This window comes from Bacillus sp. SG-1, assembly GCF_000181495.1.
Taxonomy (GTDB): Bacteria; Bacillota; Bacilli; order Bacillales; family Bacillaceae_B; genus Rossellomorea.
The window spans coordinates 1-57,671 of record NZ_ABCF01000011.1; the positions used below are offsets into that span (position 1 = coordinate 1).

Annotated in this window: 55 protein-coding genes, 3 pseudogenes and 3 riboswitches (1 of these 61 running past the window's edge); of the genes and pseudogenes, 21 read left to right on the forward strand and 37 right to left on the reverse strand. The window is 42.4% G+C overall.

Annotation, left to right across the window (positions count from 1 at the left end; all coding sequences use genetic code 11):
- Positions 1 to 505: pseudogene (locus BSG1_RS08200) on the reverse strand (hypothetical protein); the annotation flags it as partial.
- A 218-nt stretch (positions 506 to 723) separates the two neighbouring features.
- Here BSG1_RS08200 and BSG1_RS08205 point away from each other — a divergent pair.
- The 4 genes from BSG1_RS08205 (at position 724) to BSG1_RS08220 (ending at position 3,815) form a co-directional block, all read left to right on the forward strand.
- Positions 724 to 1,458, forward strand: a complete 735-nt coding sequence (locus tag BSG1_RS08205; protein WP_044022605.1) for a hypothetical protein — start codon at positions 724 to 726, stop codon at positions 1,456 to 1,458.
- 148 nt (positions 1,459 to 1,606) lie between these two features.
- Entirely contained in the window at positions 1,607 to 2,632 is a 1,026-nt protein-coding gene (locus BSG1_RS08210; protein ID WP_006836517.1) for a C40 family peptidase, read from the forward strand.
- 168 nt (positions 2,633 to 2,800) lie between these two features.
- Positions 2,801 to 3,568 (forward strand): hypothetical protein, encoded by a 768-nt coding sequence (locus tag BSG1_RS08215; protein ID WP_044022606.1) that lies wholly within the window; start codon positions 2,801 to 2,803, stop codon positions 3,566 to 3,568.
- Complete coding sequence (locus BSG1_RS08220; RefSeq protein WP_006836519.1) at positions 3,546 to 3,815, forward strand: hypothetical protein; 270 nt, start codon at positions 3,546 to 3,548, stop codon at positions 3,813 to 3,815. Before BSG1_RS08215 ends, BSG1_RS08220 begins: the two co-directional genes overlap by 23 nt.
- A gap of 591 nt (positions 3,816 to 4,406) precedes the next feature.
- Here BSG1_RS08220 and BSG1_RS21730 read toward each other — a convergent pair.
- Positions 4,407 to 4,526, reverse strand: a complete 120-nt coding sequence (locus BSG1_RS21730) for an IS3 family transposase (RefSeq protein ID WP_198008214.1) — start codon at positions 4,524 to 4,526, stop codon at positions 4,407 to 4,409.
- Here BSG1_RS21730 and BSG1_RS21735 point away from each other — a divergent pair.
- Positions 4,496 to 4,628: pseudogene (locus tag BSG1_RS21735) on the forward strand (IS3 family transposase); the annotation flags it as partial. The gene BSG1_RS21730 and the pseudogene BSG1_RS21735 sit on opposite strands and share 31 nt — an antisense overlap.
- Here the strand turns inward: BSG1_RS21735 and BSG1_RS21740 are convergent.
- From BSG1_RS21740 to BSG1_RS20820, 5 genes and pseudogenes are all read right to left on the reverse strand, one after another.
- Entirely contained in the window at positions 4,626 to 4,847 is a 222-nt protein-coding gene (locus tag BSG1_RS21740) for an IS3 family transposase (RefSeq protein WP_006836522.1), read from the reverse strand. The pseudogene BSG1_RS21735 and the gene BSG1_RS21740 overlap by 3 nt on opposite strands.
- Positions 4,820 to 5,218 carry an IS3 family transposase gene (locus tag BSG1_RS08225; protein WP_006836523.1) on the reverse strand — a complete coding sequence of 133 codons (399 nt, stop codon included), beginning with the start codon at positions 5,216 to 5,218 and terminating at the stop codon, positions 4,820 to 4,822. Before BSG1_RS08225 ends, BSG1_RS21740 begins: the two co-directional genes overlap by 28 nt.
- Positions 5,215 to 5,418 (reverse strand): hypothetical protein, encoded by a 204-nt coding sequence (locus BSG1_RS21335; protein WP_232214215.1) that lies wholly within the window; start codon positions 5,416 to 5,418, stop codon positions 5,215 to 5,217. The genes BSG1_RS08225 and BSG1_RS21335 overlap by 4 nt, the downstream gene beginning before the upstream one ends.
- Positions 5,419 to 5,481: 63 nt before the next feature.
- Positions 5,482 to 5,640 (reverse strand): annotated as a pseudogene (locus tag BSG1_RS21745) (helix-turn-helix domain-containing protein); the annotation flags it as partial.
- Positions 5,574 to 5,777, reverse strand: coding sequence for a helix-turn-helix domain-containing protein (locus BSG1_RS20820; RefSeq protein ID WP_198008215.1), 204 nt, complete (start codon positions 5,775 to 5,777; stop codon positions 5,574 to 5,576). The pseudogene BSG1_RS21745 and the gene BSG1_RS20820, both read right to left, overlap by 67 nt.
- A 488-nt stretch (positions 5,778 to 6,265) precedes the next feature.
- Here BSG1_RS20820 and BSG1_RS08235 point away from each other — a divergent pair, with 488 nt between their 5' ends.
- The gene (locus tag BSG1_RS08235) at positions 6,266 to 7,432 is read left to right on the forward strand and encodes an MFS transporter (protein ID WP_006836527.1); all 1,167 of its coding nucleotides are present in this window, start codon (positions 6,266 to 6,268) and stop codon (positions 7,430 to 7,432) included.
- 712 nt (positions 7,433 to 8,144) lie between these two features.
- Here BSG1_RS08235 and BSG1_RS08240 read toward each other — a convergent pair.
- From BSG1_RS08240 to BSG1_RS08270, 8 genes are all read right to left on the reverse strand, one after another.
- A complete protein-coding gene (locus BSG1_RS08240) occupies positions 8,145 to 8,612 on the reverse strand; it encodes an SRPBCC family protein (RefSeq protein WP_006836528.1) in 468 nt (155 codons plus the stop codon).
- Positions 8,613 to 8,937: 325 nt separating this feature from the next.
- Complete coding sequence (locus tag BSG1_RS08245; protein ID WP_006836529.1) at positions 8,938 to 9,747, reverse strand: carbohydrate ABC transporter permease; 810 nt, start codon at positions 9,745 to 9,747, stop codon at positions 8,938 to 8,940.
- Between the two features lie 134 nt (positions 9,748 to 9,881).
- The gene (locus BSG1_RS08250; RefSeq protein ID WP_006836530.1) at positions 9,882 to 10,763 is read right to left on the reverse strand and encodes a carbohydrate ABC transporter permease; all 882 of its coding nucleotides are present in this window, start codon (positions 10,761 to 10,763) and stop codon (positions 9,882 to 9,884) included.
- A gap of 76 nt (positions 10,764 to 10,839) precedes the next feature.
- Complete coding sequence (locus BSG1_RS08255; protein WP_044022607.1) at positions 10,840 to 12,081, reverse strand: ABC transporter substrate-binding protein; 1,242 nt, start codon at positions 12,079 to 12,081, stop codon at positions 10,840 to 10,842.
- A 362-nt stretch (positions 12,082 to 12,443) separates the two neighbouring features.
- Positions 12,444 to 12,578, reverse strand: a complete 135-nt coding sequence (locus tag BSG1_RS21545) for a hypothetical protein (RefSeq protein ID WP_269479312.1) — start codon at positions 12,576 to 12,578, stop codon at positions 12,444 to 12,446.
- Positions 12,579 to 12,656: 78 nt separating this feature from the next.
- The gene (locus BSG1_RS08260; RefSeq protein WP_006836533.1) at positions 12,657 to 13,127 is read right to left on the reverse strand and encodes a hypothetical protein; all 471 of its coding nucleotides are present in this window, start codon (positions 13,125 to 13,127) and stop codon (positions 12,657 to 12,659) included.
- 738 nt (positions 13,128 to 13,865) lie between these two features.
- Positions 13,866 to 14,573: a class D sortase gene (locus BSG1_RS08265; protein WP_044022619.1), complete on the reverse strand. Its 708-nt coding sequence runs from the start codon at positions 14,571 to 14,573 to the stop codon at positions 13,866 to 13,868.
- A gap of 53 nt (positions 14,574 to 14,626) precedes the next feature.
- Positions 14,627 to 17,746, reverse strand: a complete 3,120-nt coding sequence (locus tag BSG1_RS08270; protein ID WP_006836536.1) for an LPXTG cell wall anchor domain-containing protein — start codon at positions 17,744 to 17,746, stop codon at positions 14,627 to 14,629.
- A 492-nt stretch (positions 17,747 to 18,238) separates the two neighbouring features.
- Here BSG1_RS08270 and BSG1_RS20825 point away from each other — a divergent pair, with 492 nt between their 5' ends.
- From BSG1_RS20825 to BSG1_RS08285, 3 genes are all read left to right on the forward strand, one after another.
- Complete coding sequence (locus BSG1_RS20825) at positions 18,239 to 18,388, forward strand: hypothetical protein (protein ID WP_156791439.1); 150 nt, start codon at positions 18,239 to 18,241, stop codon at positions 18,386 to 18,388.
- A 222-nt stretch (positions 18,389 to 18,610) separates the two neighbouring features.
- Positions 18,611 to 19,531 carry a UDP-N-acetylmuramate dehydrogenase gene (murB, locus tag BSG1_RS08280; protein ID WP_044022620.1) on the forward strand — a complete coding sequence of 307 codons (921 nt, stop codon included), beginning with the start codon at positions 18,611 to 18,613 and terminating at the stop codon, positions 19,529 to 19,531.
- Positions 19,532 to 19,751: 220 nt separating this feature from the next.
- A complete protein-coding gene (locus tag BSG1_RS08285; protein ID WP_006836539.1) occupies positions 19,752 to 21,515 on the forward strand; it encodes a hypothetical protein in 1,764 nt (587 codons plus the stop codon).
- A gap of 540 nt (positions 21,516 to 22,055) precedes the next feature.
- On the opposite strand, the gene BSG1_RS08290 is transcribed toward BSG1_RS08285, so the two are convergent.
- Positions 22,056 to 22,970, reverse strand: coding sequence for an acetamidase/formamidase family protein (locus BSG1_RS08290; RefSeq protein WP_006836540.1), 915 nt, complete (start codon positions 22,968 to 22,970; stop codon positions 22,056 to 22,058).
- A gap of 112 nt (positions 22,971 to 23,082) precedes the next feature.
- On the opposite strand from BSG1_RS08290, the gene BSG1_RS08295 reads away from it, so the two are divergent.
- Together BSG1_RS08295 and BSG1_RS08300 are read left to right on the forward strand one after the other, a co-directional pair.
- Entirely contained in the window at positions 23,083 to 23,733 is a 651-nt protein-coding gene (locus tag BSG1_RS08295) for a plasmid pRiA4b ORF-3 family protein (RefSeq protein ID WP_006836542.1), read from the forward strand.
- Positions 23,734 to 23,819: 86 nt separating this feature from the next.
- Positions 23,820 to 24,023 (forward strand): hypothetical protein, encoded by a 204-nt coding sequence (locus BSG1_RS08300; RefSeq protein ID WP_044022610.1) that lies wholly within the window; start codon positions 23,820 to 23,822, stop codon positions 24,021 to 24,023.
- 37 nt (positions 24,024 to 24,060) lie between these two features.
- Here BSG1_RS08300 and BSG1_RS19790 read toward each other — a convergent pair whose 3' ends face one another.
- The gene (locus BSG1_RS19790) at positions 24,061 to 25,095 is read right to left on the reverse strand and encodes a GGDEF domain-containing protein (RefSeq protein ID WP_052302375.1); all 1,035 of its coding nucleotides are present in this window, start codon (positions 25,093 to 25,095) and stop codon (positions 24,061 to 24,063) included.
- Between the two features lie 71 nt (positions 25,096 to 25,166).
- Positions 25,167 to 25,253, reverse strand: a riboswitch (cyclic di-GMP riboswitch).
- A gap of 267 nt (positions 25,254 to 25,520) precedes the next feature.
- Here BSG1_RS19790 and trhO point away from each other — a divergent pair.
- From trhO to BSG1_RS08325, 4 genes are all read left to right on the forward strand, one after another.
- Positions 25,521 to 26,492, forward strand: a complete 972-nt coding sequence (gene trhO / locus BSG1_RS08310) for an oxygen-dependent tRNA uridine(34) hydroxylase TrhO (protein WP_044022611.1) — start codon at positions 25,521 to 25,523, stop codon at positions 26,490 to 26,492.
- A gap of 458 nt (positions 26,493 to 26,950) precedes the next feature.
- The gene (locus BSG1_RS08315; protein ID WP_156791441.1) at positions 26,951 to 27,814 is read left to right on the forward strand and encodes a family 16 glycosylhydrolase; all 864 of its coding nucleotides are present in this window, start codon (positions 26,951 to 26,953) and stop codon (positions 27,812 to 27,814) included.
- Between the two features lie 15 nt (positions 27,815 to 27,829).
- The gene (locus BSG1_RS08320) at positions 27,830 to 29,179 is read left to right on the forward strand and encodes a glycosyltransferase family 2 protein (RefSeq protein WP_006836547.1); all 1,350 of its coding nucleotides are present in this window, start codon (positions 27,830 to 27,832) and stop codon (positions 29,177 to 29,179) included.
- A complete protein-coding gene (locus BSG1_RS08325) occupies positions 29,176 to 30,138 on the forward strand; it encodes a polysaccharide deacetylase family protein (protein ID WP_006836548.1) in 963 nt (320 codons plus the stop codon). Before BSG1_RS08320 ends, BSG1_RS08325 begins: the two co-directional genes overlap by 4 nt.
- Before the next feature lie 126 nt (positions 30,139 to 30,264).
- Here BSG1_RS08325 and BSG1_RS08330 read toward each other — a convergent pair whose 3' ends face one another.
- Positions 30,265 to 31,074, reverse strand: a complete 810-nt coding sequence (locus BSG1_RS08330) for an RDD family protein (RefSeq protein ID WP_044022612.1) — start codon at positions 31,072 to 31,074, stop codon at positions 30,265 to 30,267.
- A 311-nt stretch (positions 31,075 to 31,385) separates the two neighbouring features.
- On the opposite strand from BSG1_RS08330, the gene BSG1_RS08335 reads away from it, so the two are divergent.
- Positions 31,386 to 32,363, forward strand: a complete 978-nt coding sequence (locus BSG1_RS08335) for a stage II sporulation protein M (protein ID WP_006836550.1) — start codon at positions 31,386 to 31,388, stop codon at positions 32,361 to 32,363.
- Here BSG1_RS08335 and BSG1_RS08340 read toward each other — a convergent pair.
- Genes BSG1_RS08340 through BSG1_RS08360 form a run of 5 tightly spaced genes read right to left on the reverse strand, consistent with a single transcriptional unit; the run spans position 32,341 to position 37,356 of the window.
- Positions 32,341 to 33,696, reverse strand: a complete 1,356-nt coding sequence (locus tag BSG1_RS08340) for a DUF58 domain-containing protein (RefSeq protein ID WP_232214216.1) — start codon at positions 33,694 to 33,696, stop codon at positions 32,341 to 32,343. The genes BSG1_RS08335 and BSG1_RS08340 overlap by 23 nt on opposite strands.
- Positions 33,647 to 34,576, reverse strand: a complete 930-nt coding sequence (locus BSG1_RS08345) for an AAA family ATPase (protein ID WP_044022613.1) — start codon at positions 34,574 to 34,576, stop codon at positions 33,647 to 33,649. Before BSG1_RS08345 ends, BSG1_RS08340 begins: the two co-directional genes overlap by 50 nt.
- Entirely contained in the window at positions 34,573 to 35,700 is a 1,128-nt protein-coding gene (locus BSG1_RS08350; RefSeq protein WP_156791442.1) for a DUF4350 domain-containing protein, read from the reverse strand. The genes BSG1_RS08345 and BSG1_RS08350 overlap by 4 nt, the downstream gene beginning before the upstream one ends.
- Positions 35,693 to 36,352 carry a DUF4129 domain-containing protein gene (locus tag BSG1_RS08355; RefSeq protein WP_006836554.1) on the reverse strand — a complete coding sequence of 220 codons (660 nt, stop codon included), beginning with the start codon at positions 36,350 to 36,352 and terminating at the stop codon, positions 35,693 to 35,695. Before BSG1_RS08355 ends, BSG1_RS08350 begins: the two co-directional genes overlap by 8 nt.
- Positions 36,353 to 36,405: 53 nt before the next feature.
- Complete coding sequence (locus BSG1_RS08360; protein WP_006836555.1) at positions 36,406 to 37,356, reverse strand: glycerophosphoryl diester phosphodiesterase membrane domain-containing protein; 951 nt, start codon at positions 37,354 to 37,356, stop codon at positions 36,406 to 36,408.
- Positions 37,357 to 37,660: 304 nt separating this feature from the next.
- Between BSG1_RS08360 and BSG1_RS08365 the strand changes: the two genes are divergently transcribed.
- Positions 37,661 to 39,025, forward strand: a complete 1,365-nt coding sequence (locus BSG1_RS08365; RefSeq protein ID WP_006836556.1) for an FAD-binding oxidoreductase — start codon at positions 37,661 to 37,663, stop codon at positions 39,023 to 39,025.
- 116 nt (positions 39,026 to 39,141) lie between these two features.
- Here BSG1_RS08365 and BSG1_RS19795 read toward each other — a convergent pair whose 3' ends face one another.
- The 3 genes from BSG1_RS19795 to BSG1_RS08380 all read right to left on the reverse strand — a co-directional run bounded on the left by BSG1_RS19795 (position 39,142) and on the right by BSG1_RS08380 (position 42,557).
- Positions 39,142 to 40,764, reverse strand: coding sequence for a cell wall-binding repeat-containing protein (locus BSG1_RS19795; RefSeq protein WP_052302376.1), 1,623 nt, complete (start codon positions 40,762 to 40,764; stop codon positions 39,142 to 39,144).
- Between the two features lie 116 nt (positions 40,765 to 40,880).
- Positions 40,881 to 41,300: a VanZ family protein gene (locus BSG1_RS19800; protein WP_052302377.1), complete on the reverse strand. Its 420-nt coding sequence runs from the start codon at positions 41,298 to 41,300 to the stop codon at positions 40,881 to 40,883.
- Positions 41,301 to 41,399: 99 nt separating this feature from the next.
- On the reverse strand, positions 41,400 to 42,557 hold the full coding sequence (locus BSG1_RS08380) for a sensor histidine kinase (protein ID WP_006836559.1): 1,158 nt from the start codon (positions 42,555 to 42,557) through the stop codon (positions 41,400 to 41,402).
- Positions 42,558 to 42,754: 197 nt separating this feature from the next.
- Between BSG1_RS08380 and BSG1_RS08385 the strand changes: the two genes are divergently transcribed.
- On the forward strand, positions 42,755 to 43,192 hold the full coding sequence (locus BSG1_RS08385) for a hypothetical protein (protein WP_006836560.1): 438 nt from the start codon (positions 42,755 to 42,757) through the stop codon (positions 43,190 to 43,192).
- Between the two features lie 13 nt (positions 43,193 to 43,205).
- A complete protein-coding gene (locus BSG1_RS08390) occupies positions 43,206 to 43,757 on the forward strand; it encodes a hypothetical protein (RefSeq protein ID WP_044022614.1) in 552 nt (183 codons plus the stop codon).
- Positions 43,758 to 43,806: 49 nt separating this feature from the next.
- On the opposite strand, the gene BSG1_RS08395 is transcribed toward BSG1_RS08390, so the two are convergent.
- On the reverse strand, positions 43,807 to 44,328 hold the full coding sequence (locus tag BSG1_RS08395; RefSeq protein WP_044022615.1) for a type 1 glutamine amidotransferase domain-containing protein: 522 nt from the start codon (positions 44,326 to 44,328) through the stop codon (positions 43,807 to 43,809).
- Between the two features lie 74 nt (positions 44,329 to 44,402).
- Positions 44,403 to 44,816 (reverse strand): hypothetical protein, encoded by a 414-nt coding sequence (locus tag BSG1_RS08400; protein WP_006836563.1) that lies wholly within the window; start codon positions 44,814 to 44,816, stop codon positions 44,403 to 44,405.
- Positions 44,817 to 45,277: 461 nt separating this feature from the next.
- Here BSG1_RS08400 and BSG1_RS21340 point away from each other — a divergent pair, with 461 nt between their 5' ends.
- Positions 45,278 to 46,417, forward strand: coding sequence for an SEC-C metal-binding domain-containing protein (locus BSG1_RS21340; protein ID WP_044022616.1), 1,140 nt, complete (start codon positions 45,278 to 45,280; stop codon positions 46,415 to 46,417).
- Positions 46,418 to 46,642: 225 nt separating this feature from the next.
- A riboswitch (cyclic di-GMP riboswitch) is annotated at positions 46,643 to 46,728 on the reverse strand.
- A gap of 693 nt (positions 46,729 to 47,421) precedes the next feature.
- Positions 47,422 to 47,506: riboswitch (cyclic di-GMP riboswitch) on the forward strand.
- Between the two features lie 635 nt (positions 47,507 to 48,141).
- Here the strand turns inward: BSG1_RS21340 and BSG1_RS08415 are convergent.
- The 9 genes from BSG1_RS08415 to BSG1_RS08455 form a co-directional block, all read right to left on the reverse strand.
- Positions 48,142 to 48,672, reverse strand: a complete 531-nt coding sequence (locus tag BSG1_RS08415; protein ID WP_006836567.1) for a chromate transporter — start codon at positions 48,670 to 48,672, stop codon at positions 48,142 to 48,144.
- Positions 48,669 to 49,232, reverse strand: coding sequence for a chromate transporter (locus tag BSG1_RS08420; RefSeq protein ID WP_006836568.1), 564 nt, complete (start codon positions 49,230 to 49,232; stop codon positions 48,669 to 48,671). The genes BSG1_RS08415 and BSG1_RS08420 overlap by 4 nt, the downstream gene beginning before the upstream one ends.
- 120 nt (positions 49,233 to 49,352) lie before the next feature.
- Positions 49,353 to 50,957: a gamma-glutamyltransferase family protein gene (locus tag BSG1_RS08425; RefSeq protein WP_198008217.1), complete on the reverse strand. Its 1,605-nt coding sequence runs from the start codon at positions 50,955 to 50,957 to the stop codon at positions 49,353 to 49,355.
- Positions 50,958 to 50,965: 8 nt separating this feature from the next.
- Positions 50,966 to 51,961: an ABC transporter ATP-binding protein gene (locus tag BSG1_RS08430; protein WP_006836570.1), complete on the reverse strand. Its 996-nt coding sequence runs from the start codon at positions 51,959 to 51,961 to the stop codon at positions 50,966 to 50,968.
- Positions 51,930 to 52,934, reverse strand: a complete 1,005-nt coding sequence (locus tag BSG1_RS08435; RefSeq protein WP_006836571.1) for an ABC transporter ATP-binding protein — start codon at positions 52,932 to 52,934, stop codon at positions 51,930 to 51,932. Before BSG1_RS08435 ends, BSG1_RS08430 begins: the two co-directional genes overlap by 32 nt.
- A 7-nt stretch (positions 52,935 to 52,941) precedes the next feature.
- Entirely contained in the window at positions 52,942 to 54,483 is a 1,542-nt protein-coding gene (locus BSG1_RS08440) for a glutathione ABC transporter substrate-binding protein (protein ID WP_006836572.1), read from the reverse strand.
- A gap of 233 nt (positions 54,484 to 54,716) precedes the next feature.
- Positions 54,717 to 55,619, reverse strand: a complete 903-nt coding sequence (locus BSG1_RS08445) for an ABC transporter permease (protein ID WP_006836574.1) — start codon at positions 55,617 to 55,619, stop codon at positions 54,717 to 54,719.
- Positions 55,620 to 55,645: 26 nt separating this feature from the next.
- Positions 55,646 to 56,587, reverse strand: a complete 942-nt coding sequence (gene nikB / locus BSG1_RS08450; protein ID WP_006836575.1) for a nickel ABC transporter permease — start codon at positions 56,585 to 56,587, stop codon at positions 55,646 to 55,648.
- A 344-nt stretch (positions 56,588 to 56,931) separates the two neighbouring features.
- Positions 56,932 to 57,381, reverse strand: coding sequence for an Lrp/AsnC family transcriptional regulator (locus BSG1_RS08455; RefSeq protein WP_006836576.1), 450 nt, complete (start codon positions 57,379 to 57,381; stop codon positions 56,932 to 56,934).
- A 236-nt stretch (positions 57,382 to 57,617) separates the two neighbouring features.
- Between BSG1_RS08455 and BSG1_RS08460 the strand changes: the two genes are divergently transcribed.
- Positions 57,618 to 57,671: the beginning of a hypothetical protein gene (locus BSG1_RS08460; RefSeq protein WP_006836577.1), read on the forward strand. It continues 657 nt past the right edge of the window; 54 of the gene's 711 nt are visible here — the first part of the coding sequence; the start codon lies at positions 57,618 to 57,620; the stop codon falls past the right edge of the window.

Here is a 57,671-nt window from a genome sequence, read left to right on the forward strand (position 1 = left end):
TGTCTTGTTGATATCCGTAAACGCGGTCCAATAAGACTCCTTGCTTACGGATTTCATATGATAACTTATGGTATAGCTCCTCTGTCTTATCATCAACTATTCCGGAGTCGATGCGGGTTTTTAAAGTCACCATTGCTGCTTGAATTTTTTCACCGGCTGTAATGGCATCAATATAGTTCATGGACCGGTTAATGTATAGATAAACATTATTTTGAAGGCGTGTTTCAAGCGTCACTTTTTCAGAGCCGCTTAAGCCTTTAACTGCCTTTTGAGCAGCAGCGTAGGCATCTTTAGTTTGATTATACAATTTCCAAGGACGTGTTTTTCCATCTGCTGATCCTTCAACCGATACAGCCCATTTTAATGCGCCTGCATAGTTTTCAGCCTTTTCCATTAACTGCTTAGTCTCACTTACACTTGCTGCTTGAACTGGGTTCATTGATACAAATGTACTAGCAGCAATAGCTGCTGTCGTTAACACTCCAATTGCTTTTTTCTTTTTCATTATTTATTTTCTCCCTAAGATAGAATTAATGCAAACCACTAAATTATGTATATACGAGAAAGCATTACCAGTAAATTATAATACAAAGATTTCCTTTAATCTATGAAATTCTCCGACTTAACTACTAACCAATATATACCACTCTTAATTTTTTGTAGAAAAAATATTCCATTAATGGTTATTATGTATAATGAATACTACATCAGGAGTGTGACTCAATGAAGAAAAAGTGGCTTCTATTATTACCCTTATTATTAATTTGTATGGGTGTTAGTTTCTTCTATTTAAAAGTTAATCAAGTGGATACTAAGACAATTGCAGATGAAGAAGTAGATAAATTGACTAACGAAGACTTCACAGTACAAGTTCCAACCATATCAGAAAGCAAGATGCAAGTGGATACAGAACAAACAGGTACCATACCGGAAACCCATTCAGAAAACCAGCCTGAAGATAAAAGCTCTCCAATGTCCTCAAATGAAGAAAGCCGAACCGGAGACAATAAAACCCAGCAAAAATCATCAAATAAAGACATTGATAAAGAGGAAAGTCGTTCTCAATCTAAGACTGTGTCCAAGTCAATTGACAATAAAACTCTCTCCGTCGAAGAAATAAAGAGTCAATACCGTCCTGCATTTAAACAATTAGAGGAGCAAGTTAAGTCAAGATTGACAGACCTTTTAGAAGTTGCCTTTAATGAGTTTAAAGAAAAAAAGGATTCCGGGGAAAAGATTACTTTTACATATTTCTACAAAAAATATACTACTGCATCAGGTGATTTAGAAAGCAATACGGATAAGGCTTTTAACCTACTATACTCTTCTCTACAGAAGGATTTAAAAAAACATGGACACAGTAAAAAGCATGCTGTGGAATTCAAAGATCAGTATGAAGAAGAAAAGAAAGTATTAAAAAAGAAAATATTATCAAAAGCTGTAGATCAATTGAAATAAAGAAAGGCTCATCCAAAGCCTTTCTTTTTTTTTAATAATAATAAAGTCGAAATATACTAACCTCACAATAAAAATTATGGTATTATTATAAATAATTTCAAATATTTATTTGCTTTTTATACTATTTTGACGAAAAGGGGAAGTACTTGTGAAAAAGAAGATTATTACTTTGACCACGACTGCAGTGTTTTCCGCCTCCTGTATTGCAAATGCTTCAGCTAGTACCTATAAGGTGGAAAAGGGAGACACTTTATGGGCAATTTCCAAAAAGCATAATACCAGTATAGAAGATTTAAAAAAATGGAATAATCTAAGCAAAGAAGTAATTTTTCCTAATCAGGTCCTTAAATTATCGAGTGATAATCAAATTCATTCCTCACCATCCAAAAACGAACCTTCCTCTACAGTTATTCAAAATACATATACAGTAAAGCCAGGTGATACGCTGAGCAAAATAGCTGTTATTCATTCTATTACTCTTGAACAGTTAATGAATTGGAATAATGTTTCGTCTCATCTGATTTATCCTGGACAAACATTAATAGTGAAGAGCAGTAACGCCGGCCAATCTACAGAAACACCCCGACCACAAACCAGTACACCGGCAGTTCCTTCCCAAGAAGTTACTACATATAAGGTTCAGCGCGGGGACACTTTGTCTCATATTAGCTTTAAGTTTAATATATCGATAGCAGATCTGAAGATGTTGAACAAACTTAATAGTGATACGATTTATGTCGGACAAGATTTAAAGATTGAGATCACATCAAACGATGTAACCCCCTCGACTCCGGGCAACCCATTAAAAGACTCCGAAGTCTTACTTAATGAGGCTAAAACTCATTTAGGTACACCTTATGTCTGGGGAGGTTCTACACCAGAGGGATTCGACTGCAGCGGTTTTATTTATTACGTCTATAAAAAAGCCGGTCGGTCCATTTCTCGTTATTCCAGTGGCGGATACTATAATCGTTCCTACTATGTGCATACTCCCCAACCTGGAGATTTAGTTTTCTTTGAAAATACATATAAGAAAGGAATTTCACATTTAGGTATTTATATTGGAGATAACCAGTTTATTCATGCTGGCGATAACGGGGTAGAAATTACAAGCTTAGATAATGCCTATTGGAATTCCAAGTTCGATGGCTTTAAGCGATTATACGACTTGTAAATAACAACTTTCTCAAAGGAACAAGAAGCATTTGCTTTTTGTTCCTTTTTTTGATCGACTTCATTACCCTCTCTTCTGAATATTGTTAAAAACCCCCAAAAACACACCAAAGTACCTATGGCTAATAAACTATAAAATCCTATATATTTCAAAAGAGAGGAGAGGGAAATGAACAATAAACTTCTAAAAATGATAATGTCCCTTTTAATTGTGATGAACTTGATCGTACCTGCTTATAAAGCAGAGGCAACCGTTTCAGTAAGCTATGAAGAAGGTTTGGTAAAAACAGCAGAGTATAATGCGAACATTTTGAGAAAACAAATCTCTTATGAATACAACAAAGCCTTGTCTGTGCCAAATATGCCATTATTTAACCAAACGAAGGATTCTTATACAAAGGCATACTCTGCTGTTACCGCATTAAAGAGCAGTACAACGAAAACACAATTATTAAATAGACTGAGTTCAAACGTCAAACTTCACATTGATAGAGCAGTTGCTTATATTGATGCGTTGAATGCCGGTAAAAAAATTGAAACATTGACCAAAGAGTTAAGGTATTTAAAGAACGAAGAAATATATATGCTGCCGGTAACGAGTGAGTATTATCACAAACTCTCTTCTGAGATCAGGAAACAAGCAGTCTTGCTCTACAGGGTTTATGGAAAATCAACGAGAGATGCTATTTTAAAGAAATATAAGCTTCCTGCCGAAGAAATTAGAAATCACTTTGCCTATTTCGTAACTGTTTACGATTTAATGGATGAAGGCTACATTGAATTGTCTTTTGATGAGTATGATGTTTATTATATGCTCGACCTGCTAATTTCCATTAATGGTCTTCTTCCAGAGATCGAGTCGAGATATCCTGAACACGTTTTTTACAGGATAGTTTTGTTGACTAGGGGAACTCATGGATTTAAATTATCAGCCTGACTTGAATGGCTATATAACAGAATTCTTAATGTACTCTCCTGATAACTATCAAGAAACGATGAGCTTTTATTTCTTTTCTGAAGATAGTGAAAAGGTAGAAGAGTATTACACCTTGGAAAGCCCTCTTGCCCCATCAGAAACTCAAATTATCACCTTTGAATTCCATGAATTTACGGTAATGTTATATCCAGTTGATTTAAGCAGTAATCATGTAAGATTCTTTATCTTGGATATTGAGGAACTATAAAAGGCAGCCCTTACTGTGGGCTGTATTTTTTTACAAAAACGTTTTAACATTATTTTTCATTTCTATCAACATAGTAATTTTGTTAAAATGTAATAACATCTTCATAAATCCTTTACAAAAACTAATATTTAATAAAGATTGCTTGTTTGATAAACCAAAACAAACTTATAAGAAATATGACAAAAATGCTCATTTCTAAATTTCCACGTCTGGCCAACAGATCCCCTCCTTAAAACTGTTTCTTCTTTAGCTGTGGGGTTTATTATCAGCAGCTTCATTTTATCTAAGCCCACCATCCCAAAAATAGCTCTCTCTTTCACTATTTATTTTTTATTAAGCTTTATTTTATATGCTGATGTAGTCTATGAAAGATATTGTGACGCCTTATTGGATTTTCAGCTGCTCAGTCAAACTAATCAGGTAGGAGCTGTGTTCGGCTCTGTTCTTTCTTTAATTTATTACTCATATTTATGGTTTTGGTTTGATATCCCTTTAATGCTGATTCTCCTAGTTTACTATACGAGGAGCAATAAAACGCAGAGTGCGGGTGTAGCTGCTATTGGTGCTTACCCCCAAAAGTTAGAGTTTTTATTATGCAGCTGATTGGCTAGATTGAGTTCGATATTCGACTGGACTCAATCCGGCCAATACTGCTTTTGACCGTTCATTGTTATACCAGAAAGGAAAATAAAATATTTCAAAGTATGTCACGCAAAGTAACCCTGTGCAGACAATGCTTCGATGGAAGATTTCTTTGGGATTTTAAAGCAAGAAATGTATTATGGGGAAAAACCGGTAGGTTATGAAGAACTAAATTAATGTTCTCACCCATGAGTTGTGTTGGTAATGCCAGCCTTGATCAGAATGGATAGTAGTGCGATAGGTAGCATTATTTTTTATTATCCCTATCGTCTCTTTTAAAGGTTCCGTGACTAGATCTAATGTTGGACGTTTCTTAATTGCAAACGCTATTATCTCTCCATTGTAAAGATCAAGAATGGGGTTTAAATATAACTTTTCTTCCCAAGACATTTAAATTCAGTGACGTCGGTTACTAATTTTTGAAGAGAGTTAGGTGTATGGAAACGGCGGGATAGTCGGTTTTTCTCAACCTTCCCAACTTTACCCTTAAAGGAATTGTATTTACGAGATTTCCGCATAAATTTTACACATTTCAATCCTAGTTCTCGCATAAGTCGATATACTTTTTTATGATTAACACGATGTCCTAACTTCTTTAATTCCTTCGTGATACGTTTATAACCATAGCGTTCATGAAACTTCTTAAAAAGGTTCGTTATGAGTTCTTTTAGTTCTGTGTCTGGATCTTCTTTCTCAAAATTTTTCACATGATAGTGATAAGTTGCTTTAGGAATTCCTACAGCAATGAAGATATCCTTCAATCGGAGTCCTTCTTCTTTGAGATCAAATGCCACTTTTGCTTGTGCTTTTCGTGGAAGGCATTCGGGTTTTCCCGAAAAGCTCTCAGCTTTTTTAGGTAAGCATTTTCTAACCTAAGTAGTTCATTCTCGCGTTCCAATTCTTCTTCACGTGTTACCTTTTTTTCTTCCTTTTTCTTTTGTTTATTGGCTTTTTTAGTCATAGAAGGTCGCCCCTTTAGTTTTGGTTTCAGGCCTTCTACTCCTTGTTCATGAAACTCTTTCATCCATCGTACGATTAAGGAAGGGTTGTTCAAATTGAAGTGAACCGCAGCATCTAAATAAGAAGCACCTGTGTTTAATATAAATTGTATCGTATCTAATTTAAATTGAACAGAATACTCTTTTTCGTGATACTTCGTATTAACCCATCCATCCCCTGAGATTTATAGACATTCACCCAGTCACGTATAGTGGTCTGGCTGCCCATATTATATTTTTTTGCCAAAGATCCATACCCAATGTTGCCTTCTAAATACTCGGTAACAACCTTCTTTTTAAATTCTTCATTGTATTTAGCCATAAAAACACCCCCGAAGGTTAGATTTTTAACTCTAACTTTCGGGGGTCGGTACCTTCTAATTTTGATGAACATTGCGTTTTTTGTAATTCATATTCATTATTAAACTATTGTCTTTATCGCTTCACAAACTCTCCATATATCCACAGATATTTGTTGGTAGCATCTGCTTATTGGATTTCTTAAGCAATGAAACAAATACACTGGGTATCTCCACATACTTGGAGTGTTTGAAGATGGAATATCTGCAAAGGAATAATCTATGCCTCTTTGTTTAAGAAATGGTATACAGCAGTAAAAGAAAAACTGAGAAGTCTTTGCAGAATTTGCATTAATTTTTTCGTGGTTGATGGACCAGCGGAGTAAGCGTTATCATCCATTAATCTCGCTAAATCCCCTCTTGTATCTACTTCCGACCAAGCGTATAATGACTCCTTGAATATACAATAATCAGTAATTCCACTAATACATAAGGGGGATCCCTTCTTTATATGAAGAAACAATCTTGGCTGTCCAATCAGTTTTTTGTCATCATGTTTACCTGGGGTATTTTCATTCCGTATTGGACTGCATGGCTCGTGGAAAGCAAAGGATTTTCAATTGCTACCGCTTCTTCTCTTGTCGCTGCCGGCATGATTGCCCGCTCGTTTTCCAGCTTCTATTTGTTCCCGACACTCAGCCAACGATTTCCGCTCGGAAAACTGGCCCGGATTTTAACGGTGGTTTCCAGCATTACACTTATTCTGTTCTTCCCGATCAGTTCTTTCATTGGAATGCTCGCCTGCATGATTCTCTTCAGTCTTGTCTACCCGATGCTGATGCCCCTGGTTGAAAGCATGGCGGCTGTCATGATGAAAAAAGATAATGTTGATTACGGCAAAAGCAGGTCGTGGGGATCCTTGGGATACACAAGCGCATTGCTCTTAGCAGGATTCCTCACTTCCATTTTCAGTGAGGGTGCCATCATCTATATGATGTTTGCCGGCGTCATCATGATCCTTTTGACTTCTCTGCAAAAACTCCCTGCCTCCATGAGCGAACCTCGCGGACAGGAAAAACTGTCTTATCGCAGCCTGTTAAAATCAAAAAAATTTATCCTTGCGATGGGCATTGTGATTTTCACATTAGGGACGCATGCCGCGTATTACAACTATGGTGTGCTCTATCTAAAAGAGCTGAATGTGAGTAATATTTACATTGGGGTCATGCTCAACATTGCCATCATTGCGGAGATTCTGTTCTTTGCCTTATCGGATAAATTCCTGAAAGGACGCTCCATCTCCATCATGTTCATGACGGCGGGATCAGCAGCCATCCTAAGATGGACATTGCTGTTCATGTTCCCGAGTGTCACTGTGTTCATTGCCACACAGCTGCTGCATGCCTTCACCTTTGGACTTACTCATTATGCGTTCATGAGGCTGATCTATGAAGAGCTGGAAAGCAAAGACCTTCCTGCTGCCCAAGGTGTATATACGGCTTTAGGCTCGGGATTAAGCACCGCAGTCTTGACCTTTGTCGGCGGGTTCTTATATGATTATGCGCCGGGATATGCCTTCCTTGGAATGGCGATTGTCGTGATTCCGGCTGTTGCGCTTGGTGGATTTATGTATGCGAAGTACGAGAGGAAGCCGGTTGTTCAGAAGGTTCTTCATTAAAATACAGAAACCAGTCCTTTAATGGGCTGGTTTTTTTTATTGATGGGTTTTCTGTCGACAAGTTTTAGGATTCTATCGTCGAGTTTGGGCTTTCTGTCAACGAGTTGGCCCTTTCAGGGAAGAGGGTACTTAAAATAAGCGAACATTTTCCGTTAAACTGCAGAATTTAGCTGAGGAGAGGTAAATAAGAGAAGGATTTTCCGTTAAACATGCTCTGCAACCCAATTTTCATGTTTTTTGAGTTAATAGCGGAAGATTTTTCCCCTATTTGACCTATTTTCCTCGAAATTTCTTTAATAAGGGAAATTTCTTCTCTTATTATATAAGCTCATGGCGCTGGTACTTATTTCGGTCCTTGCTTCTATGGTTGACGGCAAGGAATAAAGAATCACTAACTGAACCAATGAAGGGCTTGTTTTGAAGAAAGAATCATAGTGAACTTGATAAGTCATTTTGATCCCTATTAGAACGACGAATAATGGAGCGGATTCGTATGCTAAAGATGGATTTTTTATGTTTGGTACCTCTAAAGTGAACTACTTATCCTTTATGGACTAATTCTTTAAATGTGGGTTTTCTATCGACGAGTTTCAGGATTCTATCGTCGAGTTTGGGCTTTCTATCAATGAGTTCGTTCACTCTATCGACGAGTTTGTCATTCTATCAACGAGTAGCCCCTTTCTATCAACTACTTTAAGAAATCCAATCCTCATTAACCAGGTGAACCTGCCCCTGTCTCTGCTATCTTTTTCAATTCATTTGCCCGGGAAGCAATGAAGTTCCTCATATAGTTTTCTAAAAAAAGCTTATCTGCCAGGATCCCCAGTGGGCCAAAAGGAGACTTGTACTGAAAGCGGTCGATCATATGTGTGCCGCCTGCTTCTTCGATGAATTGGTGGGTGTGTTCAAAAGAATAGAAAGCTCCTTTGACCATTATATCTACGAATTTATTTGGTCTTTCCATAAAAGTCACTTTGGCTGTGAGCCTCTGTTTGATTCCAAAGTGAACGGCTTCCCACGTGACCATATCGCCTTCTTCCAATAAACCTTTCGTCACTCCGCCCACCGCTTTTTCTTTAGTTTGCGAGGTAGTTTGAGTATGAATGTCCACATTCCTTGCAAGGTCAAAACATATTTCAATAGGTGCTTTAATAAATAATTGATGCTCGATAATCGGCATTGGTTACTCCCCTTTAAAAAAAGCCTTCTACGCTATTTTATACTTATCCCTTAACCCTGATTATAATGAAACATTTTAACATTATCGAGCATTCTATCGACAACTGCTTATTCATTTTAACAAGTTTGAGCGTTCTCTTAACACCCTTTCCTATCCTATTAACAAGTTCGGGCGTTCTATCAACAACTTTCCTATTCCTTCATCAAGCTCAAGCGTTCTATCAATAACTTTCAGCAATCTATTAACAAAAATGGCCCTTCTATTTACAACTTAGGTGGAGCCGCCCCCAACCCAATAGAAAAAACCTGAGGAATTCCCCAGGCTTTTACCCTTTCACCGACCCGGCTGTCATACCGGCAACGAAGTAACGTTGCAGAAAGACATACGCGATGACCATCGGAGCAGATGCAATGATTACTCCAGTGAACAGCATCGGATAGTTGGTCATGTACTCACCCTGGAATTCAAGCAGGGCAAGCGGCAGTGTTTTGTAATCTGTATCTGTGATGAAGAGTAATGGATAAAGCAGGTCATTCCACACCATCACGAATAGGAAGATCGCTGTGGCGGATATGGATGGTAATGACAATGGAATGGCTACCTTCGCGTACATTTGCCAGTTGGAGGCACCGTCGATCCGGCTGGCCTCAAACAGCGAACTCGGAAGTGATTTCATGAATCCTGTTAAAATGAATACTGCCACCGGTGTCGTTACCGCGGTATTGACCAAAATCAATCCCGTCAGGCTGTTTGTCAATCCAAGATCAAACACCAATTGATAAAGCGGGATCATGTTTACCTGAGCAGGAACCATCATCCCTAATGTGAAGAGACCGAACAAGATTCTTCCCGGCCACCCTGACATGCGCGTGACGGCAAACGCAATCAAGCTTGAGAAGAATAAAGTCATGCTTACAGCAAACAATGTAACGATTACACTGTTCCAGAAGTAGGTGCTCATGGATTCCTCGGCAAACATTGTTATGTAGTTAACAAAATCAAAGCTTCCCGGCAGTCCCAGGACATCCTGGTACATTTCCGCATTTGATTTGAATGTCGCAAAAAAGATGGCGACAACTGGAATAATGATGAGCAAGGCATAGATAATGGTAAGAACGCCTTTCGTCAGCTTCAAGAGCTTCCCCCTCCTTTATTTTTTTATTTCAATTTCTAAAGCCAGCCAGCAGGCGCAGCCGAGGAGGCCAATTCAGCTCCAGCGGCCAGCGGAGTCGTACACCTGAAGCGGAAATCGACTACTTATTTATTAAACTAGCTCGCCGCTTTATCGGAACGAAGCACTTTAAATTGAATGATTGTGATGATGGCAATGACAATCATGAAAATGACAGATTCTGCTGAGGCATAGCCGAACTTAAAGCTGCGGAACGCCGTCGAGTAGATCAGTGTCGCAAGAATTTCGGTTGAATAGTTTGGACCCCCGCGTGTCATCGCAAAGATTAGGTCAAACGCCTTGAAGGACTGAATAGTAGTATAGGCGATGACGATGGTTGCTGCTGGTGCCACAAGCGGCCATGTCACAAAGCGGAATCGCTGCCACCTGGAAGCTCCCTCAATTTTTGCAACTTCATATAGATCGTTCGGAATATTCTGCAGTCCGGCAACAAAGATGATCAGCATTTGCCCGGTATGCATCCAGACCTGCACAACGGCAATCGAGAAGATCGCAATATCCTGATCCCCCAGCCAGTTATGTGTCAGAACCTCCAAGTTTACTCTTTCAAGCAGGGTATTTAAAATCCCTAAATTCGGGTCATAAACAAATGACCAGATGAATGCCACTGATACAGATGATAAGATGGTCGGGAAGAAGTAAAGCGCCCTTAAAAAGATGTTTGTCTTGGTGTTTTTAACAAGGTAGAGAGCAAATAATAATGAAAAAGCTGTTTGGAAAATAACGACGAACAGCATGAACTTCAAGTTATTCCCGAATGCCTTAACGAAAATCGAATCGTTCGTGAAAATATTTATGTAGTTATCGACTCCGACAAAATTGTAGTCTGGTGTTAACCCGTCCCAATCCGTGAAAGAGTAGAACAGCGCACTTAGTGTCGGGTAAATAAAAAAGACTGAGTAAAGTATCAGCCCCGGCAAAACAAACAGATACAGGGCCTTATTCTTCTTTAGATCCATGGAACCCCCTCCTTAAAACTCCGGAAACATATAGTAATAGGAAGAGAGAGAGCTATGTCCCTCTCTCCCTTTAACATTATTGTATTTTTTGATTGACGATTTCTTGTGCCTGCTGTGCCGCTGCTTCCGGATCTTCTCCGCTAAGTACGTTTTGGATGGAAGCGATGACCGCTTTCTCTACGTCGGCGTCAGGAATCAGGTAACGAGGCTGAAAACGGGTGTTTTTATCCATCCAATCAGCAGCTGCTTTCAATGATTCCGATTCATAGTTCACTCCTGGGATTGTTAGGAACTGGCCGGTTTCATTCGCGTAAAACTCTGCGTTTTCCGGCTGAGACAGGAAGTCTATGAATTTCTTCGCTTCTTCTTTATTTTGAGACATGCTGTTCACGGCAAGCATGAATGTTGTTGTATGGATTCCTTCATATTGGGCTTCGTCGGCAGATACTGTGATTGGTGCCAGTAGTCCAAGCTCGATATCAGGATTCAATTCTTTCACATTGGCCATGGCGTATGAACCTGATGCCAGCATGGCCGCTTCTTCCTGGGCCACCTGCGCAATCGCGCCTTCATGTTTCATACCAAGGGCATCTTCACCAATATAGCCTTTATCCATAAGCTCTTGGAATTGAGTCAGTGTTTTGACCCACCAGTCTTCCGTCAATTCAGTTTCCCCATTCATTAATTCACCGAAGACTCCTTCAGGCGCATTGTTCATCATCATTGAGTTCATCATCTGTCCTGGTCCAATATCCGCTCCTGGAAACGCAATTGGCGTATAGCCGTTTTCCTTCAATGTTTCGCAAAGCTCAAGGAATCCTTCCCAATCTTCAGCAGGCTCGAGACCGAGCTCGTCAAACAACGTTTTGTTATACACCGGCTGGTTATAGACCAACTGCAGTGGAAGCGCCAGCTGTTTCCCATCCGATTGACCGGCAGCCAGCAGATTTTCATTAAAGTTTCCGATAAGGTCCTCTCCTGTCAAATCTTCAAAAAGTCCCGCTTTCTTAATGATTTCGAATTGAGAGCCAGGAAAAGCAGTGAAAACATCACCCGTAGACCCATCACGAAGAAGAGTTTGGGCAGTAGATTGATATTTTTCAGAAGGATAGACCGTCATTTCGACTTTGATGTCCGGGTTTTCTTCTTCAAAACGGCTGATCAGCTCTTTAAAAGCTTCAGAATCCTCTCCACGCCAGTGAATAAAACTGATTTCCTTTTTCCCGCTGGCAGCACCGCTCTCCGAAGAAGAACATCCTGCCAGGGCGCTGGATATCATAAGAATGAACATAACAAGTAGTGATAGCTTCCTTTTCATTTCGACAACCCCTTTTGTTTATGGTTTTTTTATGTGGGTAATATAATAGTGAATTAAAGAAACGTTTTTGTAACGTTATAGACTATAAGAATTCTGCTTGTGTAAAAAGTGACTGAGCGTTCAGTCGATAAAGTGAGGCTTCATCCCCCTTTCATACATTTTATCCGACAAGATTTCGCATTTTCTATGTAAGAGAGTGGCCGAGTCTTCCTATTACTTGTCGGCCAATCGCTTAATTACCTCATTACCCGGCTTCAATCCTTTTAAAACCTAATTTTTCAAAATATTTGTTAATATGACATTTTTCACCTAAAAAAAGAACCAGTCCATTTTCGGGCTGGTTGTAGTCATGTGGTCATTGGTTATTTCTTTTTAAAGCCCATGGGTGAAGGTTTGCTGCGATATACGCGGTTGGCCGATAATTCTTCGCCATTCTTCTCTACTCGTTTGGCATCCTGTTCAAACATCTCGCGTGCTTTCATAAATAACATTGACACAGTCTTTCACCCTCCTATTAAAAATCTAGTTTCTAAATACCCGGCGATCTAACTTTAAAACCTGTTTTTTTAAAGAATTTAAAAATGATAATCCCAGACCACTTTCCATTCTCCTTTTTCCAGAACGGAATAACACTTCTGGCTGATTTTCAACAGGCCAAACTGACTGTCGAAAGTCATGGTAATGGATGCTGCTGTCACATTTTTGAAAACCGGTCCGTCCTTTGACATTTTCCATTCTTCCAGTTTTTCCATTTCGGCGATTTCCACGTCAAACGTTTCAACGCCCATATGACCTAGGAACACATGGTTCTTCGTCTGGATATAGGAGGATTTACTGAAGCGTTTTTTCATTTCGGGGTGAAGCAGTTCCCAGGCATTTCCAAAGTCGGCATCTTGTTCATACTCATAAAACTGTTTAATGACGCTTTCCGGCGAAGAGGGAGGTGTGCTGCCTCCTGCACAGGAACGTAGAACAAATGCCAAGATAATGATGATGCTGATGCCTGCAACTATTACAGGAAGGGGGAAATTTCTTCTTCTCCGCATAAGTGATCTCCTTATCAAGTTCCATATTTATAGGTATGACAACCTTAAGGAGACTATGAACGAAAAAAGAAAGCAACCTTTTCACCAACGGCATTAAACTCGGGAAAGCCATAAGAAACCAACACAGTTTCTTGCTAGGATTTCCGCTGCAGGCGTACGACTCCGCGGGGCGGGCGTTGAGCCTCCTCGGCTTCGCCTGTATAAAAAGTGAAAGCGCCCTGTTCAGCCCCGACAGGCAAATGTTCCTCAGCAAAAAAAGGTGATCTTCCCTTTTATTTGCTGAGGGTTATTTGACCCCGAGGGGCTGGGCGCTGCAACTGGATTGGGGGTCTCACCTGTCATCAAAAGTGGAAGCGCCTTGGTCAGCCCCGACAGGCAAATGTTCAGGAGAGAATAAAAGGCGACCTTTCCTTTTAATCTCTCTGGGTTATTTGACCCCGAGGGGCTAGGCGCTGGAACTAGACGTCCCGCTATTCCCGCAGGAGGTCGAACACCTTTCGCTCCAATCCACATATTTTATAAATTAAGTTATAAATAACAAGGTGCATTAACATCAATTTGAACATATATTCCAAACAGTACTATTATGCATACATCTGTTATTTCTTCTTCTGTGATGAATAAAAAATATCTTTCTAGCAGCAAAAAGGACGAAATTCATAAGCAATTTCGTCCTCCACTAATTGTGTTATATTTGCTTCTTCTCCGATAAATGGACCCGTTACTTTAAAAACTTCATCATTTCACCTTTTCAGCCTTTACGATCAACCGGTTTATCGGGTTGTCAATTGGATCACAGGTGATTAATGTTAAAGTTGCTTCACTGCTATTTTGCAGCACGGAAAGGTCACTCGGTTTGACGATTTTCGTACTTGTCACTTTATATTCATGTGTGCCCTCTCTCGTTTTTACCGTTATCAAATCGCCTTCCTGCACTTCATCGAGTCTGTTGAACATCTTCCCGTATTCACGGCTGCGGTGCGCGGCAATCGCACTGTTTCCATTTTGGCCAGGCAAGGCTGACCCGCTTAGATATCCCGCTCCATATTTTAAGTTATATTGAGAAGCTCCATATAATATAGGAAGTTTCACATCAATTTTATCAATTGTAATGATTCCCATCATACTTTCACTTAGAGGCTGTTCTCTTTCTGCTGCTTCGGCCTCGGGCTCATTGTGTCCTTCCTGACTAGACTCTATTTCAGCAGCTTGAACCGTCCCTTCTGAAGAAGGAAAAATAGAATCTAACTGAACGTAGCTTGTTTGTGCTGTTTGTTCATTCGTCTGTTCGAAAATCCCAATATCCTCGCCGGGTGCAAACTCCTGATTTTCCCATATATCAATCAGCTCTTCTTGCTTATGCGCACTGTAGTAATCCGTTACCTCTGGATACAGCATGACTCCCAGACCAATGAAGATTAGTAGAAATGCAATTACTTTTTTCATCATCCACCTCATGAACATAGCAGGAGAGGAATTACCCTCTCCTGCTCTTTATTTTACTCTTTGTTTAACTTTCTTTTTCTTAAGTTCAGTACACCAAAAGCACTAATGAGCAGACCTGTCAGATAGAACAGCAGGTTGCTGCTTTCCCCTGTATATGGAAGCATGCCACTCTTCTTGGTATCATTATCTGAATCCTTACCTGCTATGGTTTCATCTGTGTCAGAGCTCGAGTTCGAGTTCGAGTCCGAGTCAGAATCGTTATCTGTATCCGAATCAGTATCTGTATCGGAATCACTGTCCTCATCGATGTCTACATCAAAATCAATGTCAAATGTCACTTCTCCATCAACTTCTGTCAATGAATCTTCATCAAAATCGATTAAGTAAGTTTCTCCATCAATGACGATCTCTAAGTCTAAAAGATCTTCTAATTCAAGCTCCAAATCTTCTAGATTCAATACAAGGGTTCCATCTACAATGTCCAGGTCTAAACGATCATTGTCTCCATAAATCAATACGGCACTGTCGATATCTCCAGTGAAATTCAGAAGATTGATTGTTAGGCCTGTCAGGAATTCAACCTCTGTGTCATTATCGTCTACCAAGGAGTCTAGGAAATCTTCCGGCAGTGTAATGCTTAGGAGGCCTTCTCCAGAAACCTCGTAATCCCACTCTGTCAGATCAATTTCAATTTCTTCCCCATCAATCACCAACCAAAGTGCAGCTACATTTTGAAGATACAGCTCTCCATCTTCAAATAGGAACAATAGGTCTTCCGTTACTTCTAGGTCAATCAATGAACCATCTGTTAATCTCACTGTGGCTCCTTCAATATCCAACCCTTCCGGAAGGTTCAAATCTAACTCTGTTACTGCATCGAAGAATACATCCAGATCTAATCCGACAGATAATACCCCTTCCTCAAGGTCTGCTTCTGAAAGGTCGACTGTATACTCGGCACCATCAACAGTTAATGAAAGATAGGCTATATTCTCGAGGTATAGTTCTTCTTCAAACAAGAAGGTAAGTTCATCCGTCACTTCCAACTCAATAACGGTTCCATCAACCAGGACAAGCTCCGCATCGTCGATTTCGATTTCTTCTGGAAGAGTCAAGTTGATTTCTGTCACTGCTGTTAAATCCAGCTCCAGGTCGGCTTCATCTACTTCGATATTTAGCACACCTTCTTCAAGGTCAAGGTCATCCAGGTCGATTGTAAATTCTTCTCCGTCAATTAATAACCAAAGTTGAACAATCTCATCAATTGACACTTCAACTTCTGTTCCTAGAACATAGTAATCCTCATCAGATTCTTCCAACTCTACTAATGTCCCATCTGCTAGAACCAATTTTACCTCTTCTGCTTCAACGTCATTTGGAAGAGATAAGTTAATCTCTGTAACTAGATCAACGTTAAGGTCCAAATCGGCTTCCTCTACTGTGATTGACAGCAAGCCACCATCAAGATCAAGGTCATCAAGGTCGATTGTAAATTCTTCTCCGTCAATTGATAACCACAGCTGAACGATTTCATCTACAGATACATTATCTTCTGTTAAAAGTACGTATGAATCATCATCAGATTCTTCCAACTCTACTAATGTCCCATCTGCTAGAACTAATTTTACCTCTTCTGCTTCAATATCATTTGGAAGAGATAAGTTAATCTCTGTAACTAGATCAACGTTAAGGTCCAAATCGGCTTCCTCTACTGTGATTGACAGCAAGCCACCATCAAGATCAAGGTCATCAAGGTCGATTGTAAATTCTTCTCCGTCAATTGATAACCACAGCTGAACGATTTCATCTACAGATACATCATCTTCCGTTAAAAGTACGTATGAATCATCATCTGATTCTTCCAACTCTACTAATGTCCCATCTGCTAGAACCAATTTTACCTCTTCTGCTTCAACATCATTTGGAAGAGATAAGTTAATCTCTGTAACTAAATCAACGTTAAGGTCCAAATCGGCATCCTCTACTTCGATATTTAGCACGCCACCATCAAGATCAATGTCATCAAGGTCGATAGTAAATTCTTCTCCGTCAATTGATAACCACAGCTGAACGATTTCATCTACAGATACATTATCTTCCGTTAAAAGTACGTATGAATCATCATCAGATTCTTCCAACTCTACTAATGTCCCATCTGCTAGAACTAATTTTACCTCTTCTGCTTCAATATCTTCCGGGAGAGTTAAGTTGATTTCTGTCACTAAATCAACGTCAAGATCTAAGTCATCTGCTGTAACAGTGATTGTCAGCACACCATTCTCAGCCTCGACATCACTTAGGTCAATTTCGTATTCTTCTCCTTCAATCGTCAGCCACAGCTTTGTCACACTGTCCGCTTCAACTTCGGTATCACCTACAATAGCGTAATCATTATTAACATCAAGCCCTACAAGAGTCCCATCTTCAAGTTGAAGACTCGCCGCTTGTACGGTAACATCCTCATGCAGCACAACGTTAACGTCTGTAAGGAGTTCTGCAGGCTCTTCCTCTTCAGCAATTGTTACATTTGCATTGATCCAGGCAGCAACATAGGCTGAAATCTCTTCAAGTAGATCCGCATAAAGAAACGTATATGTTTCACCTGCAGTTTCTACTTCTAATCCAGCCACATCGTCAAGAATATCCGAATTCAAGCAAGTCCATGTACCATTTTCAAATCCAAGATTAACCCGTGAGCCATCAGTCAATACCAACGCAGCAGCCGAAATTTCTCCTGTAAGAATCGCCTTAACTAATTCAAAGATATCTGAATCTGTTTCACTGGAAGCTTCTCCCGCTTCAGCATCCTCTACGTTCGCTTCTTCACCTGTTTCAGTAGTTTCTTTTACTGTATCATCCGTTTTTGCTGGTTGATCCACTTCAGTCGCTTCTTCAGAATCAGCATTTGCTTCTTCACTAGTTACTTCTTGAGCTGTTTGTTCTTCATTAGAGGCAGCAGCCTCTGTGTTGGAATCTGCTTCAGTTTGGGTGGAGGTTTCAGCAGTTTTCAGCTCGGCTGTTTTTTCCGTATCTGCCTTCGTTTCATTTAAAACATTTACCGGAGCATTTGTTTCCTCGTTCGTATTCGCTGCGGCTGGCAGGGCACTGAAGCTGAATAACGTTAACGTTGTGCTAAGTGTGAGTGGTAAAATCTTCGAGCTGTTCTTTTTCAATTTTCATACCTCTTTCCAGTAGTTTAATAGTTTAAGTGATTCAATTTCATAAATCGATCGTACGTCGTCCAATGAAAGTGGTCTTCTTCTGTCTGTCGTATTCAATTATCAATCCAGTTATAAAATCGAACTCAGGGCTTATAAATCCCCCGCTGGTTAGCGCTGATGCGTTACCTCCTTCCAATCAGAAAGTGAGTAAGCCTTTTCATAGTAAACCGGTCACATTTTCGTCCATTCTATGTTAGTTATGTATGTACCTTTTTTTACCTATTTAGCAAGCGGCTTACAATGGGGGAATTACCCGGAAGAAAACTCGATAAACCAAAGTCCTAAATTTTTTTGTATATTTTTCTGGAAGAATCAATTATGAATAATTTTCCACTTATGAGAATCGGCACGTTATTAACGGTCAGTCCAAGAAATTACTTGAGGTTTATAACCCATGAAAAGGGTGAAAATATGAATAGAGAATCTATTAGGGAGGAAGCCACAATGAAATCCTTTGTTAAATTACGTCTCTTCTGGCACCAATTTATGCTGGGTTATAACAAAGCTATCTTGGAAGGCTGCCTGGATGAAGGAATCAAAGCAAAGATCAAGAATAAAATTGAATACCATCGTTTTAACCTTATACAAGACTGATCAACTTCCCCCATGGGAGTTGGTTTTCCTACATACTTTCTTCCTCTCTTTGAATAGGACTATTTCCCATTCAAAAAACCTCCACTTTGTATTATGATGAATGAATGAACTTGAAAATTCCCTCCCTCAAAAAGTTTAACTTTAGGCGGGATTAGGCATATAATTATAGAAGCAAGTCATGTACCTACAGGGGAAATAAAACTTGAAATGGGAATGATGTTTATGATCGATAACAAAAAAATTCATGATAAATTGCTGGATGTAGTAAAAACCGAAAACATTAAAGTGGATGAAATGCTGAAAGACCACCTCTATACTAAGCTTGGCGGGAAAGCGGATTTCTTCATCACGCCTACGACATATGAAGAAGTCCAAAATGTTGTGAAGCTTTCGAATGAGGAGAATATTCCTTTTACGCTGCTTGGAAATGGGTCTAATTTGATCATTAAAGATGGCGGCATCCGCGGAATTGTCATCAACTTGAAGCACCTTGATGATATTTCCACTGATGGAACGACCATTGTCGCCCAAAGCGGGGCACGGATCATCGATGCTTCCCGACGGGCACTGGCCGAAAGTCTGTCCGGACTTGAATTTGCCTGTGGAATACCGGGAACGGTCGGTGGCGCCCTGTATATGAATGCCGGTGCTTACGGCGGTGAGATCAAGGATGTCCTCGATTACGCTTATGTTGTGGATAAAGAAGGAAATCTTGTGAAGAGGCTGGCTTCCGAGTTCGATTTGGATTACCGTACGAGCAACATTCCGGATAATGGGGATATTGTGCTGGAAGCGACCTTTAAGTTGAAACCGGGGAAATACGAGGAAATTAAAGCCATTATGGATGACCTGACTTATAAGCGTGAGTCCAAGCAGCCGCTTGAGTTTCCTTCCTGTGGATCTGTCTTCAAGCGTCCTCCAGGATATTTTGCCGGAAAATTGATTCAGGACAGCCAGCTGCAAGGCAAGAATATCGGCGGCGCTGAAGTGTCAACCAAGCATGCCGGTTTTATTGTCAATAAAGATAATGCAACGGCAAAGGATTATATCTCTTTGATTGAACATGTGCAGAAGACGGTGAAAGAGAAATTTAATGTCGATCTTGAACGTGAAGTGCGGATAATCGGCGAGGATCTAGAATAATTGGGAAGACTGCGTACCGTTTGGGATACGCAGTTTTTTTGTTGTTGGGTTTTTAAGGGCAAGGGACAGGCACCCGGCCTTCAAGTTATCTGAGGGAAGAACAAGATTGCCCACCAGTATTTGGAACTGGAATTATCCCTTAATCTTTAATCTCCTCACTTCAGCAAGTCATTAAAATGGTAAACTATCCTTGAAGCTTTTTAGAATGCGAGTAATTGACATGCCTGATTGGTCTTATCATGTTATTTTCAAACCTATCCTGAATAAACTATCCCCCGTTACTTCCCGGGAATTCATTCATAAAGGGATGAACAGGATTGCCTCCCTTCCTTGTGGTCCTCATATCATCAATTTTTTAGGCCGCGAAGAAAGCTTCCCCTCCCTCTCCCGACATATAGATGGGCTGACTTTTTCTAATCCAGTCGGGCTTTCAGGGAAGGTTGACCCTTTTCTTTCCGGCACCAAGGCGTTTGCTAATTTAGGATTTGGGTTTCTTGAGATTGGACCGGTCTCTCTGCAAGGAACGAAAAATCTTTCGGATCCTTTAGTAGACTATGAAGACCTACAGATCTGCTTTCCGGAAGGTGAATCACTTGGACTGAAATCCGTCACTGAAAGGCTTAAAAACATCAAGAAGAAGCAGCCGATTTTCATCAGGATTACTGGGACTGACCATGAATTACAGGCAATGGTTGGGGAACTTGAAAAGACTGCGGATGCTTTCATTGTAGATAACCTTTTGGTCCCTTTAACATCAGATAAACCTATCTATCTTGCAATCTCAAATCCTAGCGAACTTAGCGTTAATGAACTTCACCAATTTTCCGGCATAGTTCTTGAATTGGGTGAACAATACACTCCGGACAATTTTCTTAAGGTAAAACAATTGCGGGAAAAAGGATTTTCGAAAACCATACTGACATCGGGGTCCATTTTAGAGCCTCAGGATGCTCTTCATCTGCTGGAGGCAGGGGCCGACTCTGTTATGTTATCCGGAGGCTATGTATTTTCAGGTCCCGGCCTGACGAAAAGGATTAAAGAAGCCCTGGTCTCAAAAGAAGCGCCACCTGCCCTGCAGCCCGGCTGGTTTGCTTATTGGCTTTTCGGTTTATTCATTTTTCTTGGAGGAGTTCTTGCTCTTATATTCAGCATCACTTCTATTGTCCTGCCTTATGATGAATTGTTTTTGGGGATGAAAAAGGAAGAGATTTGGGCGTATAATAAGCGGATTATGTTATTCATGGCCCATGACAGGATGACTCTTGCAGGTACCATGATATCAGGCGGCATTGTCTATATGAACCTTGCCAAATACGGGGTTAGGAATCAATTACGATGGGCAAAGCAAGCCATTGATAAGGCCGCTATTGTTGGCTTCCTGGGAATCTTTGCTTTCATTGGCTTCGGTTATTTTGATTGGCTTCACCTGCTCTTTTGGCTTGTCCTGCTCCCTTTTTATATTGTTGGTTTTATAAAAACCAAAGGTATTCGAGGGACCCCCTCTTCTAAGAATCGAAGGAACCACCGCATATGGAAAGCATCCTTGCTTGGACAATTCCTTTTTGTCCTGCTGGGCTTTTCCTTTGTTTTGGGAGGGGTCATCATTTCTCTGTATGGAGTCACAACCGTTTTCGTTCCGACCGACCTGCTATACCTGTGCATGACACCCGAAATGCTGGAGGCTTTCAATGAGAGGCTGATTCCTGTAATTGCACATGATCGCGCAGGTTTCGGCAGTGCTTTGTTGAGTGTCGGACTGCTCGTTTTATTATTGGCGCTTTGGGGTTTTCAGCAGGGAAACAGATGGGTGTGGCGGACGTTCCTCTTTGGCGGCCTTCCAGCATTCATTGCCGGCATTTATGTTCATTTTGCCATTGGCTATACAAGTTTCATACACTTGCTGCCGGCTTATTTCGCTATCATGCTTTATATAGGCGGCTTGGTGACGACTTATAGGTATTTTCATAAAGATACTGATATGTAAGGACCGAGGAGGCAAGATAGCTGTCTCCTCGGTCCTTCGACATATTTCCTCGGAAATTGTTGGGATTTTTGTTGTTTATATTTTGTTTAAGTCTGGGTATTACCTTAATAGATAAAAAAACTAGGCCAGTTCTTCATCAAGAAATCCATAATATAAATCCAAAAAAGGAGCGATTCTTATGAAGATTAAAGTGAAAAGCTGGAGAATGCTTACGCCGCAGGATAAACTGTTTATTCTAAAAGCCATCAGCCAGCGGTCGTTGTTGAAACAGAGTGCCTGAAATCCCCATTTATTACCACCCGTCCTGGCAGGCCTAGTTATTTTATATAAGGCTCTTTTCTTAAACTTTGTTGCTATTTAATATAAATTCCATGAGATATGCCTTGATTCACAGAAAATAAGCTGGCAGCAATCAATAAAAGAGCTAATTTATCTTGTATAGAGAAAAAAGCCCTTGTCTCCAAGGGAAAAATCCGGCTCTTTGGATTTTTCCGAGAGCAACAATTTATACGAAAACAGCGTTATATAAAAACCTCAGAATTATTCCTTTTTAACCAGAAATTCCGGTTTTCCTATCTTATCTAATAAATAGCTCGGTACAAAAAATCTGGCAGTCATCAGTGGATCAACAATTTGTGAGATTTGTGATTGACCAGCAGCACTGAATAACATCGTCAATTCATTCAGGGTCAGATCGGTTTGCGGCAGCATCGCATCAATCATGATTTCGACTGCACTTTTTGCTGCTTCATCTACCGTTTCCTTAGAAACAATAACAGCAAGTCCTTCGCTCGTTTCCACAAATGGATAAGGAATCGATGACCCTTTTACCACTTCTAACGTGACCGTCACTTCACCTGGAATCTCTATACCACTCACACTGATTTCCCCGTCCCCCATTGCTGCATGAAGGTCACCGAGTCCAAACAAAGCTCCCTCCTGGAAAACAGGCAAATACAATGTGCTTCCTTCTGCAATAAGCTTCGTATCCATATTTCCGCCGTGAGCTCCTGGCGTCCCATTGGAAACCGCCCCTTCTTCAGGTGCCACTCCAATGACCCCGATCATCGGATTCAGCGGAACTCTGATCTCCTCACTAAAAATTGCTTCATTCCCTTCAATCAGAATCATCTTTACCTGAGACTCCTCAATTCTGTGTCCCATGACTCCCAGTCCCGGTTGCACCATCATGACTCCTCTATCACCGAGTTCAATTTTTTCGATTTTTACTTTTAAAATATCACCAGGGTTGGCTCCCTCAACGTAGACTGCACCTGTTGCCGGATTGATTTGATTCCAATCCAACGCCTTCAGTTCCGTTTCCTCCGAAGTGATCTGATCCTGAAAGCAGTCACATGTTTCTATTGCAAGAGTCGTGCCGGAAGCTACTCTATGTGAAATACTATTTTCCTTAGTGAATGAATAAAAAATTCGGTCCTTATTAATCGTTAACAATGCAATCCCTTCTTTCTTTTTTCTTAGCCTGCATTATTATTTTCGACCTCCTATGGCCACTTTCCTTTCTTTTCGTTACTATAATTGAAAAAGGAGGTTTTGTTTTCACCAAATGAACCTTAAGCACCTTCAAGAACAAATCGTAGATATCATAAAAAAGCAAAACAGACTTGATAAAGGGGCAAAAGTTGATTATAAAGCCCGGACTAAAGGAAATACCTATCAGTTAAAGGTTTCGTTAAAAAAAGCCAAGCACCCTATTTGGAGAAGAATCCTTGTGCAGGATGACATCACTCTTCATGGTCTTCATCAAATTATTCAGGCTGTTATGGGATGGACGGATACTCATTTATATGAATTTCGAATGGGGAACGTATTGTTTAAATTAGATCAAGAGGAAGATTGGGGGAGTTCAAAGTTCCAGGAAATCCACGAAACCAGAGAAGTACTGCTGGGGAATGTGCTTATAAAAGAAGGGCAAAAGCTTGATTACACTTATGATTTCGGTGATAACTGGGAACACAGCATATTACTTGAGAAAGTCTTAGAGGAAGAAACACTGGCTTCTCCTAAGTGCCTGAAAGGAAAACGGGCGCGCCCTCCTGAAGACTGCGGCGGCATAGAGTGTTACATAGAATTAGTGGAACGGCTGAAGGCCCCTGAAGCAGATGACGAAGAGATTCAATATCTACGGGACCTGGACCCTGAACACTTTGACTTGGAAGAGACGAATGAGATTTTAAGTAAGTTAGTGTTGGATTAAGATCTAATTCTCCTTTCAAACGTTTATCTCCTTTCTCAGCGGGAAACTATTAATTGACAAACAGACATTCGAAAGGAGAAAACACATTGAAAAAATTTCATGTAGAATTTCATTTTGATAATGAAAATACGGTCTCTTTTTTAATAGAAGAAGAACGGACAGAAGCTACGGTGCTTCACAAAATCTTCGGAAATGACTCGAATCACTTTGTTTTTAAGGAAGATGATGTTTTATACAGAATTCAGTTAAACAAAGTTACTCATGTAGCGGTTAAAGAAGTTAAGGAATAATGGAAAAGCAGTCTGGTGTGTTTGCCAGACTGCTTTTTTATCTATTGGAGACAACTTTATTCCGTCCGCTATTTTTCGCTTTATATAGAGCTTTATCTGCCCTGTTCAGGAGGGTATCGAGGGTATCACCTTCCTGTAAAGCAGTGACACCAAAACTGGCTGTTAATGAACCGACTGCCTCAAAACGGTGCTGAGCAATATGTGCTCTGATTTTCTCCGCAAGAATAGCAGCTTCATTGAGATCATTTTTGAGGATTATCATGAATTCCTCTCCGCCCCACCGGCCCAGCATATTTTCTTCTTTCAAGACCTCTAACGTTTCATTGGTAAATTCCTTTAATACCTCATCACCCGCAGTATGGCCAAAAGTATCATTGATTTGTTTGAAATGATCGATATCCAGGTAGATAATCGAAATTTTTTGCTGTTTTTTTAAAGCTTGATGCAGTGCTTGATCAATTTTTCTTCTATTTGGCAATCCTGTCAGATAATCTGTATTTGCGAGTTCTTCCATCACTTCCGCCTTAATATATCTTTGCTTTACCGTCTGCAGAAAGAACAGGGTAAGAATGAAGACAAGGTTGGCAAACATATATTGAACCAGGATGGTTGCTGCCGGGGTTCCAATTAACTCCGGAAACTTGTATACACCAACACCTAGAAACCATATATAAGTAATCGCTATTGTAAGAAGAGCCAACCTGCTATTCAGCAGGAAGAACAAAAACATATAGAAAATCGGCATCCAAAAGGTAAAAGTCCCAAGTGTTCCTGTTTGTTCCAGTTCATAGCTGACGACATATGTGAATTTAATGGCACTCACCAGACATATGGCTATAATATTGAATTTTTCTGTATTTTCAATCCAATCCTTTTTGAAAAATACAATCCACGAGGAAATAATAAAAAATAGTATGAGCGTCGGCAATATGACCATATTAATCCGGTCAGGTGAATCCGATTGGCTTTCTTCATACCAACCTAGACTGGCTACAAAAAGAAAGATAGGAAGCAGCACAGCATAAAAGCGATGTTTTAACTTTTGAAGTGATAACGGTATTCCCTTTGTCATGGCCATTCTCTCCCTATCCACAAATCCTGTGCAAATAAAAAACGCACTCAAAGAGGGCGCAATACCGTGGTGTGTGCAACTGGCTGGCATATCCTTATTGGATGGTAGCCCCTGTAGTTTTGCGTCCCAGCCTTTCGACTGATTTGCCAATATTTAAATTTATTAGTTCTTATTACCTATATTCTACACTTCTATTAATTGGAATACAAGTGTATTCTTTACCATATTAAAGCACTAAGAGGGACAGTCCCTCTTAGTGCTTTAATATGATAAAGTGATGAAATCCTCATCTCCTCACTACGTTAATCTGTAATAAAAATTTCCACTAATATTTTTATCACTTTTTTGCTATAATAGTAAATCGTAAGAGAAATGGCATCTGGCATTTATATCTTGCAAATATAAATCGATAGGTGGAAATGAATATGAGCGAAACACAACCATACAGAGTTCTTCTGTACTATAACTATGTAACAATTGAGGATCCAGAGGCTTACACGAAGTATCACAAGAAGCGCTGTGAAGAAATGGGCCTTAAAGGACGCATTCTGATCGCAAAAGAAGGGATCAACGGAACGGTTTCCGGTACTTACGAAGCGACAGAACAATATATGGAAATGATGAAAAATGATCACCGCTTCCATGATACGGTATTTAAAATTGATGAAGCAGAAGATCATGCATTCAAAAAATTAAAAGTTAAACATCGTCCTGAGCTTGTAACTTTAAGACTTGAAGATGATATCAACCCACATGAAATCACTGGCGAGTACTTGAGCCCTAAAGAATTTTATGAGCATATCCAACGAGATGATGTAGTCGTGCTTGATGCAAGAAACGATTATGAATATGATTTAGGACACTTCAGAGGAGCAATCAGACCGGATGTGGAAACTTTCCGTGATCTTCCTGACTGGGTCCGTGAAAATAAAGAATTGCTTGAAGGCAAGAAAGTCATCACTTACTGCACGGGTGGAATCCGCTGTGAAAAATTCTCAGGCTGGCTGAAGCGTGAAGGCTTCGAGGATGTAGCTCAGCTGCACGGCGGTATCGTTACTTATGGTTATGATCCTGAGGTTCAAGGCGACCTTTGGGACGGACAGCTTTATGTGTTCGATGAAAGAATTGCTGTACCAGTGAACCGCAAAGAACATGTTGTTGTCGGGAAAGACTACTACACTGGGGAACCATGTGAGCGCTATGTGAACTGTGCTTACCCTCCATGTAACAGAAAAATTCTTTGCTCTGAAGAAAACGAGCATAAGTATATGAGAAGCTGCTCTCACGAATGCCGTACTCATTCAGAGAACCGCTACGTGATGGAGCACAACCTTTCTGAAGAAGAAGTCGCAGAAAGACTAAGAAGAATTGAAGAGGAAGATGGCGTAACAGCCTAACTTATAAGGAAGCTTGAGGACCCTGGTCCTCAAGCTTTTATTTGTTTAACGCATTACCGTACTAAAAGGGACAGTCCCTTTTAGTACGGTAATGCGTTAATCCGCTAAGAGGGACTGTCCCTCTTAGGGCTTTAAAGCAATAAAGCACACAAGAAATTTTGTTTAGGTGTGTTTAGATGTTGTTTATCCGGGTATCCATTATAACGAACAACTAACACATAATTATTCATATCCAACAAAGTGATTACATAATAAAACTTCGTCTAAGTAATTTTATTCTTTTCAGTCATCCAAGCTAAGCTATGATTTTAATACTTTTCAATGGTTCCCTTTTCCGCTGAGGGTTCTTTTTAACCACCTTTCGTTCTCCATTACGAATCACTAACTCTCAGACTTTTATTTTCTTTTTTTTGTTTTAGTCGTTCTCAATTAAGAAATCTAACTCAGGAGGTACTATAATGCGAATACTATCTACAGTGATCGTTTCTGCGCTTTTCCTCTCAGGATGCAGCGCCCAAAAAGAGTTTTTTGCAGACCTGACACAAACCTCACAGCCTAAAGTCAAGGCAGAAGAAGTCAAGAACCCCCAGCCTAAAAACCTCAAGGAAGAATGGGAAGAAAAAGATACGAAAATCGATGGATGGACATTGGTCTGGCATGACGAATTTTCCAACGAGGAATCACTTTCCAACTGGAATGAGCAGAACTGGCCATCAGAAAAGAATAATGAATTGCAGTACTACTCCCCTGCAAATGTTGATATCAAAGATGGCCATTTAGTCATCGAGAGTAACAAAGAGAAATTCAGAGGCCGTGATTACACGTCCGGTGCCGTCACGACAGAAAATAAATTTCAATTCCGCTATGGGATGGTCGAAATCAGGGCAAAGCTTCCTGAAGGCCAAGGCTTGTTCCCCGCTTTTTGGATGGTCCCCAGCGAAGAGGATTGGCTTCCCGAAATCAACATTATGGATTTCCTCGGTCAGAATCCCAACGAATATGTTCAGGTCGTCCACTGGGAAAACGAAAACGGTGAGCGCATGAGGGATTTCTCCCACTATATCAGTGAAGAAATTGATTTTACAAAAGAATTCCATGATTTCGGCTTGATCTGGGAACCGGATAAGTTAACTTGGACACTCGATGGCAACATTGTTTTTGAATCAGAAGTCCTTTCCCCCGACATGCCAATGTATCTTTATTTGAACACAGCAATCGGCGGGGACTGGCCCGGCGATCCTGACCCGGATGCAGAGTATCCTAAAGAGATGCTGATTGACCATGTCCGCGTCTATCAGCAGCAGGTTTTCCAGCAACAATAGTGAGGAGGAAAAACTATGACAATGCTATACATCACTTTTGCGGTATTTTTATCATTCGTTATATTTCAAACCATCTATGTGCTCATCCCATTGTTTAAAAATGAGAAAAAACATAAAGTCAGAATTACGAAGAATCATAGTTTTTCCGTCATCGTCCCTGCTTATAATGAAGAAAAAGTGATCGAAAACTGCATTGAAGGTTTTCGACAGGTTGAGTATAAAAATGCTGAGCTGCTCATCGTGAATGATGGCTCAAAAGATAATACCCTCAGGGTTTTACACGAGGTACTTCAGTTGAAACCTGCAAGCCGGATGATCGATACGCGCTTAAAACACGAGAGAGTCACCGGTTTTTATCAATCAAAGAAGTTTCCTTCGATTTTTGTGATTAATAAAAAAAATGGTGGTAAAGCAGACTCTCTTAATGCCGGAATCAATTTTAGCGAAAATGAAATTGTTGTGACGCTTGATGCTGATAGTATTTTAGAAAAAAATTCTCTGAATGAAATGAATGCTGCTTTCCAAAAGAAAAGCGTCCTTGCCTGCGGCGGCAATGTCTTGATTTCCCAGGCGTTTAACGGTTCATTAGAGAATTTGAAACCGACTTTAAAAGTAAACAATGTGATTAAGTTTCAGTTCCTGCAATATTTATCTTCCTTTTATCTACATAAGAGAGCACAAGCAGCCATGAATTCGATTACCGTTATTGCAGGTGCTTTCGGGGCGTTCAGACGAGAGACCCTTTTTGCTATAAAAGGTTTCCGGAAAACGGTTGGGGAGGATATGGACATCACGTTAAAACTTCACAAGTGGATAAAAGAGCGGGGGAACAAGGAAAGTATCACCTTTGTTCCGACTGCCCTTTGTTACACTGAATGTCCAAGCACCTTAAAGAATATGTTCAAACAGCGAGTCCGCTGGCAGAAGGCTTTCATCGACTGTCTTATATACTATCGGAAGTGTTATTTCCGCAAGCTTCCTAAAAAATTCTCGATATTCTTTCTGGTCGATCAGTTTACAATCGGCACTTTGAGTGCATTCCCTGTGTTACTGACCCCTGTTCTGCTTTACTTTAACGGCGGCCAGCTTACTCTTCTGCTGATGCTGATGTCGGGGGCATTCCTGCTTTTTGTCTATCAGAGCCTGACAACCATGTTTGTCAGCTACCTTCACGGATTAAAGTTCTCTAAGAGAGACCTTTTACGATTCTTACTCTTCCTGCCAATCGATATCATTGTATTCAGGATGCTGATCAATCTATCATTCGTGGTGTATGGAACACTATCCTACTTTCACAGTCCTCATGCTTGGGACAAGTTGGAACGTTCCGGAAAACTTACCTGGAAAGGAGCCGGGAATACATGAAAAACACCTTTGGAAAAACTGCTTTTGCCCTCGGATTTTTAGCACTTTTGAGCGTCATTGGAATTGGGTTCAGTATGACGATAGATGAATATTCCCTGCTGGCTGAAGAACATGATGGTCTATTTCCTGCAGAAGAACAGGTGGATATGGGGGCTTGTAAAAAAGGATCTGAAACTGAAGTGCGAAACTTTGTGATTGATGGAAAGCCTGCAGATGCCATTCCGATTCTTACCTATCACCGGATTATCAGCCAGGAAGATATCAATGACACCCACTCTATTAATGGAAAAATCAACTCCATGATCGTGTTCACGGAAGAATTTGAAAAGCAGATGAACTACCTTTACGAAAATGGATACGTAACTCTGACGATGAAAGAGCTTTACGCCTATTTGAATGAAGACATTGAGATTCCTGATAAAAGTGTCGTCCTAACATTTGACGATGGATTTAAAGACAATTATGAAGAAGCATTCCCGATTTTAGAGAAATATGGCTTTAAAGCGACCAATTTTATTGTTACTGGGGCTATCACGAATAAAAGATACTCCTTTTCTCCAGAGCTTGCACAGTACTTCAGTATGAAGGAAATGGAGAAAGCCTGTGACGTCTTTGACTTCCAAAGCCATACGTACAGCTATCATAAACGCGATGAAGAAAAACCGGTAAATGAATGGGGAACTCACCCTGCCTTTCTTACATCAAAGTCACATGAGGAAGTTTATAACGATATCAAGACCAGTATCCATAACCTCAACGGCGAAAACCTTGGATTCGCCTACCCTTATGGTGAATATACACCTGACACCATCAGGATCTTAAAAAATCTCGGGTTCAAAATGGCCTTCACAGTAGAAAATGAAGTTGCCACACGCGATCATCACATCTATGAAATTCCAAGATTCCAAATCTATCATAATGTGGGTCTCGATACATTTATCGAGCGTGTCCAACAATAGGAAAAGGGACTATCCTTTATCGCTTTAAAGCACGATAAGGGACAGTCCCTTTTAGTTTATTAACGCGTTCCAGTACTAAGAGGGACTGTCCCTCTTAGGGCTTTAGAGTGATAAAGTGTCAGGGCATCAGAGTTCGAATTCCCACTCTTCTTTGAGTTGGAGGTAGAGGACGAGCAGGATGTTTTCGAGGTCTTCTTCTGTCTGCCTTTCTACTGCCAGACCAACTTTAGGAAGGATGATTTCGGCAACCTTTCTGGTCAATACAAGTCTTTGATTCTGTTCGACTCCCATGAACCGCTGGCTGTAGGTTCGCAGCAGTTTCCACTCTTTAGCACCCAGAGCTTTAAGGGCTCCTTCCCCGATATCGAAGCTTTCTTTGCTCAGACCCCGGGACTCAATCTCTTTTTCAATGAAACTCTTTTTCTTCGATTTTTTCTTCTTTCTTTCATGTACGACAATCGTTCCGGCTGTTAAATCACCAAGTCGCTTGTGCTTTCCATGAAAGAACACCATCAGCATGCCGACAAAGTAATAAGCCGGCAGCATGTCAATAATTCTCATGAGATTGCGTATGAAGCTTGAGAGAAGCGTGATACTCTGGCCGTTATCCTGGATGACTCGGATACCGATCAACTTCTTTCCTAGTGTTCTTCCTCCTGAAAAAAACTCATAGGCGAAAAAATAGCCCCAGTTCAACACAAACAGTGCTACCACTGCGGTAGCAATTGTCCCGGAATGGAAAGCCTGTGCCTCGAAGAAAGCGTTCTCCGCTGATAGATTCAGGGACATCGCCAGCCCGATCACGACCAGAATATTAATGACCGTCAGCAGCAACTGATCTATTAAAAAAGCAGCAGCCCTGCTTCCGAGCCCGGCCGTCTGAAACTGCAGGGACACATATTCGGGCGTTTTTATATCGACTTGTTCATCTTTCATATTCGGTTCCTCCTTTCCAGATTTTTGTATTATAATATAGAAGACGGAACCGGCCGGCAAAGTGACGTAACAGATTAAATCTCTCTGAAAGCGAAAAATGTTTCCTCGTTACATAACACGAGCGGGTGCTCATATGCTCTTGGAGATGAGTAAAACAACAGTAATACCTAACCTATTCCAGGATTACGCAAGGCATGCAACCTTAAACGCTCGACGCTTGAGCACGCTTGAATACATACCGATTACTCGACAAGTACCAGGCACCACCCGGAATTTGTCAAACACACTTCCCCAAAAAAGCAGGTGTTCCCATGAACTCAAAACAATTCATCCAGCAGCATCGCCAGGATTGGAAAGCTCTGGAGGAACTGATCTCGACCATGCATAAAAGAAAAAACAAAATCAAGGGAGCTGATATCGACCACTTCAGCCGTCTTTATCAGAAAGCTGCCCAGAATCTTTCCTACAGCCAGACTTATTTTTCCCACGAAGACGTCACACCTTATTTGAATGAACTTGTCTCTAAATCTCATAATCTTTTATATCGCGACCAAACATCGAGCTGGAAGCAGGTCCGGCACTTTTTCGGTGTAACTTTTATCGGGCTCTTCCTCCAACAATGGAAGATGGTCGTTTTTGCGATGATTTTGTTTACACTCGGAGCAGCCGGAAGCTTCTTCTCAGTTGCCGATGATCCGCTTCATATTTATTCAGTGCTGCCGGAAAATATGGCGCAGAATTTTGACCCGGAAAGGCTCGGTGAAAATGAGGGCCATGTGGATGCCCCGATGATGTCGGCCTCCATCATGACGAACAATATACAGGTCGCCTTCCTGGCATTCGCCGGCGGAATCACATTCGGTCTTTTGACAGTGTACCTTCTTATCTATAATGGCATCATTGTTGGTGCGATTGCCGCTCTCTTTTGGCACTATGGAAAAAGTTATGAATTCTGGGCATACATCGTGCCGCACGGAATGATCGAACTAACGGCGATTTTCATTGCTGGCGGAGCCGGTCTCCTCATGGGATACAAGCTGTTCGTGCCGGGCCGCTATTCTCGCGGCTATCAATTAAAGCAGCAGGCAAAACGCTCTGTCCTGCTGCTTCTGGGCACAATCCCGCTGTTTGTCATTGCCGGGATCATTGAAGGGTTCATTACACCTTCCACTCTGTCATTAGAGGCTAAATACTTGATTGCCGGCCTGACGGTGATCGGATTGATTCTTTATATCCTTGTCGGAACTATGTTGCTGAAGAAAAAAACTACAGCAATCCCCGGTTCATGATATCGATATAGTGAGAAACGGCAGCAGCTGCCAGCTTCTCTTCCCGGGCCTCCGCCATTTGGAGGCCTCTTTTTTCCCACTTGGCTTTTTCCCGCTTCTTAACAAGCAGCTGTTTTTGAGCCATGCTTTTAATCATCGTGCTTTTCACAGTTTGAGGTTCCTCCGCCGCTCGGCTCAGCAGTGTCCTGTCCTCTATCCCCAGCATTAAAAATAAATGCCGTTGGCGCAGACGGTGAAGGTAGTTCAACGCTCCTCCCTCATGAAGGAAGGAACCGACGTCGCTGAACAACAACAGCAGGCTGCGTTTTTTTTGAACGGTCTGCAAGTAGCTGAGCACTGCCGCATAATTGGATTCCGCAGAATCCACTTCCAGATTGTAAATACTCTGAAGGATCGTCTGCAGATGAGCCATTCCTTTTGCCGGTGGCACAAAGACTTTGACGTCCCTGGAAAAAGCCAGGACGGAAACGTAGTCTCCCTTTTGCAAAGCGGCAGCACTCACTGTCATTGCCGCCTCCAAAGCTCTCTCCAAGCGATTTCCTTTCGTCAGCTCGGCCCCCATCATACGGCCGCAGTCGATCAGGACCGTAATGTACTTGCCGTGTTCAGGCTCATACTCATTGGTCATAACTTCACGGAGTTTGGCCGTTTGCCGCCAATTGATCATTCTCGGATCATCTCCGACGGCATAGTTTCGTATTTTTGAGAACTCCCCTGCTCCGCTCTTCATCTTGCGGATCTTCAATCCTTCGTAAAGCAAGAACTGCTGGGCATCCTCAAGGAATCTTTTCGTGTCCGACAAATCAGGGATGACTTTGACGCTTTCTTCCACTGTAAAAGTCTTTTGTTTCTCCCATAAACCGAGCCTGCTTCGGTACCGTAAGTAGAGTTTTTCAATGGAATACCGGCCTCTGACGGGTGCTGCCGTTTTATATGAAAATGCTGTTGCACCTTCTCCAGCGGAACCTTTTAACGGAAACGGCCTTTGAAAGGACTGAGGAAGACCATCTACAACTTTATAAGAAAAACCATGAGGCGAGTTGCTGGTGATATTCACCTCAACGTCATACTGTAACGCTCTTTCCATTTCCTCAGGCATTTTCCTTTTTACAGAAATCTCATTTTCCCGAGGAGAAATGGCCAAATCGATCAGACTCAGTAAAAGAAAAACGAGGTTAGCAGTGATGACCATATTCCAGGTGATCCCGAAGAAACCTCCCGAAAACAGAAGTAATGATAGGACGGTCAATGCAAGGATCAACCTCCCAGTCGGCAGAATCCCCTTATCGCGGAACAGGAACCGCCCCCACAAGTTCTTCAATGATCGTATCAACCGTCGCTCCCTCCAATTCCATATGCGGCGAGATTTGGATTCTGTGCCTTAAAGCAGGCCGGGCGGTCATCTTGATATCGTCCGGGGTGACATAATCCCGGCCGGCCATGTAAGCCCAGGCCTGCGCCGCTTTTCCTATCGAAATCGCTGCCCTTGTGCTCGCACCAAAACGGATGGCGTCCGTGTCCCGAGTTTTACGGACAATTTTCATGATATAGTCGAGCACGCTGTCTGAGATGGTCACATTGGCAACCTCTTTTCGGATACTGGCGAAAGTTTCTGTGTCTAGAGCCGGTTCCACTGAACCCTTGCTGAAAACTCCCTCAATGACCGACTTTAAGACTCTTGTCTCCTCTTCCAGTTCGGGAAAGTCAATGTTCAGTTTAAACAAAAATCGGTCCTGCTGGGCTTCAGGCAGCGGATAAGTCCCTTCAAATTCAATAGGATTCTGTGTCGCCACCACAAAGAATACTTCCGGCAATGGATAGGTTTCCCCCTGTATTGTCACTTGTTTTTCTTCCATTGCTTCCAGCAGAGCAGCCTGCGTCTTCGCCGGTGTCCGGTTGATTTCATCAGCAAGAAGGATGTTTGTAAAAACGGGGCCCTTCAACGTTTGAAACGAACTGTCTTTCATATTGTAAATCGTGCTTCCCGTAATATCACTCGGCAGCAGGTCAGGGGTGAATTGAATACGGCTGAACTCTCCCTCGAGAAGGTTTGCCAGCGTACGGACCATCTGCGTCTTTCCGGTTCCGGGCACCCCTTCGATGAGGACATGCCCTCCTGCTAAAATTGCTGAAAGAAGCAGCCTCAGATTTGTTCGCTGACCTAATATCCTGCTTTCATATTTCTCCAGTAAGGATGCTAATTCCGGCTTCATCCTTCCTCCACCTCTTTCCTGAGTCGATCCAACTTTTTCGACCATAATAAGTATTCCTGTTTACTCATTTTTTCTTTTGCCAAAACCGCGGTCAATTCGTCCACAAAATTTTTGATTTCCTCTTCCGTAGAGGACTTCCATTTACGCGTGAGACCCTCGGTGCTGTCCGACCATTCCGGGGAATAGGCGATGCCCCATTTTTCCTGAAGGAGCAATTTGACGTAATCAGCCTGGATGTTCAATGAATCTGTGAATCTCTTTCCGCGAATGTACCAAGCAGCCAAAGCTTTGATCCGCTCGTCGCTGAACCTGACGTATTCTTCGCGCGCAGTCTCAATTGGTCCAAAGCGCTTGCCTCGATACCAGAGGAATAAAATGAGAAGAAAACCTCCCTGAACCATCAGAATCAAAAACCACTTCGGATACAGAGTGGCAACAGATGAAGCACTGTCCCTGCCATGAATATATTCATCAAACAGAATTCCACCTGGATTGCTTTCGTTGATAAGGGTCAGGGCGAGTGACAGGTGATCTTCCTCCAAAATTGAACTGTTTGTCATCCAATGTGGGGCTGTGACGACAATCAGACTGCCCTCCCCTACCGGCCGCTGAATGGCAATAGGCCCTGCTTCATCGGAAATCAGCACTTCGTCTTCATTCTTTTTCTGTATGCGGACGGGCGCCGGGATATAGGCATTCCTTATCGCACCCTCAACATCCTTGACCGTTGAAATCTCTTTTTCCTCCGTATCAACGCCGATCGTTTTGACATCAAACATCCCATCGGGAACAGTTTTAAAAAGAAGGATTGTATTCCCTTCTTCCATGAACTCCAGATATTCCCCGGTTTCTTCACTTTCCGGAATAAAATAAGGTTGAATCATCAGCAGCAGCTGGTTATCTTCAGACTTATTCAAGAGATTCGGAGAGTGAGTCCATCGCTCCACATGATCAAGCTCATTGCTGAAATATGTATAGATCGCCTTCGTTCCCATCGGAGCAGGGGACTCGGAAAGAAAGTCAGGATACTCTTTAGGGGCGCGGGTTCCAATGATATAGCTCAGCACGGCGAAGACAAGCAGAATGACAGCGAAAATGATGAGTTTTGAATTTTTTTCAACCATCCATTTCATCCTCAGCTTCCTTCTCCACATGAGTTTCATTCATCCATTTCATCGCCTGCTCTTTATAAGGAATGAATTCTTCCCGCTGAATCTCCCGTCCGCCATAGGCCGCCTCGTCAAACTTCAATGCCAGGGAATAAAACCGCTCTGCCCACTCCTTGTTCACTTTCTCGAGCTCTTCGTAGTAATCCCAGTTCGTCTTCCATTTTCTTGCTGCCAGCCATTCTTTTTCATCAAAATACAGCAGCAGGGCAAGGAAAAGATGGCGCACTGCCGGTGAATACTCTTCCGCTTCTTCCTGTTTCTGCGACTCTGCCAGGTGCTCCCTGTAGGACCAGTCTTTTTCTGAAAGGTGCTGAAGAGGCTTTTGCTGCGCAAATTTCCGCTTGTTAATCACATTGCGGGAAACGAGAAGAAGAGTAATGGTGAGAGCGGCCAGTCCCAAAATGACCAAAACCACAGTAATCATCGTTCCGCCGCCCTGCGAAACTGCGTATCCTGGAAACAAATTGTTGAGCCAGTCAATGAAGGTGTCCCTGATTTTTTCCCAGAGACTTTGAGAGAAACCCTGATTTTCCGGCTGATATACCGTGTATTCCCGGTCATCCAGGATATCCTGCAATTCATCTCTTGCATTTTTTTCATAAAGCACTCGGCCTCACCTGACTTTCATTGGGCGGTTAGGGAGCATGGAGCTCCCAACCGCTATTCTTGTTTATAATCCTCGATCATCTCCTGCAAGTCTTCCGCTTCGTTTCTGATTTTTAAATCAAAGAACATAACCGCAAAACCGACCGAAGTGATGATCGATGTCAGCATTGTCACCAGATTGATGAGGATGGAGTAAAGCACGCTGTAACCCAGTGCCAAACCGAATGTCAACTCGAAGGCAGCCGTGACGACACCAGTGATCAACATAAGAACCAGGAAAACGCCGAATGCCACCCAGCCGCGGCCTTTCGTGAGGTTCCAGCTCCTGCCGATCCCGGGCGCTTTTTTATCAATCGTGACCACGCCAAGGTAAAAACTCCAGCGTGTAACTAGATATCCGATACCAACTGCACCTGCCAAAAGCAAAACAATCATAAATAGGATCGTAACGATGGACCCTGCAAAGGATTCGCCTGTAAAAGCCCCTCCAAATCCTGCTATGAAAAAGCCGCTGAATCCAACGACCATAAGCGGAACCGCAATCATTCCAATGATAATCAGACCGAATAAAATACTGCTTCCAACAAGCGGCCAGAAACGTTTGAATGCCTGCTTGATGGCACTTCCTGCGGTGAACTCTTCATTTTTGCGGATATGGTTGACCCCGATTAATATTGCAGCCCCTGCGATAACGGTGAAAAAGGTGCTGACAATGCCAAGAAGGGCTGATGCAATGCCCGCTCCTACACTCGCTGCAGAAATTGGCTCTGTTTCTGGGGCTTCCTCAAAATTTATCATGAACTGTTCAAACCAATTACCTCCGGCCCCTGTCTGTCTGAAAAAGTTAACACCCGCCATCAACTCAAATAGAGCCTGAAGCAGGTAAATCGGCCCCAGCAATATAAGAAAAATCATAAAAAAGTCTAAAAACCTTTTTTTGCTCAGACGAAACGTCTGATCTAAAATCTCGCCAAACCCCTTTGGCCTGTTAAGCTGTGAATTCATTATGTAATCCTCCCAAAAGTAAAATACAAAAATCTCAATATATTGACTATTTTATCATTATTCCCTGGTAAAACGACCAACTAATTGTAATTATTTTGCATTTGCGCTTTGCTGCTTCACCGCACCAAAAGGGACAGTCCCTCTTCGTACGTTACCGCGTTAAATCACTAAGAGGGACTGTCCCTCTTAGTACTGGAACGCGTTAACGTAATAAACAAATAATGACAATTTCAATAGGAATCTATGCTATGATATTTTACAGATATAGTAGTTTGAATATTTTATAAATTATTGAGGTGAGATAGTGGTTCAAAATGTTGTCAACAAATTATACGAACTGTTAGGCAAAGATAAAGTAAGCACTAGTGAAGGGGATATGTACCGCCACAGCAGGGACGAATCCTCTCATCCGCCTGTTGAACCAGATGTTATCGTTTTTCCAGAGAATAAGGAGGAAATCATCAGCATTTTAGAGATTGCGAGAAACCATGACCTCTCCGTAACTCCTTTTGGGGCAGGTTCGGGCCTGGATGGCCATGCTATTCCGGTCAGCAAAGGGATTTCTATGAACTTCGAAAGAATGAATAGGATACTCTCTTTTCATCCTGAGGATTTGACCGTGACCGTCCAGCCTGGAATGACTAGAAAAGAACTCAACAAAGCGATTAACCGGCACGGGCTGCAATTCCCGGTGGATCCCGGCGCAGATGCCAGCATTGGCGGGATGGTTGCGACGAATGCAAGCGGAACAACCGCCGTACGTTACGGCTCCATGCGGGATCAAGTCCTGAGCATGGAAGTGGTTTTAGCCGATGGAACGGTCATCAATACGGGAAGCCGCGCTAAAAAATCTTCGAGTGGATATAATCTGAACGGGTTATTTGTGGGATCAGAAGGAACACTGGGAATCATCACTGCCATAACATTAAAACTTCATGGCATACCTGAACATACGGTAACCGCACGATGTACTTTCTCTACACCGAAAAAATGTGCAGAGGCTGCCCAATCAATCTTAATGAGCGGGATACAAGTCCTTCGGATGGAGCTTGTCGACGCGGCCAGTATCAGGCAGGTGAATTTAACTGGGGAACACACTTTTCCCGAAGAGCATTCCCTCTTCTTGGAATTCTCCGGTACGAAAGCTTCGGCCGAGGAAGATGCCAAACTGACACAAGAATTGATTCTCGAGCACGGAGGTGAATATTGGAAACGGGCAAACAGTGCTGCCGAAAGCAAAGAGCTGTGGCGCGCCCGCCATGAAATGGCTTATGCATTTCGCCACTTGCAGGGAATGGCCCATTCAGGAGGGGATGTTTGCGTTCCGATTTCACAATTGGCAGAGATGGTGGTGTACGCCCGTGCGCTTATAGATGAAAGCGGGCTGCTTGGAGGGGTATTCGGTCATGTTGGTGACGGAAACTTCCACACCCTGGTCGTCTATGATCCTCATGACCCTAAGCAGGCAGCCGCTTCAGCGCGTATCAATGACCTCGTGGCGCGTAAAGCCATTGAGGTTGGAGGCACATGCACAGGAGAGCACGGCGTCGGTCTTGGAAAGATTAAATACCAGGAACTTGAGCACGGAGCCGCACTATCCGTGATGAAATCGATCAAAAAGCTGCTCGATCCCGAGAATCGGTTGAATCCCGGGAAAATGTTTAATTAAAGGTCTGAACTTTAACACTTTAAAGCACTAAGAGGGACTGTCCCTTTTAGTGCTTTACTGCGATAAAGACAACAAGTAAAGTGTGCTCCGAGTTCCAAGTTAGGAGCACACTTTGTTCATTTCGACTGATTGCCATAGGTTCCTTCCGCGCTTATGGAGGCAAAATCGTAGTTTTTGAACCATTCCTCGACATTGTAGTCAATGGCATTCTTTCCTCCGAGGATGGTAAAGTTATTGATCCCCGCCTGTTCAACCGCATTGGCTGTCTCAGCAGTAATAAAACTGTTTTTCACCAGCAGTAAAGCGGCCCCATTTTTTGCGGCTAAAACCGATCCGGTCAATGCATCTGCAAATTCATATCCCGTTGCCACAAATGCTTTATTAGACGGAAGAAGACGCTCTGTGATATCCGCGGCCGTTCCAAATCGATTATCTCCTGCATACCTTTCAGGATTCGCCAATTGGGAGAATATCACATTATTAACGACTCCCTCTCCACCTACTACCAGGGTTTTAGATATTCCGGATAACGCTCCCCGGGTGGCGGTTGGAAGTTCATCCACTTCTGTCAGCAGAATAGGGTAGCCTTTTTGGGCGGCAAAAGGGGCTATTGCCATAGCATCCGGAAAGCTTCTGCCATTTGCAACAATCGCCGTTCCTTCCTCACGGGAAAGACGTTCAGCAATTTTCGCTGCTGTTTCAAATCGATCCGTTCCGCTTATCCTATCAACCGTAAAGCCCGCTGCAGCTATGTCTTGTTCCGTCTCATTGGAAATTGCACTCCGGCCGCCCAATATAATTACTTTTCTTGCGTTCAGCCTCTCCATTTCCGCTTTCACTTCAGGAAGCAGTTTATCCTGATGATTGAGGAGAATCGGGGCATCTAATCCATAGGCAAGTGGTGCGCCGGCCAGCGCATCCGGAAAATCGTCCCCTCTTGCAATCATCACCGTATCCGCAGAATCCCAGCCTTCCCTTGAAATCTCAATTGCTGTTTCATACCTATTCATACCACCGAATCGGTTTGCCACCTTTGCTTCCATATTAATCTTATGAAAAAAATTATACCGGTCCTGATAGGAAGTGATGGTCTCACTGTAATATCCTTTATTTTTTAAATAGTTAAGGATCTCAGGCAGTGCTTTCAATGTTTCATATTGGTCATGAAATAAGATGATGGGAATTTCACCATTCTCTTCTGCTTCCTCTACTTTCTCAATGGTGTATGAGACGATTTTATCCCTGTCCTCCCAATCCCAATCCAATGTATCGACGTTCCAATCCCACATCTTAAGCCCTGCTTCAATCATCGCCTCCCGGTATTGCTCTTCCATATCCGGAATGCTTCCATAGGGTACGCGGACGACACTTGTCGTTTCTCCCGTTATGTCCTCTAAAGCAGCAACGCATAATTTCATTTCACGAACTGCACTTTCAGGGGATTCATAGAATTCATCCCTTTCATGAGTCACCCCATGGCATCCGAGTGCATGACCGTCCGTGTCCATTTGGCGCAGCGAACTCCCGTATCTTTCCATACTTGGCTTCAGCATGAAAAAGGTTGCTTTCATATCATATTCCTTAAATACGGTCAGAAAATCATCGGTATAGGCTGTAGGACCATCATCAATTGTTATGTATACCGGTCTCTCGTCCACCTTCGCTTCAGCTTCTTGGGGTAAAGAAAAATTAATCATAGAGTAAATAAGCAAAAAAAGCAGTACCAGGCTTTTTTTCATGAGTTCCTCCTTCAAATAGTTAGATAGACTCATACCCATTTACCCTATTATTCCGTATTTATGCTTTATAAAGAAAAAAGTGTCTTAGCTAGAGAACAATCCGGCATTATCATAATCTATCGAATAAGGACTAAACCAGCTACAAGCCGGCTCGTAAAATAAACTATTAGAAATAACATCACCCCGAAAAGATCAATGAGCACATCGACCAGACAGCCCGTCCGGGAAAAAAACAACTGAGCGATTTCAGTTAAAAAAGCAAATGACCACGTTACATAGATGACAGCCTTTAAACTGTTATATAAAGCCATCAAGAGCACGGCCAGCATGAAGAAACTTATCGCGTGGCCAGACTTCTGAGTGATATAAAGTGGATGAGTATAATTAAAGGATCGAAATTCAAAGAAGCTGTAAAAATCCGGCTTGGCATCCACCGAAAACCTGATTTGCTGATGTTCAATCAGATCGGTCAAGCTTGCCGTACAAGCCATGACAAATAGCAAACTTAAATACAAAAAAACTACCAATAACCGCAAGATGAATCCCTCCCTGTCATCATTCTTGTCAATTATTGATAGTTCCATACCAATCTATTATACTTTTCCACTTTAAAGCACTAAGAGGGACAGTCCCTCTTAATGCTTTAGAGAACTAAAGGACAAGCCCCTCGCTGGACCTTCCTTAGCTGCCGGTATCGTGACGGTAAAAGCTGTCTCCTCCGGGCTTGAAGTACAGACAATGCTGCCTTCGTGCTTTTCAACCAGCTTGCGGCAGATGTACAGTCCGATTCCCGTCCCAAGTTCTTTCGTCGTGTAGAATGGCTCAAAAATAGCGTCAAGGGCTTTCGCGCTGATTTCTGGTCCATTGTTTGCCACCTTCACCTGGATTTCATCATTTTCATAATCAAATGTACAAGTGATTGTGATTCGCTTTTCACCCTTGACCTGCTCCAGTGCATCAATAGAATTCATGATCAAGTTTAAAAATACCTGCCTGAGCTCTTCCTTATTGCCTTTAATATAAACCTGTGTTTCCAGATGGGATTTCACCTGAACGTCGCCGTCTACTATACTCGGATAAAGAAATTCTATCAATTCACTCAGCATGGAGAAAACAAGGAATTTCTCCTTTTTACTTTCAATGATTTCCTTCCTTGATACGTGAAGAAACTGAGAAATCCTGTAATTCAGCTGATCCAATTCATGACTCATCACATCCAGGTAAGGCAATTCCGGATAGTCATTTTTCAATAACTTCGTGAACCCTATAATAGATGTCAGAGGATTCCTGAATTCATGAACAAAACTTGAACTCATCTGCCCTAGGATAGTCAGTCTTTCTTTATGCGTCTGATCAATGTATAATTCCTTTTCCTTTAAAGCTTTATCTTTAATCTCCGTATAGAATCGGACAGCTAAATAAGAAAAACGGTCGAAAACCCTATTAATCTCTTCTATATATGGGTTAAGCTCATCAATCTGGATGCCTGAACTGTTCACCCATTTAATGATTTCGCTTCTTCCCATGTTGACATTGTATACAAATTCACTGATATTCGTATCGGCTTCGACTCTTTCCCTGGCTACCTTTTCAGCCAGCAGCATCAATTCCTCTTCACTGAGAGGACCCTCAATTGCCCGTCTTACAAGCTTGTACATCCCGATGCCGTTACCTACGACTTCTTCACTAAATTTATCATCTTCAGCCAATACCACTTTGTTTCTCCAGTTATTCAAGAATTCCTGAAAGTTTTCATCCAGAAACACCGCAAGCTTTTCAGAAGTTGTTGTCATTAAGCCCCACCCTTAACAATCATTCTTTCCCCTAATCATACCAAATAATAGAATGATTTTTCGGAAAATTTTCCTTTTTTTAATGTAAATTAATGCTAAAATGATAAAAAGGAGGTGATATTTGGAAAATTCTAATCCTGACCCTCGCTGCCCTCACTGCTTTCCCCGAAAAAAATATCAAATTTGGAGGTCCCCTTTTGAACTCTTCGATTAAAAAACACAATCTATTAAATGATGATTTTTCCCAAAACAGGGAAAAGCTAAAAGAAGATATTCTATTCTTTTATAGTGAACGAATCCCGGATATACTGGAAGTACTATATGAAGTGGCCCGTTATGAAAAGCAAATCCGAGATCTTCAACCTTTATTCGAATCCCCATTCCGTTACCGCTTTATTGAAAACCATGGCTTAAACCTTTTTGTAGATGGATTCCTGTTTTCCCTTTACTCCAAAAGCAATATGCTAGATGAATACCTCAAAGAAGACATCTCCAAGGAAGTAAAGGAAAGGCTTGATACCATCACAGATCACGCCTCCCGCCGGTTTGAAGAGAGCGCTGCCGAATGTTTTACCCTTACAGCTTACAAAATTTTCGAGTTTGGTGTACTTGCCGGAAAAGATTACGCATTCTAAAAGAGGTGAAAAAATGGACGAAAAATTGGATAAAATCTTATCTAAACTGGATTCGATTGATGAAAGGTTAGATAAAGTTGACGCACGGTTTAATGATGTCGATAAGCGGTTTGATGAGCAAGATAAGAAGTTCACTGCGAGATTCGATCAACAGGATGCCAAGTTCGTTGAACAAGACAAGAAGTTTACTGCTAAATTTAATGAGCAAGACCAAAAGTTCACTGCCAAATTTGATGAGCAAGACCAGAAGTTCACTGCCAAATTTGAGGAACAGGATAAGAAGATCACTTCTAGGTTCGACCAACAGGATGCCAGATTCGATAAACACGACAAAGCCTTTGCCAAACAGGAAAGCAAGTTAAATACAATGGACAAACGGCTCTCTAATCTGGAGACCGGACAAGATGAGATCAAAGAAATCGTCAAACGGATTGAAACCAATCAGAACGAAGATGTCATCGCCCTGTTAAAAACGTTTCATACCAAAATAGATTCCAGTTCTGAGGCTTTAAATAGAAGATTATTCCATGCCGAGACAGATATTCAGAGACTTACAAAAAAATAAGACTAAAAAAAGACGAGTCCACCACCACGAGGACTCGTCTTTTTCGTCTTTATTTTTCCATAACACTAATAAAATCTCTTAAGTAATCCGGCAGATCAGGCGGCCTTCTGCTGGATACGATGTTTCCGTCAATAAGCGAAGGTTCGTCAACCCATGTTGCGCCTGCATTCTCCATGTCATCTTTGATTCCAGGAGTGCTTGTCACTTTTTTGCCTTCAAGGATCTTTGCCGAAATCAACACCCAGCCGGCGTGGCATATCTGACCGATCGGCTTGTTGTCTTCATTCATTTTCCGGACAATCGAAAGCACTTCTTCATACCTTCTTAATTTATCCGGAGACCATCCTCCAGGTACTAACAATGCATCGTAGTCATCAGGACTAATATCATGGAATGATACATCCGAAACAGCGGGCACGCCGTACTTACCTTTGTATTCATGGTCCTTCTTCTCACCAGCAAGATGAACCGTCGCCCCTTCTTCTCTCAGGCGAAGGACGGGATACCATAGTTCCAGGTCTTCGAAATCATCACTGACAAGCTGAAGAACTTTCTTATCTTTCAGTTTCAATAGATTCGACCTCCTTTTATTGTTCTCCCTTTTATTTTCGGATACCAAAAGGCAGAATGCAAACTTCCCGGATGTTAAAGGTTGTTTTTCGTAATATAGCGCCAGATTTCTTCTCCGATGAAACCCTGTAAATGGATCAACGTCTGATTCCACTTGATTCTGTAGTTCTCATCCGTGACTCCTTGTGCAAGCTGAAGAATGCTTGAGGGCGGCAGCGGTTCCTCCAGTTTTTCAAATTGAAGCAGCGGCATATAATGTTCCAGGTCATCCTCTCCGGTTTTTTCAACTATGCCGGATCCTATTCCACGGGCGATAATTCCGTTTCCATTGCTGTAAAGGTACACCATGTCATTGGATTCAATATGGTTAATGAGGTACTTCCAAGGAGAATAATAGGCGGCGACTTTCTGTTCTTCGAGCATTTCCGCTTCATTACGGGGATTTTGAGATTTGTTTGTATTTACGAGGTAGGCTTTGGGCAAATTCATTTCTTCCTTTCTTTAGTGGATTTGATAGGCAATGGAGTTGATCTTCGGGGAGAGAGAAAAGTGAGTTGGAGTTACATCGTTTCATTTTGATAGGTACACCTCCTTTGTCTCCCTATTATAATCTTTAACGTGCATATACAAAAAACAAAAACCGTTAGAGAAAATTCGACAAATGAGAATGGACTGCCTAAAAAGTGCCTCCTAGCATTTAAGAATGCCACTTAACTTCCAAATGCATGCAAGTCGTTGAAGAAGATGGATACCCACCACAGAATGAGCTTTATACTATGATGAAAACACACCTTTCAGAATTTGCGATTGTCAGGGATAGGGAATAGAATGATAAATAAGACTTTACGCTGTTGAAAATATGCAGGAATCATCTCTTAAATGAATTCCCTTTCTTAGGTAGAATGAAAGGTATTGAGGTAAAAACTGTTCAATATAGAAAGGAAGTTAATATGAATTTCTTAGAAAGAATTGAGGCCGCTCTCTTAAGTGATGACCCTTATATCCAGCACTATGCCGTTTCCATCTTACAGGACAGCCATCTTGCCACTCCAAGTACACTATTCATAGCTTTGGAAGCATACGACAGAAAGCTCCCCACTATTTTCCCCTCCACCATCCTGCCGCATATCGACTTTTTGCCTGTGGATGAAGACGGCGTATTAGAACTCATCTCCAGGTTAGAGAATGACAAGCGCAATAAGGGATGGTACCTTAACTTACTGAAGAATGCCGAAACCTCGGTCCTTCTTAAATATGGGGATCAATTAAGTGCTTACCTGGATGCTGAATTCCTGAAAGAACTGAGATCCCTTCCGGAGCTGGACGAAGAAGGTTTATTCATGAAACTGGCCAGTGTTGCGAATGATCTGGATAACGGTATGCCTAGTCACACTCTTTTTCAGTTAGGAAAACGCATCGTCAAGGAAATGATTGATAGAGGTATCATTGAGGACTGGGAAGTAGAAAATGCACTGAGTGAAATTTCAGAGTACTCATTTACGACATTCATCGGAATGTTTCAAATCTATATGGCTGGGGAGCTCCACACAGAGTCGGTAATTCCTGAACTCATAAAACTTCTCAACAGGGACGATTCCGATGAAGCATTGGAAGAAATCTCTTCTGCCCTTATCAAGATCGGAACGGATGAAGTTGTCTTGGAGGCAGAAAAGATCGCTCTTATTGAAGATTCTTTCATATACACTCTGGATGTGTTGGCGAAGATCAAATCAACTGAAGCAGAAAAAGCCTTGATGAGACTTTGGAATAAGACTGAAGATATCACTATAAAGACAATCATTGCAGATGCTCTATGCCAGCACTTATCGGTAGAAGCAATCCCTCTGCTGGAAAAACAGATGGAAGAAGGATATGACAGTCTCATGGCTGACCTTGAAGAATCCTTTTATGCAAACCTTGTACTCAATGGAATTGCTCACCCTGCTCTATATGAAATGAGAAAGAACCTGACTGAAAGAGAGAAAAGAATTAGAGATGCATTTTCACCAACTGTTAAAGAGGATAAAGTCGGACGGAACGACCCATGTCCTTGTGGCAGCGGAAAAAAATATAAGAAGTGTTGTTTATAAATTGAAGAAATCCAGTCCTGTTCGACTGGATTTCTTTATTACCGTCATCAATCCGTATCTCTTAGTAAACGAACGGAGACATAACATGACCATCAATTAATCCAGGAGTTCGGACGTACAACCGGTTCTCAAATTACTATAAAAAAATAGAAGTGAAAAAATAATTATTAGGAAGAATAGGAATGCTATGGGGTTTAGCAGAGGGAGAAATAATAAGAAGAAGAATTCGGCAACTGGCTGGCATCGTCGATCAGACTGTAGCCCCTATAGTTTTGCGCCGCCATCTTTCAATGACTTTGCCTTTCTCGAATGTAATAACCATAAATTATTTATTATCTAAATAGACGCCTGCGTGGGTTTTGAAGAACCTTAATATAAATGCGATTCTCCTCGCACTTAAAGAACTTGATTCCAATGAGCTTTAATGGTGTGCCAATCTCTCTCATATAGAAACCAGGCAAAGGATTACCTCCCTTTTACACTTTTTACATTACTTGTATAATTTCATGTTACTACCAATTAACAGAATAATCTACCAATTTTTAAATACAACTATCGACGGCAAATTCAGACAAATGCCCGCGAAATGACACTAATGGCCCCAGTTCACTTAATCATTAGGTAGACCCATGTCCAAGCCTCCAAAGTCATTTTGGCAATAACTTCCTGATCAATCTTGCCACTGCGCCATAATTTTCATTTCGTTTTAGAGGTAATAAAACCACGCAAGCTCCCTGCCAATTCATCAACGTCCTACACTTGCAGTAAAACTTTCTGTCCTCCTTCAAAGATTGACCTATTGCTTTAATGTCTAATCCTTTTATAGCCGACCCCGCTATTAATTTTTGCAGCCCTAAATTATTGATCACCATATTTATTGGAATTTCTCTATACATTATCATTGAGCAAAATGATTATTCCTAAAAGAATACCTTAATATACGAATTCAGGAGTATTTTCCTATTTATTACGGAAAGGAAAATATAAGAAAATAGTAATACCATCGTACGAAAGGGCAAAATCATTGAAAAGTGACGACGCAAAACTATAGGGGCTAAAATCAACAGATGATGCCAGCCAGTTACCGAATACATCCTCCGTACGATTTATTACAATGTGTTGGAGGTTTTGAATCGTGAATTTAATCCATCGATTTTTTGCAGGTTATTATGCTATGCTTCTTGAGGATTGCCTGGATCAGGAATTAAAAGGAGATTTATCTCGAAAAATAAAATATCATGAATCTAAAATAAGCACCTGATTTTAGGTGCTTATTTTTATACCGTGATCCTATTTGCTCATTGACTGCCAGAAACGGGACTAAAGCACAAAACAAAAAGGCCCCCTTCACCATAGAAGCAAGGACCAAAAAAAGTACCAGCACCATGAGCTTATATAATAAGGGAAGAAATTTCCCTTATGGATGAAATATTGAGGAAAATAGGTCAAATAAGGGAAAAATCTTCCGCTATTAACTATAAAAACATGAGAATTGGATTACTGAGCATGTTTAAAGGAAAATCCTTCCCTTATTTACCTCTCCCCAGCTAAATTCTGCAGTTTAACGGAAAAATTTCCCCTTATTTAAAGTACCCTTCCTCTTCCCTTGGTGACTTTCTCAATCCATAGTAAAAAAGCAGTCCGTTTTGGACTACTTTTCTGGTTTTGCAATCCAAAACTGAACTACTTATTGCACTGCATGTGATCCTTTCTATTAGACGAACCTATGCCAAAAACACCGCACCATAAACCAACGCTCCGCCAATCACGTAAACCGGATGGACCTTCAGTCTTTCCAGTAGTACAAAGGCTGCGGTGGCCAAGATGATCGTTTGAATCCAGCCAATTCCTTCGTAAGAACTGGAGATGAATCCCCACGTCATGACGCCCAGTAAAACGGCGATGGTCGGTTTGACAAGGTTGGTCATTTTCTTGACTCTTGGTGAACTTTTGAATTTCATAAGCAGGCTCAACAGAACGATCATCAGAATCAATGATGGAGCGACGGTGGCAAATACTCCGACGATGCTTCCAAGGATTCCGCCCTGCTCATACCCGATATAACCGGCCATTTTTGTGGCAATCGGTCCCGGAAGCCCGTTCGCCAAGGCCAAGACTTCACTGAATTCATTGACAGTCAGCCATCCATAGCGGTCGACGACTTCATTCTCAACAAGTGGAATCGAAGCGGGACCGCCGCCATAACCGAGAATACCAGGAATAAAAAAGGCTAAAAAGATTTCCCAATAGATCATGAGGCTTTCACCTCTCTTTCAGGTATCTTTTTCTTTTTGCCAACCAGAGCGTAAACGAGCAGACCGCCGATTACGATTGCTGGATGAATGCCCATTAACTCGATAATGATCAGGCTTCCAATCAGAATCCCGATGGTCACAGACCAGCCCAAGGCACCTCTTGATTTCATAATGAAATCCCAGGTTAGAACCCCAAGCATCACCCCGACCACCGGAACAACGGCACTCGCCATTCCCTGTACCCACGCTTTATCTTTATAAGCATTCAGGACATTCAGAAGTAAGATCATGAGAATAATCGTCGGAATGATGGTGGCCAGTACTGCATTGATCATGCCGATGAGCCCTCCGACCCGCCAGCCGATATAACCGGCCATCTTTGTGGCAATCGGTCCCGGCATAGCATTACCCAAAGCAAGAACATCTGAAAAATCATCATCGTCCATCCATTTGTATTTCTCCACGACTTCTTTATGAACGAGGGGAATCGATGACGGCCCGCCGCCATATCCCAGGATTCCCACCCTGAAGAAAGCTAAAAATAATTGAAGTTGTTTCAAGGTTTTATCACCCTCTTGTTGTTGGATATGCTCTTTATCAAATTGAGCATGACATCAAGCATTGAAGAAGGCAGGTTTAGTTTGCCCAACTTTCCCCTGCCTGATGTCCGGACATGATTCTTACCAAGCCGCAATAGCTCCATCTGTTCTCGACTCTGTGCCTCCCATGAGTACACCAGTACCCTCATCTCTCCAAATGATTTGGCCCCTGCCAAACATTCCCTCGTCTGTGGCTGTCTGAATTTCATGTCCTTTTCTTGCCAGAGCCTGCGCGATATGTGTCGGGAAATTCGGCTCGACAAGAACTTTTCTCCCTTCGATCCACTGCCATCTTGGCGCATCAAGAGCTGACTGTGGGTTTAAATGAAAATCAATGGTGTTGCTGATTACCTGGAAGTGCCCCTGAGGCTGCATGTATCCGCCCATTACTCCGAACGGACCAACCGCTTTATCACCCTTCGTCAGGAATCCAGGGATGATCGTATGATATGTCTTTTTGCCAGGCTTCAAGGCATTCGGGTGTTCAGGGTCCAGGGAAAAATCATGACCGCGGTTTTGCAGGCCGATACCTGTGCCCGGGATGACGACCCCTGAGCCAAAGCCCATATAATTACTTTGAATGTATGAGATCATATTGCCTTCATCATCAGCTGCCGCCAAATAAACAGTACCCCCTTTAGGGATATCGTAAGCTTCCGGCGTGATGGCTTCGTCGCCGATCAACTCACGGCGTGCTGCTGCGTAACGGTCGGATAAGAGTTCATCTACAGGTAAAGGCATATCTTCCTGCTCTGTAATGAATGCTTTTCCGTCCGTAAAGGCCAGCTTCATTGATTCGATTTGTTTGTGGTATGTATCGACTGCGTCTTTTTCCTGGAACTCGAAGCCTTTCGCAATGTTCATAGCCATTAACGCGACTAATCCCTGCCCATTCGGCGGGATTTCCCATACATCATAGCCTCTGTAATCCGTTTTGATTGGATCAACCCATTGGGCGCGGTAGTCCTTTAGATCATCCGCTGATAAAAACCCGCCGTGCTCTTCCATGAAGGAGCCGATTTTGTCGGCAATTTCTCCGCGGTAGAAACTTTCAGCGTTTGTTTCAGCGATGGACTTCAATGTCGAAGCATGCCCCGGTGATGACCATACTTCACCGATCTGTGGTGCTTTCCCATCTGGAGCGAATGTTTCGAACCACGCTTTGAACTCATCACCGGTTAAAATTTGTTTGAATTTTTTATAAGCAAGTGACCAATACTTACCGAGAATAGGTGTGAGCGGGTAGCCTTCCTCTGCCAAACGGATGGCAGGTTCCAGCGTTTCTTTTAGTGAAAGCTTTCCGAATTTCTCAGACAGTTCAGCCCATGCAGACGGGACGCCCGGAACCGTTACCGGAATGACACCGTGAACCGGCATTTTCTCATGGCCTTTTTCTTTCACTTTTTCGATAGAAATCGATTTAGGCGAAGGTCCGCTGGCATTCAAGCCGTGCAGCTTATCCTTCACCCATACTAGTGCGAATGCATCGCCGCCGATTCCATTTGAAGTCGGCTCGACAACCGTCAGTGCAGCGGCCGCTGCTATCGCGGCATCAATTGCATTGCCGCCGCGCTGTAATATTTCAAGCCCTGCCTGTGCCGCCAATGGCTGGGAAGTCGCGACCATTCCTTTTTTTGAAAAAACCGTATTTCGCTGTGAAGCATACGGGTGGTATAAAAAATCCATGTTCTCCATTAATTCACAACCTCCTGTTCAACATGATGACAAGCTACAAAGTGATCTTTCTCGATCTCCCTCCACTCCGGTTTTGCTTGTTTGCAAAGATCTGTCGCGAGCGGACAGCGGGTATGGAATGGACAGCCTGAAGGAGGATTTGCCGGGTTCGGGATTTCCCCTGTCAACCGGATGCGGTCTTTCCTGGCTCCGACTTTCGGCCGCGGAATCGAAGAAAGCAGTGCTCTCGTATAAGGGTGAAGCGGGTTTGAATAAAGACGTTCAGATGAAGCCAGTTCAAATGTGTTTCCGAGGTACATGACCAGGACACGGTCGCAAAAGTAGCGGACAACCCCCAGGTCATGGGAGATGAACAGATAAGTCAAACCGTATTTTTCCTGTAGATTTTTCAAAAGCTTCAACACCTGCGCCTGTACGGAAACGTCCAGTGCTGAAACCGCCTCATCACATATGATAACAGAAGGATTCAACGCAATCGCGCGCGCAATCCCGATCCGCTGGCGCTGTCCACCGCTGAATTCATGAGGGTAGCGGTCAAAATGCTCTTCCTTAAGCCCGACTTCTTTTAAAAGATCGTACACTTTCTGTCTGCGTTCACTGCTTGAAAGATTGGTGTGCATGACGAACACTTCTTCCAGCGCATTACCGATTCGCTGTCTCGGATTCAAGCTTGCATATGGATCCTGGAAGATCATCTGCATTTCTTTTGTGAGTTCTTTTCGTTTGCTGCCGCTCAACCCTTGTATTTCATTGTTTTTATAAAAGACTTTGCCATTGGTGATGTCTTCGAGGCCGAGAATGGTGCGGCCCAGCGTTGACTTTCCGCACCCGGATTCTCCGACGACCCCGATGCTTTCTCCTTCATAAACCTCCAAGCTGACATCTTCAACAGCTTTGACATGCCCTTGGACACGTTTCAGGAAACCTCCTTTAATAGGAAAGTATTTCTGAACCCCGTCAAGTTTAAGTAGCGATTTTTTCTCGAGCACTTCCATCCTCTTGCACCTCCTGAAGCCAGCATTTTACGCGGTGTGTTCCATTTACATCATATTCTTTTGGTGAATCTGTCTTACAGCAGTCCATTGCGAAAGGACAACGAGGGTGAAAACGGCATCCTGAAATCTGCTCATTCAAGTTCGGCAGTGATCCCGGGATTGCTTCTAATTCAAAAGATGGATCATCGACATCAGGTACTGAGCGGAGAAGCCCTTGCGTATACGGATGCTGAGGGCTGTTAAAAATGCTCTCGACATCGCCTTCTTCGACTTTCTCCCCTGCATACATGACCATAACCTTATCGGCAACTTCCGCTACAACCCCCATATCATGAGTGACCATGATGACGCCCATGTTGAGGTCATCCTTGAGATCCTGAATCAGGTCAAGGATCTGTGCCTGGATCGTTACATCCAACGCAGTTGTCGGTTCATCGGCAATCAATAATTGCGGACGGCAAGCCAGAGCGATGGCAATCATGACACGCTGTCTCATCCCGCCGCTCAGTTCATGAGAATATTGATTCATCCGTTTCTCCGGGTATGGAATGCCGACCTGCTTTAACAGTTCGATTCCTTGTTTATGTGCTTCTCTTTTAGATATCTTTTTATGAAGCATGAGTGGCTCGCGCAATTGATAGCCGATTGTCAACACAGGATTCAATGCGGTCATCGGCTCCTGAAAAATCATTGAAATCTCTTTCCCGCGGACTTTTCGCAGTGCCTCAGGCTTCAGCTTCGTTAAATCACGGCCGTCAAAATCGATCGATCCGTCTTTAATGTATCCGTTGCTTGGCAGCAGCCCCATCAATGATAGTGATGTGATACTTTTACCACAGCCGGATTCTCCGACGATACAGAGTGTTTCTCCCTTATCCACTGAAAAAGAGATACCCCGTACAGCTGATAGTTCCCCATCAGCCGTACGGAAAGCAGTATTTAGATTCGATACAGATAGTAATTCTTTAGACATTGTATCCCTACTCTCTTGAAACGTTGTATAGTGACCATTGTCCTGTCGGGTCTACTTGAAGTCCTTTGACGGATTTATCATATGCCGCTGTTACAACACCATGGTGCATGATGACAACCGGGGCATCTTTGACAAGAATCTTATTCGCTTCATTCAATTTTTGTTGACGAATATCTTGATCAACATTTTGTCTTGACTCATCGACTAATTTATCAAACTCTGGGTTAGAGTAACCAGTACGGTTGGAAGCTCCGATATTGTCGCTGTGGTAGTTCGGGTACAGCAGCTCACTTCCATCTGCTGTAGAGTTAGACCAGCCTAAGAACGTGATATCGAATTTTCCTTCTTTCGTTGTATCAAGGAATGTACCCCACTCCATTGATTCAATCTTCACCTTGAAGCCTGCCTGCGTCAGCTGTGATTGAGCGATTTCAGCCATCATCATGTAAGCGTCCGTATTGGCAACAAGCATTGTCAATTCCTGATCTCCAAATCCATTTTTCTCAACAAGTTCTTTTGCTTTTTCCAGGTCGTGGTTGTAACCAGCTTCATCTGCTGACTCGTCGTAACCAAATACTTTAGGTCCGATGACGCTGTTCCCTTGTACACCAAGTCCGTTTAACTTGTTGACATACGCTTCGCGGTCAAGTGCATACGCTGCAGCCTGACGGAATTCTGGGTTATTCATCGGCTCTTTTGTCATATTGAAGCCCATGTAGTACATTGGCGTTCCTTCATTCTTCTTCACTTCTACATTCTTAAGTGATTCCACACGTTGCAGCTGTTCTGACGGGATTCCGTCGATGAACTGTACATCGCCTGTTTGCAGCATGGAGATGGCTGTATTGACTTCCGGTACCACTTTGAATGTTACAGTCTCAAGTGTAGGTTCACCCTGCCAGTAGTCAGCATTTTTCTCTAGGACAACTTGATCACCCTGTGTCCAGCTGACGAATTTGAATGGACCCGTTCCAACTGGTTCCTTCATTAAGTCTTGAGATTTGTCTGCATCAGGACTAACGATGGAAGCGTTCGTGTGAGACAGCGCTGCAAGCATCGCACCGTAGGGTTTTTCTGTTTTGATTTCCACTGTGTACTCATCAACAACATTTACTTCTGAGATTGGCTCCAATAATGATGCACGAGGTGCCGCTGTTTCAGGATCACGGAATTTATCAAATGTATATTTTACTGCTTCAGCATTGAAAGGCGTTCCATCTGTAAACTGGATATCTTCTTTCAATTTGATAACCCAAGTGTTTTCATCAGGTGTTTCGTAGGATTCCGCTAGTTTTGGCTCGACTTCCATTGTTTCAGGATTTCTAGTGAAAAGAGTTTCATAGATTTGCTCAATCACGCGGGAAGATACAGAATCATTTGTTCCAATCGGAGAAAGTCCGACGATATCAGATGTAGAAGCATAGGTTAACTCCTGTGGTACATCTTCCCCGCCGCTTGCGCTTCCTCCATCTGAACTGCCTGCATTGCTGGAACAGCCTGCTGCAAAAGCAAGCATTGCCATTAATAGAACTGCCAACCACTTTTTCATTGAATTTTCCCCCTATTTTTAAGTGCTTTTTTGATAAATATTGCTGCTAGTTTAATAAGATAGTTGATTTCCGCTTCAGGTGTGCGACTCCGCGGGGCGGGCGGTGAGCCTCCTCGGCTGCGCCTGTGGGGTCTCACCTGTCCCGCTAGTCCCGCAGGAAGTCGCACACCTACCGCTACAATCAACCCTGAAAACAACAACAATTTTTTATGAACGGCATTTTCAAGAAATTATTACTGATTCAGATTCATATTTGGATCCAGTGCATCCCTTAATCCATCTCCGACGACATTAAAAGCGAATACAATCAGCATGATTGCGATTCCCGGAACGATCGTCATATGAGGCGAAGTCCACATAAAGTTTTGTCCCTGGGCAATCATCGCTCCCCATTCCGGAGTCGGCGGCTGTGCACCCAATCCAAGGAAACTTAAAGCTGAAGTAGATAGAATGGCCGTTGCCATCCTCATCGTTGCAAACACGATAATCGGCGCCATACAGTTTGGAAGGATGTGCTTCACGAGGATTCTGAAATCACTTGCCCCGAGCGAGCGCATCGCCTGGATGTACTCCTGTTTTTTCACCGTAAGGACCGAACCGCGGACAATCCTGGCGCAGGATGGAATTGACCAGATACTGATTGCGATTGCGACATTCACAAGACTTGTTCCAAGGATGGCAATGATCAACATCGCCAGCAGGATGCCCGGAAATGCAAACAGTAAATCTACCAATCTCATGATGATGCCGTCGAGGCGGCGATAATAACCTGAGATTAACCCCAAGGCAACTCCGCCGATCAATCCAAGGCTGACAGCCAGAAGGCCAACGGATAAGGAGATTCTGGCTCCGTATACAATCCGGCTCCATATATCTCTTCCATAGTTATCCGTTCCGAGCCAGTGACCTTCTGAGAAGGCCGGCAATTCAGAGGCTGGCAGGTTTTGCTCTAATGGATCATGCGTGGCAATTACCGGTGCTGCAATGGCCAGGACCAGTTGTAGAGCGATAATGATCAGACCGATGACAGCCAGTTTGTTTTTTACCAGACGTTTAAACGTCGTGACCAGAAACTTTTCCTTCTTCGGCTTCGATTCCGGCTGGATTTCTTCATTAAGTACTGCTTCTGCTGACATAATAGGTTCCTCCTTTCCTATACGGCTTAATCGTAGCTGATTCTTGGATCAATAAAGACGTAAACGATATCGACAATCAGGTTAACTAAAACGAATAATGTTGCGACCAGAAGCACCGATCCCTGTACCATCGGGAAGTCTCTTGCCGCGATGGCATCGATCATCAGCCTGCCGACTCCGTTAATCGCGAAAACCTGTTCCGTAATGATTGTTCCTCCTAAAAGGAAACCGAAGTTTAGACCGATGACTGTGATGACCGGGATCATCGAATTTTTCAATGCGTGGATCCAAATCACCGTTTTTTCTTTCACGCCTTTGGATCTTGCTGTCCGTATGTAGTCCGCGCGGATGACTTCCAGCATGGATGAACGGCTCATCCTTGCAATCATCGCTGCCGACCCGGTTCCCAGTGTAATCGCCGGCAGGATCAGCTGCTTCATTCCTTCTACTGTCCAGAACGGAGCACTCAAGCCTCCGACCGGTAAGATTTGAAGGTTAACGGCGAATACGAGAATCAGAATGGTTCCTAGCCAGAAGTTCGGAATCGAAATCCCCCCTAACGCAAACACGGTGCTCGTGACATCGAGCCAGGAGTTTTGCTTCAGTGCGGAAATGATTCCGGCAATGACACCGATGACCACTGCGACAATCATGCTGGCAATTGCCAGGTTAAGTGTGTTCGGAAAGCGGATGGCAATCGCTTCTGCCACCGACTGCTTCGTTTGATATGAGTAGCCGAAGTCCCCTTGAAGGATATTTTTCAAATAATCCCAGTACTGCACAAGAAATGGTTCATTCAAGCCGAGGCTGTCACGGATTGCTGCGATGTCAGAATCACTCGCTGTCGGTCCGCCGATAATGGTGGCCGGGTCCCCTGGTGCAAGGTGCATACTGCCAAAGACCAGGAAAGAAATTCCGAATAATAATAAGACCAGTTGAATAATTCTGCGTGAAATGAGTGCTATCATTTGGTTCACCCTCCCCCTAACTATGAAAGCGCTTCATCATTTTAGTAGTCGCTTTCTGAAGTTAACCTCCGTTTGTTAACTTAAAGTTGATTTTAGACTTACAAACGGAATATTTTTTATGTTATGGACGATTATAAAGTATTATTCTGAATATTTCTAGTGTTTTTAAAAAAAAGTTTACTTAATTCTTAAGTAAGTAGTTTATATGTATATTTTTAAGGGAAATCAGGTGCTTTATTGGAAACTATTGGTTATCGTAGACAAAAACAAAAAAAGACTCAGACATGTTATCAATCAACATGTCTGAGTCTTTTGGCTATCAGGTTACGTTATGTAAGCAAATCCTATAATTTCAATCCATTTCGGCTCTTAAAGCGCCGCAATAATATATGACTTTCTACTCTTGTAATGCCTTCAAGGGCATATAGTTCCTTATTAACAAAGTTCTCCAGGGCGGAGAAATCCTCGACCAGCACGTGCATATGAAGGGTACTCGGACCAGTCATCTGGTAGCAGCTCGCCACCGCAGGCAGATCAACGAGGTTCTCAGCGACTTCGACAAGGTAGGCGGGTTCGCAGTCCACTTCGAAAAATGCTGATACACTTTTCCCTACCTTCTCAGAGTTGATGACCACACTGAAACGCTCAATCACTCCGCCTTCTATCAGCTGATTCACCCGTTCTCGGACAGATACACGCGACAAACCAAGCTCTTTACCGATATCCACATATGAAGTCCTGCCATTCTCCGTCAGGATCTGCAGTATTTTACGATCAACATCATCAATCTTCATGAACCTATGCACCACATTTCCGATTTAATCATATATCCTATTATACTAATGATCTTTGGTTTGTGAAGGGCAGAGGCAGCGCCCTCTTTGTGAGTTCAGCGCTGAGCCTTCCCTTTTCTTGAAGTTATACGGGTATTAATACCTAATTGTAACTTATTTGTAATATTCTTGAAACTTATCTTTTTCTCTTTCGTCTAATAAGTAAGAAACATTTTAAGAAGTTGAGGAGGAGAAGGATGAAGAAGAAATTTTCAATTGTTGTCTTTTTCACGGTTTTGTTTTTGGCAGTT

Coding starts and splice junctions, on each gene's coding strand:
- BSG1_RS08205 (WP_044022605.1), top strand. CDS start 724: ATGAAGAAAAAGTGGCTTCTATTATTACCCTTATTATTAATTTGTATG.
- BSG1_RS08215 (WP_044022606.1), top strand. CDS start 2,801: ATGAACAATAAACTTCTAAAAATGATAATGTCCCTTTTAATTGTGATG.
- BSG1_RS08220 (WP_006836519.1), top strand. CDS start 3,546: ATGGATTTAAATTATCAGCCTGACTTGAATGGCTATATAACAGAATTC.
- BSG1_RS21740 (WP_006836522.1), bottom strand. CDS start 4,847: ATGTCTTGGGAAGAAAAGTTATATTTAAACCCCATTCTTGATCTTTAC.
- BSG1_RS21335 (WP_232214215.1), bottom strand. CDS start 5,418: ATGACTAAAAAAGCCAATAAACAAAAGAAAAAGGAAGAAAAAAAGGTA.
- BSG1_RS20820 (WP_198008215.1), bottom strand. CDS start 5,777: ATGGCTAAATACAATGAAGAATTTAAAAAGAAGGTTGTTACCGAGTAT.
- BSG1_RS08235 (WP_006836527.1), top strand. CDS start 6,266: ATGAAGAAACAATCTTGGCTGTCCAATCAGTTTTTTGTCATCATGTTT.
- BSG1_RS08240 (WP_006836528.1), bottom strand. CDS start 8,612: ATGCCGATTATCGAGCATCAATTATTTATTAAAGCACCTATTGAAATA.
- BSG1_RS08250 (WP_006836530.1), bottom strand. CDS start 10,763: ATGGATCTAAAGAAGAATAAGGCCCTGTATCTGTTTGTTTTGCCGGGG.
- BSG1_RS08255 (WP_044022607.1), bottom strand. CDS start 12,081: ATGAAAAGGAAGCTATCACTACTTGTTATGTTCATTCTTATGATATCC.
- BSG1_RS08260 (WP_006836533.1), bottom strand. CDS start 13,127: ATGCGGAGAAGAAGAAATTTCCCCCTTCCTGTAATAGTTGCAGGCATC.
- BSG1_RS08265 (WP_044022619.1), bottom strand. CDS start 14,573: ATGAAAAAAGTAATTGCATTTCTACTAATCTTCATTGGTCTGGGAGTC.
- BSG1_RS20825 (WP_156791439.1), top strand. CDS start 18,239: ATGAAATCCTTTGTTAAATTACGTCTCTTCTGGCACCAATTTATGCTG.
- murB (WP_044022620.1), top strand. CDS start 18,611: ATGATCGATAACAAAAAAATTCATGATAAATTGCTGGATGTAGTAAAA.
- BSG1_RS08285 (WP_006836539.1), top strand. CDS start 19,752: ATGCCTGATTGGTCTTATCATGTTATTTTCAAACCTATCCTGAATAAA.
- BSG1_RS08295 (WP_006836542.1), top strand. CDS start 23,083: ATGAACCTTAAGCACCTTCAAGAACAAATCGTAGATATCATAAAAAAG.
- BSG1_RS19790 (WP_052302375.1), bottom strand. CDS start 25,095: ATGACAAAGGGAATACCGTTATCACTTCAAAAGTTAAAACATCGCTTT.
- trhO (WP_044022611.1), top strand. CDS start 25,521: ATGAGCGAAACACAACCATACAGAGTTCTTCTGTACTATAACTATGTA.
- BSG1_RS08315 (WP_156791441.1), top strand. CDS start 26,951: ATGCGAATACTATCTACAGTGATCGTTTCTGCGCTTTTCCTCTCAGGA.
- BSG1_RS08320 (WP_006836547.1), top strand. CDS start 27,830: ATGACAATGCTATACATCACTTTTGCGGTATTTTTATCATTCGTTATA.
- BSG1_RS08325 (WP_006836548.1), top strand. CDS start 29,176: ATGAAAAACACCTTTGGAAAAACTGCTTTTGCCCTCGGATTTTTAGCA.
- BSG1_RS08330 (WP_044022612.1), bottom strand. CDS start 31,074: ATGAAAGATGAACAAGTCGATATAAAAACGCCCGAATATGTGTCCCTG.
- BSG1_RS08335 (WP_006836550.1), top strand. CDS start 31,386: ATGAACTCAAAACAATTCATCCAGCAGCATCGCCAGGATTGGAAAGCT.
- BSG1_RS08345 (WP_044022613.1), bottom strand. CDS start 34,576: ATGAAGCCGGAATTAGCATCCTTACTGGAGAAATATGAAAGCAGGATA.
- BSG1_RS08350 (WP_156791442.1), bottom strand. CDS start 35,700: ATGGTTGAAAAAAATTCAAAACTCATCATTTTCGCTGTCATTCTGCTT.
- BSG1_RS08360 (WP_006836555.1), bottom strand. CDS start 37,356: ATGAATTCACAGCTTAACAGGCCAAAGGGGTTTGGCGAGATTTTAGAT.
- BSG1_RS19795 (WP_052302376.1), bottom strand. CDS start 40,764: ATGAAAAAAAGCCTGGTACTGCTTTTTTTGCTTATTTACTCTATGATT.
- BSG1_RS08380 (WP_006836559.1), bottom strand. CDS start 42,557: ATGACAACAACTTCTGAAAAGCTTGCGGTGTTTCTGGATGAAAACTTT.
- BSG1_RS08390 (WP_044022614.1), top strand. CDS start 43,206: ATGGACGAAAAATTGGATAAAATCTTATCTAAACTGGATTCGATTGAT.
- BSG1_RS08400 (WP_006836563.1), bottom strand. CDS start 44,816: ATGAATTTGCCCAAAGCCTACCTCGTAAATACAAACAAATCTCAAAAT.
- BSG1_RS21340 (WP_044022616.1), top strand. CDS start 45,278: ATGAATTTCTTAGAAAGAATTGAGGCCGCTCTCTTAAGTGATGACCCT.
- BSG1_RS08415 (WP_006836567.1), bottom strand. CDS start 48,672: ATGATCTATTGGGAAATCTTTTTAGCCTTTTTTATTCCTGGTATTCTC.
- BSG1_RS08425 (WP_198008217.1), bottom strand. CDS start 50,957: ATGGATTTTTTATACCACCCGTATGCTTCACAGCGAAATACGGTTTTT.
- BSG1_RS08430 (WP_006836570.1), bottom strand. CDS start 51,961: ATGGAAGTGCTCGAGAAAAAATCGCTACTTAAACTTGACGGGGTTCAG.
- BSG1_RS08435 (WP_006836571.1), bottom strand. CDS start 52,934: ATGTCTAAAGAATTACTATCTGTATCGAATCTAAATACTGCTTTCCGT.
- BSG1_RS08440 (WP_006836572.1), bottom strand. CDS start 54,483: ATGAAAAAGTGGTTGGCAGTTCTATTAATGGCAATGCTTGCTTTTGCA.
- BSG1_RS08445 (WP_006836574.1), bottom strand. CDS start 55,619: ATGTCAGCAGAAGCAGTACTTAATGAAGAAATCCAGCCGGAATCGAAG.
- nikB (WP_006836575.1), bottom strand. CDS start 56,587: ATGATAGCACTCATTTCACGCAGAATTATTCAACTGGTCTTATTATTA.
- BSG1_RS08455 (WP_006836576.1), bottom strand. CDS start 57,381: ATGAAGATTGATGATGTTGATCGTAAAATACTGCAGATCCTGACGGAG.